Here is a 57,671-nt window from a genome sequence, read left to right on the forward strand (position 1 = left end):
GAAGAAGTATATCCCATGAAATTACGATGCAATGCCCCGGAATAAGAAGCTTTACAAAGCGTATCAGAAGGTAATGCAAAATGGTCCATTCCTATTTCATAATAACCATTTTCCTGAAGTAACTCTTTACCCAGTTCATACATGGTTCGTTTTTGAGAAGCCTGCGGAAGATCTATCTCACTAAACCCGCGTTGTCCGTTACCTTTTATCCAGGGCACATGTGCATAGCTGTAAAAAGCAATACGTTCTGGAGAGAGCATATTGGTTTTTTGAATAGTTTCTCTCACATGATCTACCGTTTGAAAAGGTAATCCAAATACAAGGTCATGCCCTATAGAAGTATATCCCACTTTTCTGGCCAAATCAGTAACTTTCTTTACATTCTCAAAAGGCTGGATACGATGTATCGCTTTTTGTACTTGCGGGTTATAATCCTGAACCCCAAAACTTACCCTTCTAAACCCCATATCATACAGCGCTTCCAGATGTGCCTCGGTCGTATTGTTAGGATGCCCTTCAAAACTGAACTCATGGTCAGGAAGTATGATTGCCCTTCTTAACAGGCCTTTCATTAAAAATGTTATATTCTCAGGACTGAAAAAGGTGGGTGTCCCCCCTCCTATGTGAATTTCTTTAATAGCAGGGCGTGACGACATCATTTGCACATACAGATCCCACTCTTTAAGAAGTGCTTTTATATAGGGTAACTCTACATCATGACGTTGTGTTATGCGTTTATTACAACCGCAAAAAGTACAAAGACTTTCGCAAAAAGGAAGATGTATATAAAGGCTTATCCCCTCACTGGCATTCGTCTCATTAAAACTCCGTTGCAATGAATTTTTCCACCCGTCCAGGGAAAAAGTATTATTATCCCAATACGGTACAGTTGGATAGCTGGTATATCGAGGGCCCTGAACATTGTATTTCTGAACGATATCTTTTTCACTCATAACTTAAGGTATATTTAATTCAAATATAGGGCGGCAAACATTTTTGTAACATGATTTTTATCATTTAGCAACGTGGTTTGTTTATGTAATTTCACACTAAATAAAACAATGACTTCTATGAAAAAAATATTTGTATCTATAATGTTTTTAGCTCTTCCAATGTTTATGTTTGCTCAAACCCTAGAAGGCCTTGAAGATGTTGGTCAGCTTTCTGAAGGGCTCATTGCGGTGAAAAAAAATAACAAATGGGGGTTTATAGACACTTCAAACAACCAGATAATTGGTTTTAGAGAAGATATCAGTGTAGAGAATTACCATTCCCGTAAAATGGAACCTTATCCCGTTTTTAAAAATAATCGATGTTTAATAAAAACCACCAAAGACGGGATACCCTTTTATGGCTACATAGATGCTTCGGGAAAAACCGTGATTGAACCAAAATTCCTCAACGCAACAAATTTCAACAATGGGTATGCCATTGCAATTTTAGTAGAGAAATCTGTTCGTGGTAAAAACGAATACCTCAATAAGGAGATCATTTCCTATGATTTTTCTGAGGTAGTGATCGATACCGAAGGGAATATAGTGATACTTCTAAGGGAGTTGCCTAAAATACTCATGTCCCAAAAGAGGTTCAAAAAACCGTATTCGGCTACGCATTTTTTAAGTGAAAAGCAAGTAGCTGTAGAAACCGGAGACGGTATGATGATAGTAATGCTTAAATAACAAATGTAACGCACATGGCACTCAATTTTACAAAGTTTGCCCAGGAAGGAAATTCTTTTTTAAAAGAATATACACATGCTCACAATTTGGGAGACGATACAGAAAAAGCGGGAAGAATACTCGCGGCCATATTACATGGGTTACGAGACATCATCTCCATAAATGAATCGTTACAGTTAATTGCGCAATTTCCCATGTTCTTAAAAGCAGTTTATGTTAACGGCTGGTCACCGGTATCCAAAAAGCCCAGAGTAAAAAGTATATCACAGTTCATAGATCTTGTAAGGGAACATAACGGGGTAACATCTGTTAATGATTTTGGATCTGATGAACTGGCATCCCGATACATAGACACTACTTTTATTATTTTAAGAAAGTATATATCTCTTGGAGAACTTGAAGATATAAGGACAGAATTACCCAAAGACTTGAAGAGTATGGTATATCACAACCTTATGTTTTAACAATACTCATCACTATCAGTAAGACGGCAGGCTTGTAACACCTGGTCGAGTCTGCTTTTATCGCGATATATCGTAATTCCTTTTAATCTGTATTTCCAGGCATATACATATATGTCATATACATCTTTTACGGTTGCCGTTTCTGGAAGGTTAATGGTTTTTGAAACAGCATTATCCGTATGATCCTGAAAAGCTTTTTGATGTAGCAAATGGTATTTCCAGGGAATTTCAAGACTGGTTTTAAAAAGCTTCCTCAGCGTTTTTGGAATTGAGGTAATGTGCTGTATAGTGCCGGTTTTTAAAATCTCTTCTTTCAGCTGTGCACTCCATAACCCTTCACTTTCCATAATTGACCTGAATACTGTATTCATCTCTGTTTGTGTTTTTCCGTTGAGAATCCCTTTGCGCTCATAAGCAAGGGCAAACAGTGGTTCTATGCTGTATGAGGTTTGCGCAATGACTGAAATAGTGCCCGTAGGTGCTATACTGTTACAGGTAGCATTACGACGTTTTAGGGAGTGAAGCAAAGTGCCCCTTTCTTTGGCAAGCACAACAGAGGTTTCGTAACTTTTTTCTTTTATGAACTTCATGAGAAGTTCTCCCAGTTCTACAGCTTCTTCAGAAGCATAAGGTATGGCAAGATAAAATAACAGTTCTGCCCAGCCCATAACGCCCAGGCCTATTTTTCGGTTAGTTTGTGTAATGGTTTTGATCTCCGGGAAGATATGGTAGTTCACTGTGATGACATTATCCAGAAACCGTATTCCAAGTTCAATGGTTTTTGCCAGTTTTTGCCAGTCTATTTGTACTGTATCCGGGTTAGTGCGGCAAATCATTTTCGATACATTTATAGACCCCAGGGTACAGCTTTCATAGTTCAGTAAAGGAACTTCTCCACAAGGGTTTGTACTTTGTATAGGGCCTTTTTCAGGAATGGGATTAGCATCATTTATGTGATCCAAAAATAGTAATCCGGGATCGCCGGTTTTCCAAGCTTCTTTTACAATTAACTTCCACAGCTTAAAAGCTTCTACTTCTTTTACAACAGCTCCTGTTCTCGGGTTTATGAGGGACCACATGGCTTTTGCTTCTACCGCCTTCATAAATGCATTGGTAATTCCCACTGAACTATTGAAATTCTGAAGACTAAGGCCATCAGACTTTGCAGTCACAAATAATTCTATATCGGGATGGTCCACATTTAAGATCCCCATATTGGCGCCCCTGCGTTTACCACTCTGTTTTACCTGCTCAGTGGCTGTATCAAATACTTTCATAAAGGCTATGGGACCCGAGGCTTCCCCTGAAAAAGCAACACGATCTCCCCTAGGCCGTATAGCTGAGAAGTTATACCCTGTGCCTCCTCCATTTTTATGGATAAGAGCCGCCTGTGTAAGTGTTTGGAAAATGCTTTCAAGATTATCCTTAACCGGCAGAACAAAACAAGCGCTCAACTGCTGGTTTGGCAATCCGGCATTCATTAAAGCAGGTGAATTAGGCAGGAATTCCAGTCGGGACATACTTTGGTAAAAAGCATCCTCCCAATGCTTTTTTTGATTGGTTTCTGCTTTTGCCACGGCCCGAGCTACACGCCTGAACATCGCATCCGGTTTCTCAACAATCACTCCTTTATCATCTTTTAAAAGATAGCGTTCCCTGAGTATTTGGAGGGCATTTTTTGTAAATTCAACTGCCATTTTTATTAATTAAGGGTTACTATTTGACCTTTTTACTTTAAACACTGTGAATAAAACTTGTTCTCTAAAATATGAAATTCGATATTTTTATTTCAGAACGGTAAGCTATTTACAGAGATAAACCGGTGGCAGATGCCAGGATATCTTTTAGTTCCCCGGTAGTTCCGGGATCAATAAGGTTCAGTGCTTTTACGTTACACAATTGCTCTACCATAGCGCTCCCTGCAAGTGTATTGGTCGCGATTCCTGTTACTATATCGGGAACAAAGTCAAATGCTTTCATAAGTCCCAGTACTGCATAGGGGTCAGAAGCACTTAAAATCGTACATTTTATATGTTCTTTAATCATGTTTATAGCAATACTTCCGTTATAAGGCTCCAAAGGGGAAGCGCCCACCTCAACCACCACAATATCTGCATGTTGCTGTTGTATGAGACTCAATAACCTTTGCAATCGTTCCTTATACTTCTTCGGCTCGCAAATAGAAGAAGGTAACCCTACATCGACAAAATCAAATACGGCATCTGCACCTACGTCTTTAATCGCTAAAATATCTTTATACCTCCCTGCTCCTGCCAGTTTGGCTCCTACCACTTTTAGTCCTGCTGCTTTGAGTAAATTAGTAACTATTCTGGCTGAGGTGGTTTTTCCTGCAGACATAGAGGTCCCCACGAATATAATTACCGGCGCAGCAAACGCAATATCGGCAACCTGGGGTATATAATCGGACATAGTTACTTTTTTACCCTGCCGCATTATATGTCCTTTATATTCTATTTTCATTAATGACGGGATAAAAGCCGATTTTGATGTCATTTTCCCCAGGAGTCCGGCGGCGGTGAGTACGTGCATTTGCAGATCGTCTTTAACTTCTTTCCAGGTTCCTGTAGCTTCTAGAGTAGCATATCTTTCTCCCAAAGCACCTATAATCAACTCTCCTCCTATAACTCCCCGCATTCTGCCGTTGGGCAGTTCTATGCTTAGAGTATTACTGCCGGCATCAATAATTTTAGCTGCAATATAATCGGCTGTTTCCCACTTTTCCCTGTCAAGAAATTGCAATGCAAAAGGGACTTGCGAAAGATTAGAAATACGGGTAAGCGAAGTATAGATATACGGTGTATCCATAGCTTATGTTTTTACATCTGCCAGTAATAGTAACGTTAACAAGGCAGTTCTTTCCGGCAGCTTTTTATAGAGAATGTATTCATGATTGGCATGCGCTCCGTCTCCCGGAGTACCCAAACCATCAAGAGTAGGTACCACCGTACTGGTGGTATTGGCGTCTGATCCTCCTCCGGCAGTAGCATCTTCCAATGTAATTCCAAGAAGTCGGGCCTTTTCAAGTGCTGTTTGCCATAAACGCTCATTACCCGGTGTTTTTTCCATGGGAGGGCGCCCTATACCGCCTTCCACCGTTAAGGTAACATCCTCCATAGCAGGAGTTAACTCTTTAATTTTTTTGGTAATGTATGCCCCGTCTTTTTCATTAAGTACACGCACATCAACTACCGCCTTACTTTCGGGTGCAATCACATTAGGAGAGATACCTCCTTCTATCATTCCCACGTTAACAGTGATTCCTTTTTCAAAATCATTCATACTGTACAGCTTTTGTACCTGATGTGACAATTCAACAATAGCACTTATGCCTTTTCCAGGATCAAGACCTGCATGTGCTGCTTTTCCTTTTACGGTAATGGTAAACCTCCCTACTCCTTTACGGGCTGTCTTTAGTTTTCCGTCAAGCCCCAGTGGCGGTTCCAGCACATAGGCCCTTACCGACAAATGTGCCAGTTTTTTAATAATGCCGGTGGACTCTATACTCCCTATTTCTTCATCAGAGTTTATAATAATTACAGGAGTGACAGACCAGGGTAATCCCAATTCCCGGATTATCCGTATCGCAAAAAAAAGCTGGGTAAGCCCCACTTTCATATCATATACACCGGGGCCTTTAAACTGGTTGTCATGTCTGCCTACAGGCATCATTTTTAACGTTTGTATCGGCCAGACGGTATCACAATGCCCTACTATTAATTGCAACGGGAGCTTCTTTTCTCTCTTTGCAGGACGGGCGTATAAATATCCTCCGGTTTCCCGGCCCGGTACCTGCAAACTGTAAAAATCTAATTCTGTAAATTTTTTTTGCAACAGCTTAAAAATAGCGGTTTGAGCAGCAGGTAAAGAAGATGGTGTTTCTATTTGGACCAACTCTTTCAAAAACTGAAGCATTTCCTCCTCTTTATCCAACAAACGAGCGTGAATTACATCTGCTATTTCTCGCTGAGTTTTCATCGTGTAAAACCTTTTGGGAACGGGAAGGCAAAAGTGTCTTTTATAACGGCGAAACGACCATCTGCAATATATGCCAACAAAGGATGTTGTTGTAATTGTTTCTGTTCATCCTGTTCCGAAACCCTTAAATAGAGAGTATTTACCCGGGCAGATAAAATCTCTCCGGTTATAAGACTGTTTTCTCCGAAACCATCAATAACTTTGAAAAGGCGGCACTCCAGATGCACATAAGAATCGGAAATTAACAACGCATCTATTTTGGTAGCTTTAACCGTTGCCAGTGCCTTGACCGTATATTCTGATTTAGAGTGTTCTGATTTTCTGGGAGATGCTGCTAATGATGTAGTTACCAACTGGTTTGGCATGGGGTAACTTATTGAAAACTCCTGCGCCTTCTGTACATTACCATAGGTTTTGTGACGTGGTGTGCACACAAAGCCAAAATAATTGTCAAACCCCATAGGTATTGCCAGGTGTTTAGGCGCCATATCATACCCCTTATCTTCTTTTGTACCTACTATAACCAGGGAGGCAACGGTAAAAAACCGGTTCCATATAGGGGCTGAAACATCCAGCGATATCCATTCATCATTCATAATTGTCAAAAAATATATGCCCCAAGTTACAAAAGCTATACAAGCCAGAAACTGATTTTCATCAGTTATAAAATATAAAAACGAATACTGTTTTTATTTTAAATTATTCCAAAAGAGAAGTATTAAGGAAGTTGAAACTATTGAGAACAAAAGAAGCAGATACCTTACGGCATCTGCTTCTGTAAGAAAGTATTAAATGCATTCATAACGCTTTTAATGAATAAAACTGTTTTTATCTCTAAACCCAGTACATCTTAAAAGGATATTGATACTTTTAACACCTTCTTTATTTTATCGCCTAAGAGGCGACAAAACTTGTTTTTAAGTCTCAAAAAACTAAAGAACTTTAAATCTATTAACCACTAACTGAAGCAAATATAATACGCTCAATCTAAGAGGAAAATGACAAAAATCAGTTTTTACATTTTTTTTTCTCCTTCAACATTAGAAAAGTATCAAGTTACCCTGAAAAACTGGCTTCCGGCAGATCTTCTGCAGCGATAATACCTCCTGCGGTAACAGCTTCACCACCTGACAGCTTAGTTAATGATTGATTGGTATTCCATAATGAATTGGAAAAACCCCAATGTAAACTTCCCGTTTAAAACTATCGTACAGCCTTAGCTCCTATATAAGCAAGCTGATTATACTTTTCACCCGGAGAAGCATTTTTACCTGCTGCTTCAGCAAGGTCTTTCATACCCGTTTTGGTAAATGTTTTAACAAAAGTTTTTATGAGCAGACCTGCGTTTTTACCATCAAAAAATAATGATCATATTACATTTATAAGAAAGGTATGCTAAATGAAAAGAGCTTGTTAGTTGTTGGTCATTCTTGTTCACAAACATGAAGGGTATGAAACAAAAAACAGGAAGCGCTCGCTTCCTGTTTTTTGTTTTAAAGATTAATTTCGTTTTACGAAAACCTATATACAGTTCACGTTAAACAATATAATTATTAATCTTCTTTTTAATTGTTGCCAATACTGGCCCCAAATCAAATTATTATGAAAAAAATGAAAATGAAAAAGCCGGAGTCAATATTGTAAATATACCGGACATGCACTTCGAACACCTTGTTACAGACCTCCTTTTCAAGTACGCCTATTAAAGTTACACGTCCGATACATCTACCTAAATGCCATTTATCTCAAAAAGAGAAAAAAGGCATTATAAAAATCCAACTGATTAAAAGAACGTATTCTAAACCTGTTACTAAAATAATTTGTCGGTAAATCAAAAAAAATGACTTATATCAGTTTTTAGCTTCTTTTTCCGGATTTTGTTTATTTTTTTTAATATGTGACGGAGTAATTCAGTAGCACACTTATCAGGGATACTTCCAAAGCAGCAATGCTATAGCCAATAGAAAAGAGTGTTCCAAATAGTTGTTCTCTTTCTCTTTTAGTATCTCCCTGCTTCCCGGTTTTTATTTTACTGCAAAATGTTTTTACAGTTTTTTATGGTTATGCTGAATACTTTTTTCGTGTAATACCAAAAATGGGACCTTTGTATGGTAGCTAATGTTCTCTACGGTAGGTCTGAAGAATATTTGCTGGAAAAAATTAAGATTCTTGGCCACCATAGCAATCATATCCACATCATGGGTTTTCACAAAATCCTGGATGGCATTTTCAAGCCTGTTATTGGTGGTTGTGTGAAATGTACACGGACAATCGCTGAGATATCCCAGGAGCAACTCTCTGTTAGCTACCTGTTCTGCATTAAGCTTTTCTTTATTCTTGGTAACAAAAAGTACATGAATATGAGCATTGTGCATATTACATATATGAACAAGGGTATCCAGAATATCGGCATTGTACAAAAGATTAAAGTCTGTAGGAAATACAATTTGGGCCGGCGATTCAAAAACAGCATCTTCAGGAATTACCAATTCAGGACAGGGTACCCTGGTAATAACATCGCCTGTATTACTGCCAATGACCACTTCTCTTAAACCGGAAGCGCCCTTGGTTCCCATCACAATAAGGTTGATCTCTTTTTCCCGGACAAATTCTTTGATGGAGTCTATCAGGTAATTATAATCAATAAGACTTATATAGTTATGCTTACTGTTACCAGACAAAGCTTCTGCTCTCTCCACGAGTTCATTCATTTTTGTCTCTGCATCAGAAAGCACAGTACGTTGTACGATCCTGGTATTTGGTGTATAGGCAATATCCCCCCCTACCATAGCATTTGGCCTGCATACATGCAGTATATAAAAATTACACCGCTCTTTCTTGAAAAAAGAAACAGCATATGAAACAGCGTTCCATGCGTTATCAGAAAAATCGGTGGGTATCAATACATTTTTCATTCTAGCCCAATTATAAAAACAAATGTATCATGTGGCCAGAACGAAAAAAATGATAAAAGTCAGTTACTGGAATCCTTTTATCATTCTACTTCTTCCAAAGCAAGAATATCGAGTACTTTTATAGTTCTTCCTTCAATCTCAATTAAACCTTCTTTTCGCAGTGAAGATAAGGCGCGAATAAGGCTCTCAGTGGCAATTCCGGCTACTCCTGCTAAATCACTTCTGGAAATTTTTATACCTTCCTGTTGCCTTTCTTTTAATTTATCAACAAATTTTAAAATAGTATGGGCTGTTTTTTTTCTTACAGAACTATACGCCATGCGTAGAAGTTGTTCTTTTACATCTGAAAGGTTATCGGTAATATAATTAATAAGTTCGAGTGTTACGCTGTGATTTTTATCAAGGATCTCTTTCAGTGTCTCTTTGGAAAGCCTGTAAAGTTTTGCATTCTCTAATGCGGTGGCAGATTCAAGATTGGGTGAATTATATGCGAAGCTGGTATATCCAAAAATATCACCTGCTTTATACAAACCTGTTATAAGTTCTTTTCCGTATTCATCAAGACGGTGGTTTTTGATAACTCCGCTTTCAACCAGATACAGATAATTGGCATTACTGCCTTCATTGTAAATCTCACTACCTGCCATATACTCTTCCACATCGGCTTCGGTCTTGAAAAACTCTTTGAGATCATCCAGTCCTTTCATATCTGAAGCATCTGTATCTTCCCCGGCAGTTGCTCTTTCATGCTCCATTAAAATAGCCGATTTAGCCATGCGGCTTTCAATAGCGCTAATAAGTTCTTCTTCTTCAAACGGCTTGGTGAGATAATCATCTGCCCCCATATCCATTCCTTTACGAATGTCCTTATGTTCTGTTTTGGCAGAAAGAAATATGAATGGGATAGCTTTGGTCTTACTGTCTCCCGAGAGGGTTTCCAGGACTCCGTAACCGTCCATTTCGGGCATCATAATGTCACAGACAATGATATCGGGAAATACTTCACGTGCTTTTTCAACACCTTTCTTTCCATTTGAAGCTGTTACTACTTCATAATCTGATAGCTCAAGGAGTTCTGCGGTATTTTCTCTTAATACTGGATCGTCCTCAATCAACAATATTTTTTTCATCGGTGTGCTGTTGTTTTAAAAGGGGGATTTGCACTACAAAGGTGGTACCTACATTTTCTTTGCTCTTAAAATAAATGCTACCTCCCAGGTTTTCCAGGTGACCCTTTACAATGTTAAGACCTATACCTGTTCCCTGGTTGAGAGAAGCATTTTCGGCCCTGAAATACCTTTCGAAAATATGTTTCTGATCTTTTTCGGGAATTCCAATACCCTGGTCTTCTATCCTAAAAGAAACGATATCTTCACTACGCTCAATTACAATTTTGATCGTTGTCTCTTCAGAAGAATATTTTATGGCATTGCGAATAAGATTTGAGAGTATTAAAATTAGTATTTTTTCATCAAACTCTAATGAAATATTGTCAATGTTTTCCGGGTATTTAATGCGTTGTCCGCTTTTGAGAAGCATATTGGCATCGTAAATTACTTCATTGAGTACCTTACTGAGATTAAAAGTAGAGAACTTATAATTTACTTTACCGGAATCTATACGTTCTACTGATAAAAAGTCGTTGAGAATATCATTGAGATGATGTACTTTATTGGCAATGGTTTCGAGATGTTTTCGCTGTTTTTCTTCCTGCCCCATTCCCATATATTTATCTACAAGCCGGGAGGAAGTGAGTATTCCGGTTAACGGTGTTTTGAATTCATGTGAAACTAAGGAAAGAAACTTGGTTTTTAGGTCATTAAGCTCTTTCTCTTTACGAAGAGATTCCAGCGCATGTGATTCTGCTTTTTTTCTTCGCTCTACTTCTTTTTTAAGTTCTGCTACATATTTACGTAATTCGGAGGTTCGCAGTTTTATTTTATCTTCCAGTCGCTCATTGAGCTCCATAATGCGCTGCTCGGTCTCTTTTCTAAGAGTAATATCTACCAATAGAGCGAGTACATACGTTTTTCCATAAATAGAAAAAGGTGCCAAACCTACTTCTATAGGGAACTCGAGTCCGCATTTACGCAAACCATACAGCTCACGCCCTTTACCCATTTGCCGTTTTTCGGCATGTTTATAGAAATTATTAAAAAAAGTGCTGTGGCCAAAACGATATCTTTCCGGAATAAGGTCTTGCAACTGCCGCCCTTCCATCTCTCCCGGATCATACCCGAACATTTCATGAGCAGAAGTATTGGTGGCTACAATTTTCTGGCTGTCATCCACCATCAACAAACCTTCGGGTATGGCTTCAGATAATGTTAAAAATATATCGTTGCCCGAATGTAACATATGGGTTGCAATTTTTATAGTTTAACCAGGTTTCGCCTTTACGAAAAACACCCTAAGTATTTACAAAAATAACAATAATTACGTTTGCAATGATTTTCGTCATTGTTAAAAATGACATGCTCTTCTATTTTTGCTTAAACTCAAAACCTTATGAAAGGAAACTTACACTTAGGAAAGGTATCAGGTATCAAAATTCAGGTACATTGGACCTTTTTGTTCATTATTATATGGATTGTTTTTATTGATTTGAGAGGTGGTGGTAATTTACAATCCTCTCTGATAAGTGTAGCTTTCGTAATGGCTATTTTTGCATGTGTGGTTTTACATGAGTTGGGCCATGCACTTACTGCCAAAAAGTTTAATATAAAAACACGAAAGATCACATTACTTCCTATTGGAGGAGTAGCCATGCTTGAAAAAATGCCTGAGAAACCTTCAGAAGAACTGGCAGTAGCCATTGCGGGGCCTCTGGTAAATATAGTCATTGCAGCGATATTACTGCTTTTTATCCCTCTTGGTGATTACTTCAATATGAATGCCGAAGAACTGGAAGGACTTATGGGTTCTATAAGCTTTACCAATTTCTTACTCAATCTTTTTGTCGCCAATATTGTGCTGGTTATTTTTAATATGATACCCGCATTTCCTATGGATGGGGGCCGTGTTCTTCGCGCCTTGCTATCTATGAAAATGAGCCGTTCTGAAGCCACCAATATCGCCGCTAATCTCGGGCAACTATTGTCATTCGGGTTTTTCATCCTGGGAATACTGTATAATCCGTTCCTGATATTGATCGCCCTTTTTATCTTTTTAGGAGCTGCGGGAGAAAATAAAATGGAACAGCAACTGTCACTCATAAAAGATTACCAGGTAAAAGACGCCATGCTTACCAACCTTACTTTCCTTACCCCTCAAACCCAAATTAAAGAGGTGGTTGAACTGCTTATTGCAGGAGTAGAAAGAGATTTCCTTGTTACTGAGGCAGGCCATACACTTGTAGGTGTTTTACATTATAATGACCTGATAAAAAATGTGAAAAATCAGGAAATGTCCATAGACAGTATTATGGATACCCAATACCGTGTTCTTGAAGCATCAGCTCCGTTAAGAGATGCTCTGGAAACTATAAATCGTGAAAAACGAAAATTTATTCCTGTATTTGAAAACGGAAAACTTACCGGCGCTATAGACCTTACCAATCTGAGTGAATTTATTCTCCTTCGCTCAAATTTATTGCCTCAGGTGAACTAACCGGGAAATACATAGCCGCCAGAAAGTAATCTTTCTTAATTGCCGGTATCCTTCTGCTTTATGACTTTGCTCATATGCCAGTTTTTTCATTTGGCTTTATTTTGAAGTGTTTTTAAATATATAGTAATTGTGAGATCCTTTATAATCATTTTTGTCTTTGTAATGGTCACATCTTGTAGTAATTCAGACAACAAGATACTTCCTCAAAAAACCATGTTAACCGAATCTGTATATACATCTGTAACTATCCAACCTGATAGTCTTTACAAAGTATATGCTGCCGTGGGGGGTATTCTGGATCAAAACCTGGTTGAAGAAGGGGATCTGGTTCAAAAGGACGACCCGCTCATACAGATTATTAACAGCACCCCCGAATTAAACCAGGAAAACGCCAAACTTGCCTACGATCTCGCTAAAGAGCAATATCAGGGAAGTGCTGCCATACTGAGCGAACTGGAAGACCAGATCCAGGCTGCATCACTAACTTTAAAAAATGACTCTATAAATTACTTTCGGCAAAAAAACCTTTGGCAACAAAACATAGGCTCAAAAATAGAATACGACACCCGAAAACTGGCTTTTGAACTTTCCCAGAATAATTTACGCCTGCTCAACAGCCGTTACCAGCGCACCAGGCAGGAACTGGAAACACAATTAAGACAGGCTGAAAATAATTACAAAACCGCTCTCATAAATACAGGCGATTTTACCGTTAAGAGTAAAATAAACGGAAAAGTATATGCGCTACATAAAAACCCGGGAGAGATCGTATCATCGGCCGAACCTCTGGCCGATGTGGGCTGTGATGATACGTTTGTCATTGAAATGCTGGTAGATGAAGTAGATATTGTGAAGCTTACGCTGGGATTAAAAGCATTAATCACTTTAGATGCATACAATTCTGAGGTTTTTGAAGCACAGATCAGTAAAATCTATCCTAAAAAGGATGAGCGTTCCCAGACTTTTAAAGTAGAGGCTGTTTTTATACGGGCACCAAAGGTTTTATACCCCGGTCTGGCCGGTGAAGGAAATATTATTATTGCTAAAAAAGAAGAAGCCCTTACCATACCTAAAGAATATTTAACCGAAGATAACCACGTCCTTACCGAAAAAGGAGAACTAAAACCCGTAACTATTGGCCTGCAAAGCCTCGAAAGAGTGGAAATTCTTGAGGGTATTGATGCAAAAACGTATTTAAGAAAACCAGAAAAATGATCAACTGGAAAGTAATACTTACCATAGCCAAAACCCATTTGGTAACCAAAATGAAATCTACAGTTACCGCTTCCTTAGGGGTTACTTTCGGTATTGGCTCCTATATTACCTTGGTAAGTTTTATGACGGGCCTTAATCAAATGCTTGATGACTTAGTACTTAACCAGACACCTCATGTACATATTTATAATGAAATTGAGCCTTCTGCAAAACAACCTGTCTCGCTTTATGACGAATTTGAAAATGCGGTGAATGTGGTACACTCTATCAAACCAAAACAAAGCCAGTTAAAAATACACAATGCACTTCCTATGTTGCATTACTTAAGGAAACATCCTGAAGTGAAAGGCGCCACTCCTCAAACACGTGCTCAGATATTTTATTTATCCGGTTCCATAGAACTGGGGGGCAACCTTACCGGAGTGGATATCATGGAAGAAGTACAACTGTCTAATATTCAGGATTACATTGTTTCAGGGACCCCTGAAGAGCTTCGCAATAATGAAAACGGGATACTTCTGGGAGCAGGACTGGCCAAGAAAATGTCTTTACAAATGGGAGATCGCGTTCAAATAAGTACCGTAAAAGGAGATATTTTTCCATTAAAAATAGTGGGGATTTACCAGAGTGGTATTGCTGAAGTTGACAATGTACAAAGCTTTGCCAATCTAAAAACGGTACAGCGTATTCTGGGAGAAGCCGAAAATTACATTACTGATATAAACATTAAATTGCTTGACATCAATCAGGCTCCTAATATGGCAGACCGGTTGGAACGCCAGTTTAACGTAAAAGCCAAAGATATTAACGAAGCCAATGCGCAGTTTGAAACCGGAACCAATATCCGTAACCTGATAACGTATGCTGTTTCCATTACCTTACTTATCGTTGCCGGTTTTGGTATCTACAATATCCTCAATATGCTCATTTATGAGAAAATGAAAGATATTGCCATACTTAAAGCAACAGGGTTCTCAGGCACAGATGTTCAGCTCATATTTATGAGCCAGGCAATGATCATTGGCGCAATTGGAGGGGTTTTGGGCTTAGCCATAGGGTATGGACTGTCCAGACTTATTGATAATGTAGCTTTTGAAACAGATGCCCTCCCCACTATTGATACCTATCCCATTAATTACAATATATGGTATTATGTAATTGGTATTTCATTTGCCCTGTTCTCTACCTTTGTAGCAGGGTATCTGCCTTCCAGCAAAGCCAGAAGTATAGACCCCGTAAGAATAATAAGAGGAACTTAGCAGTTAAGCCCGTTGGTGTATGAATGATCTTGTTTTAGAAACCAGAAATATAAATAAATACTTTAAGAAGCCCGTTTTATTTCATGTATTGAAAAACATAACTTTCAATATTAAAAAAGGAGAGTTTGCTTCTATTATGGGAAAATCAGGGTGCGGCAAATCTACTTTACTCTATATTCTCTCTACTATGGATACTGACTATGAAGGGGAGCTCTATATTAACCGGGAGCTTATTACCGGGAAACCGCACCAGGAACTATCAAGGATACGCAATAAACACATAGGGTTTGTTTTTCAGTTTCACTACCTTCTTTCAGAATTTAGTGTTCTTGAAAATGTGATGCTGCCTGCTAAAAAGCTGGCAGAAAAATCAAATGAAGAAATTGAGCATGATGCCATGAAAAAACTAGACATGCTTAATATTGGGCATCTCGCCCAAAAAAGAGCTTCCAGAATCTCAGGAGGCGAAAAACAACGAGTTGCCATAGCCAGAGCCCTTATTAACAACCCCGCTATACTCATGGGAGATGAGCCCACCGGAAACCTGGACAGTCACAATGCAGAAAATGTTTTTAACATTTTTAAGCAACTGAAAGAAGAAGAAGGTCTTTCTCTTCTGGTTGTAACCCATGATAAGGATTTTGCCTCAAGAACAGACCGAACCATTATCATGGGAGATGGGGAGATCCTACGATCCTAACGAATAATTACGTTTTGTGATCAATGCTTTTCTTTTGGAAAACTTACAAGAGGAATGTGAACACTGGCTTCCATTTTTTTTACCAGATCCCGCTGAAAGAGCTTTTTCATGAATCCTTTGTTCTTTCTCTCAAGCATTCCTAACATATTTGCTTTCGTATCTGTGATATAATCAGATAACGTTTCATAAATCGCATCAGAAAACAATATCCTGAAAGTAATATGTGGATAATCTACCTGTTGGCCAAGCATCTCCTTAAACCATTCCATCTGGTCTTTGCCTGAATATTCTTCCCTGGTAGAAATATGTACAACATGTATAGAAGCCTCAAAAGGTCTTGCTATTCCGGTGAGTTGTTGTATGGCTCGTATATCGCTTTCCTCAAAAGCGGTGGCATATGCTATTTGAGATATCTCGTTTCGCTCTATATTATTAGGGATTGCCAGAACCGGAATATGCGCTTTGTCTATCAATATTTTGGCAATATCACCCGCAAAAAGTCCCCGGGTAGTGTGTTCATCTTTCATTCCAATCATCATGAGATCTGCATGTATTTCACCGGCTACACTGAGAATGCCCCCTGAAACGGAAGCATGCCGTGTGGTCATACACCGAATGTTCATTTTTCCCAGTTCGTTTCCCAAATGCTTACGACAATACTTCGTTAAAGACTCCTGGTAACTCTCGAAAGACTTATCGTCATCCAAACCTACAGGGCGCAGCCCGGATACCCCTGTAATGGGAATATCATACACATAAAGCACTACCATACTGGCTTCCAGCTTTTTACATAAAAAATAAGCGTATTGTAAAGCGGCGACTGAGTAATCAGTACAATCTGTGGCGTATAAAATAGTTTTCATAGTTTAAGAGATACATTTTAGTGGGAAAACTATGGCTTTCAAATAAAACAAAAAATGACTTAAGTCAGGAAGGAATTTTTCCAGTGATCAAAACAGCAGAAAATGAAAACTTTTTAAGTATGCAACCGGCCCGATACATTAAAGCTGAGTAATGGAATGTTTACATTAGCCTGCATACGTTTTATAAGTTTTTTTTGAAATAAATATTTCCAAACATCCTCATCTTTTTTAAACAACATGGCCAGCATACCGGCATCTACATCATTTAAATACAGGCGAAGCCTTTCGTAAACATCCTGTGATCGTATTACATCAAAAAGTACATTTTCATAATTTATTCTCTGTTGAAATCGCCATTGAAACCAGTGGGTACGTTCGCGGGTAGTAACATCAGAACCCGAAGCAATATGCACCACCCGGATTTTTGCTCCGAAAGGTCCGGCAATTTCTACCAGTTTTTTTAAACAGTAAAAATCTTCTTCCTGATAATTACTGGCATAGACAATAGTATCTAATGTATTCATTTTATAATTGGAAGGCACTGCCAAAACCGGGTATGAAGATCTCTCAAAAAGGTTTTGTGTTACATTACCCATAAAAAGGTTCTTCAAACTATTCTTACCACGCATACCCACTATTATGATACCTGATTGCATGTGACCGGCTTTTTTCAATATCCCTTTAAATACCGATGAATGAAGTTCCGGTTCAATACTAATACCAAACGTATTATTCTCTATAGTCATCGGGTCATTTACAGTAAGCTTAAAAAAATTGATTAATGATTTTTGGTGTTCCTCAAAAACAGAAACTCCATCTTCGGGAAAGTCTTCCCGGGTTTTAGATATCCTGCTTTCCGGAAAAATATGCGTAATTACCAGTTTGGATTCCAGTTTTTTACAAAGTACACATGCATACCTAAGCCCTGCAGCAGAGTTCCGGGAATAATCGGTAGCAAATAATACTGTATTCATTATAATAATTACGTAAGATACTATATACGAAACTACGTAACCCAAAAGAGCACTCCTATGACTAAAATCATATACTTCGTTTCCTGCAAACTGACAGAAATCATTTTAGCTACCCCAACCACATACTATTTTTGGTATTGTACACCGCGTATTTTAACTTAATTATAAACAAGCAAATACATGGTTTGACAAGGAAAACCCTTAAAGACCCAATGTATTTTAAAACTCAAAAGCATGGAAAATTATAGAATTCGTTCAAGAAGACCCGACCATAAGTATCAAGCTTCATGGGAAGAATTATATACATTAACCCGTCACTGGGAATCGAATATGGATTTCTACAAAGATGAACTTCGTTTTTTACAACGACTTATTAATAAATACCTCCTGTGGATCTCTAAAGATAACAACCTTAATCTGGTACGTAAAACAGAGCAGAAACTTTCTTCTGTAAACAAGAGTTGTAGCGAGCTTCGGGAAAAAATAGGTAAACACCTTACACGTATGGTGTATCTTATGGATAACCCGAACCGTGGTTTTGAAATACTGCTCAGGTCTGAACATGAATATCTGGAAGAGTCTATGTCTAAACTCGCTAAAATGTTTAGAAACAGCCGTAAAGAAGTTTTTGCTGTTACCGAATATGTGATTGATAACGAGCAACTGGAAGGGGTTTTATCTACATCTTAAAATAATAATTTTTAAATAACCGAACACCATGGGACAAATTGCCACCTCCGAAAGACAAATAACACTATACTACAGTTCTGATTCTAAAAGAGCCAAACAAACACTTGCATATGCCCATGCAGAAGGTATTGCACTACAGGCTATCGATATCTTAAAAACCCCTCTCACAGGAACCCAGATCGCTGAGATCGCACAAAGACTGAATATGCCCATTGAAAACCTAGTTAATCAAAACCATCCTTCTTACTCTTCAAAGTTTAAGCCTCAGGAATTTTCAGATCATGACTGGATAAAAGTAATTCGTAACCACCCTAACATATTAAAACAACCTATCGCAATAAGAGGAGATGTTACTATTCTTATAGAAACACCTACAGACATTATAAAAATTTAGTAGTTCTGTAATCGGGAAAGGCAGGCAGGTGATACTATTAAATTATACTGCCTGTCTTTTTTTTTCTGGTATTAACCAATATAAAAACCTGTAGAATACCTTTATAAACGGAAGAAACATTAAAACACTGAGTATGCTGAACAAAACATGCCCATTGGCAATTTGCCGCTGTAGAGGTGCATTACCCGAAATAAAAGATACCATTTTTACCAGATAATCAAAAAACAACAGTCCTGCCAGGATAGGCACCAGATTGAATATAAGGTGAAAAACACCAGCTCTTACTGCATCACGTCTCCCTCCTATTACCGCCAACAACGTATCTGAACAGGTTCCCAGTTCTGCCCCCAACATAACCGAGAGCGCAGTACCCAACTGTATAAACCCCTGTTTTGACAACACAATAATCATACCCATAGTGGCACTGGAAGATTGTATGATCAATGTAATAAGTCCTCCTGCCAGCGCACCTGTAACCGGGTTATTGATCTGTAAAAGCCTTTCTTCCAGAAAATCACTCCCTTTTAAAGGAGCTACTGAAATTTCTAACAGATGGAGCCCAAAGAACAACATGCCAAAATACAACAACAGCTTTCCGGCCTTTTTGTATTTTGCCGAGGCAAATACCCAAATAACGAAGCCTATCACCATAGGTATTACTGCATACTTACCAATACTGAGGGCTATTAACTGACTGGAGAACGTCGTACCAATATTGGCCCCCATAATAATGCCCATAGCCTGATGAAAATTCAAAGTACCTGCATTAATAAAAATAATCACGAGAATGATCACTGCCGAAGATGAATCCAGTACTATGGTAACCAAAGTACCAATACCAATTGCCATAAAAATATTGCCCGTGTATCTGGCTATCATTTTTTCTGCCTTCTTAGAGAACATGCCTCTCAAGGTATCAGACAGGTTTTTAATGGCATATAGGAACAGTACCAACCCTCCCACCAGTAGTGGTAAAACCGAAGATGTAAGAGATGATCCCAAAATACCGTGTTTGAAAGTAGTTAATTCATAAAACCTACTTTGTCTTTTAAAGCAGGTAACTCCCATTTGATCATTTCTTTAAGAAAACCATCTACTTTCTCTAAAATAAGATCTTCTGTAATGTCAACAGGTGTGTATATACCCATTTCAAGGCTCGATTGTCCCGAAGAATTATTTTTAAAATCAGGAAAAAGAAGAAATACCTCTATATCACCACTATAAGATTGTGAGAATACAAGGGCACCTCCCTTCATAAACTGATAAGATGGTATGAGATCTGCCTTTTCTGAAATGGCAGTAGGGAACGAATCAAACCCAATATTAACGGCTTCATTATTGTACAGCCAGCTAAGTTCCTGTACACGCCAGCCTATATCGTAACGGGCCGCTACAGCACGAAGCGTCATTGAGATTTTATCTTTAACCGATGATCGCCAAAGTAGTTTTTTATCGACAACCGTTGCCAAAGACGCTTTGTATTCATCCACACGTTTGTTAAGATCCTCTATTTCCATTCTTTGGTTTTTAGCGCTTTACGATACATAGCTTTATTATTCTTTTTGTGATTTTTTTTGCTCTTTTTCAAGCTTTCTAAAATATCTTCTGAAAAGGAAGTTTTCTCTCATTGCTTCCATATTTGTATTAAAACGAGCAGTACCTTCTTCTACATTCTTCATTGTATTTTGTAAACTCCTTACAAAAAGTGTATCGGTAGTAAGAAAATGCAGGGCCCCTTCTCCCTTACTGAGCCGGTTGACCATATACTGCAAACTGTCTGACATATGGCTTATGGAAGCCCCTGATGTTTCCAGGTGATCTATTATAGTTTTTACTTTTTGCCCGTACAAAGAATCTTTTAGCAGTATGCCGGCAACACTCTGTTCAGAATTCATACCTTCAACAAATTTGTTGAGTTCGCGCAGGGTGGTCTGGGCATCACGACTTGCTACTTTAAGGTTCCTTATGGTTTTGTAAAGATCCTCGGCCATCACCGTGTCATTCAACAGTCTGCCCAAGGTACCTTTACCCTGAACAAGAGATCGGGTTACTTTAAGAAGGTCTGCCGTGAGTATTGCTGCATTCTCATTGGTAACATTTAGCGTACTCAACATATCTTCTGTACCTATACGGCTATAGCTGGTAATTTCATCCCCTTCATTTACTGGTGGGGACATGTATTTACCAGGTATAATGTTTACGATCATATTACCTACCAGCCCGTCAGACCCTATGGTAGCAATAGCATCTTTCTTAATGTAAGGCTGCATTTTTTGTTCGATGGCCATATCTACACGTATCACCGTATCCTGTTCCATATGAATGCCTTTTACAGTACCAACATGTATTCCTGAAAAACGTACATTGTTACCAGGCTGTAACCCGTTAACATTGCTAAAAACAGCACTAATGGTAAAGGTTTTATCAAAAATGTTCTGATTATTACCTATGAGGTAAGCGGCTACTACTAACAAAACCGTTCCGGTTACTACGAAAATGCCCAGTCTTATTTTCTCTGATGTTGTTCTGGTCATAGTTATTTATTTAAAAAAGGCTTTTACTTTGGGGTCTGTTGCCTTTGATAGTTCTTTAAAAGTTCCTTCTGCATAATTAGTTCCATCTACCAGGAGTATCATGCGATCTGATATTACTCTTGCACAATCTACATCATGGGTAATGATTATAGAGGATGTTTTATACTTTTTCTGTATGCGTATCATTAGTTCTATGATCTCTTTCGAGGTTATAGGGTCCAGACCACTGGTGGGTTCATCATAAAGAATAATACCTGGTCTCATAATAAGTGTTCTTGCCAGCGCCACTCTTCTTTTCATTCCTCCTGAAAGCTCAGAGGGCATAAGGTCTATAGCGTGTATGAGGCCAACATTTTCCAATGCTTCCTGCACCCGTTCGTTTACCGAAAGACCATCTGTCATTTTTTCTGCATGTCTTCTTAACGGGAATTCGAGATTTTCTCTTACCGTCATAGAATCGTAAAGGGCACTTCCCTGAAAAAGAAAGCCTATATGCGTTCTTAGTTTATCCAAAGCTTCTCTCGTAAGTTGGGTAATGTCATTTCCCATAACATGAATAGTACCGCTATCGGCCTGTAAAAGCCCTACCAGACACTTGATCATAACTGACTTTCCGGAACCTGATTTACCCATGATTACAAGGTTTTCGCCCTCATACAGCTCCATACTAAACCCTCTAAGTACGTGATTGTCTCCAAAGCTTTTTTGAAGATTGCGTATTTGCATCACTATTTTAGGTGAAGTCCTGTCTGAACTCTCTGTATGTTTAGATGTTGCTGTTGTCATAATTCATAAAAAATATCTGATATGAATACCGCTACAAAATCCAGAATAAAAATAAGCATGGAGGCCATAACTACTGCTGTATTGGCCGCCATACCTACACCCTGGGTACCTTTTTTACAATAATACCCCTTGAAGCAACCAACAAGGCCAATAGCAAAACCAAAAAAAAATGTTTTTACCGTTGCCGGTATCAGATCTCCGTATTCCAGGGCATTGAATACCTGGTTGAAATAGAGTGTAAAAGAAACATCGCCTTTATAGTGCTCAACCAGGAACGACCCGTAAAGAGCCAAAACATCACCAAAAACCACCAGAAGAGGTATCATAAGAGTTGTTGCTACTATGCGGGTTACTACCAGGTATTTAAAAGGGTTAGTTCCTGAAACCTCCATAGCATCAATTTGCTCTGTAACACGCATTGATCCCAATTCGGCACCAATACCTGAAGCTATGCGTCCTGCGCAAATAAGCGCAATTACCACCGGGCCAATTTCTCGTACAATTGAGATCCCTACCATAGATGGCATCCAGGATACGGCACCAAATTCCTGAAGTGTTGGACGCGTTTGTAAAGTAAGCACCAAACCAATTATAAAACCGGTTACTCCTACCAGGGTCATAGAACGGTTGCCTACCTGATAACACTGTCGGAGTAACTCTTTAAACTCAAAAGGAGGCCGAAAAGCTTCTTTCAGGAAACGTCCGGCAAAAAATGCCAGTTCTCCAGTCTCTAATAAAAACTGTTTTACCCGAGCTGTTATTTTAAGTGTTGTTGCCATACCTGAAAAGCCTGAAAAGGCATATCATGTTCAAATATAGAATAGTTACCACCTCATAAAAATGATTAAAGTCATGTAGCAGAAATGACAATTATCATTTCTGCCTTAACACTTGCATACTAATTTTGGTATTCTTAATTCTTTTTTAATGAAAACCGAAGCCATTTTTAACGAAGACCTCCACTTCGAACACGAGCAATGGAGAAGGGAACTTTTGTTCTGGGAAGATGAATTAAAGTTTTTCCAAAAAAGACTGGAAGAACTCATAAAGCGATGGACCGGTTCGGAGGTCTTATCTGAAATTGAGCAGTATCAGAACCATTTTTTTATTCATAGTACGAAAATAGACGAATTAAAAGAGGGCATCCACGGGCATGAAATGAACATGGCCGCTCACGAACGAGCTCATGAAGTTGTTCTGAATCGCGAACATTTCAAACAGCATTTGGAACACCGTGAGAAAATGGATACTCAAAGAGATATGTACAATGACCTTAAAAAGCGTTTTTTTCGATTTTTATCAAAAAACATGTAATTTGCCTTTTCTGGTTTAGCCAGGATATCATAATTTGCTATGAAAAGAAAAAACCATTTGGGAAACTCACACTATCTAAGCGAGGAAAAGTCTTTTTTAGAAGGCCCCAGAAATCGATTTAAAGAGCTTTGGTTTACTTTTAAAGTACAATATAGTTTCATAAAAGCCTTTAGAAAATTACACTTTATAGGCCCCTGTGTTACTGTGTTTGGCTCTGCGCGGTTTGAAAATGACAATCCGTATTACAAACAGGCCGAGGCTGTAGGCAAAACGCTAACAGAAATGGGGTTTACGGTAATGACCGGGGGTGGCCCCGGCATCATGGAGGCTGCCAATAAGGGAGCATACCTCAACGGCGGCTATTCTGTAGGGTGTAACATCATACTACCCCAGGAACAACACGCTAATCCTTTTTTGCACAAGTGGATCGATATTCCTTATTTCTTTGTACGCAAGTTTCTGTTAATGAAGTACTCCTATGCTTTTGTAGTGATGCCCGGAGGTATTGGTACTCTTGATGAATTATTTGAATCACTTACCCTAATTCAAACCAAAATCATTAATCACTTTCCGGTTATACTCTTTGGTAAAGCATACCATAAAGAATTATATGAACACATCCAGCTAATGGCAGAAAATGAAAGTATCGCGCCCGAAGATATGGATCTGCTGTTCATGACAGACTCTGTTGAGGAAATGAGAGAACACCTGCATGAGCATGCTGTAAGAAAATTTGGGTTGGTGAAAAAACCTATAAAGACACGCTGGTGGCTTGGAGAATTCAAGAATAATATACCGGTAAGTACCAACCTCAATAAATAAAATTATTTTAAACCGGAAGAAGGGAGGGGTAAGTAAATCAGGCGCCTTATGAAATGCTTTTCACAATCAAAAGATAACATCTTCTATATCTTTTCTTTTTGAAAATGACACCCGGTCTGCATATCCTATTCTAAGTAAAATATTAGGGTATTCTTTATCAATAGGCAAAACATCCCGCATTTCTTCTACCAACCTGTCAACCTCACAAGGCAAATTAATATAGGCATGGGCCATTCCCATCTTGGTAGAGAGCAGTAAAAAACGTTCAAGGGTAACTCCGAGCAATATCCATGCCTTCTCATTCTGCTCTTGTGTGCTAAACAAAATAATGTGTGATGAAGAATTTATTTTTTCCATGTCGGCCACCGTTTGCCTGTGTGCATTTATAAAGCCTTTGGCCAGGGATTTACCCATAAACTCGGGCATAGGAGGTGTACCCATAGCTTTGTATGAGAGGCCGTCTTTAGACTCAGAGGTGTCTTTAGGGTTAAAGCGCATCCAGTCTAACAATTCTTTTTTATACTCAGGGTCCTGCATTCGTATGGAATTGGCCCTTGCGAGAAAATCTGTGATCATTTCAAAATGCTCATTACTCCTTCTAAACGCATGAATACCTGTGTTCCCTTCCCTGCGTATAGATAAAAGTGTTTTTATATTTTCGGGTGCAATGTGTACCTTATCATATACACTGCGATTGGTTTGGCGCAGTTCTATACTGCTAAACAGTTCGTGTATGCTAACACTGCCCGAAGAGGTTAATGCTACTTTTATAATAAATGTATTATTATATGTCTGTACAATACGATAGGCTACCTCATAATTAAACTCATGTGCTGCAATAACAAGATTTTCAAGAGCACATCCCAGGCTTATGTACAGTTCCCGGTTAAGAGGATCGGTAGCCGGAAGTGCGCGATCCAGGTCTGGATGTATTTCGATCCCTTCTTCTGTAACCTTAAATTTCCAGGGTTGTGTGTTGTGTCCTGAAGGAGCTTTAACTGCAAAGTATATTAAATGTTTCAACTCGTTTATTCTTGAGCTTTTCTCTTTTTCCATACAAAATTCTTTTAACTTACGTTATCCTTTCCACTGGTTTGCTTTTAAGTGTTTCACAGGTAGCACGATAGCCTATGTCAAATATCAGGTCTATATGGGTATTGTTAAAAACACTGTATTTACCCAGTTCAGGCGGATTGATAACCACATCGCACATGGCAAACTTTTGTTTCGAGTCATGAAACATTCTTAAATGATATGCTCTTTCAAGAATATTATAAAAGTTATTGAGCCTTCGCGAGCTCATATTTTTCAAAGGGCTTACATCTACACCGTAAATAATATCACAGTTGTTTTGTAAAGGAGCTACAGGAAAGTTATCTAATATGCCTCCGTCGGCATAAAGCACCCCATCCATGGTTACCGGTGAGAATACTCCGGGAAACGAAGCAGAAGCCAGCAGGGCAGGTATCAACTCCCCTTTTTTAAAAATAGTGATTTCTCCGGCCGATAGATTCGTAGTTGTAACAAACAACTTCTTTTGCAGCGCTTCAAATTTATTATGCGGAAAATATCCTTTCAGAAAATCATAAAAACTATCAGTATCAACAAAACCGGGTTTTCGACGGGAAAATCTTGATAAAGTGAAAATCTTGACTTTGCGAAAAAACTCCAGCATTTCCTGATAACTATTCCCATTTGCATAGAGTGCCCCTACTAATGCTCCGGCACTGGTACCTGAGATCACTTCAGGAAAAACACCATGCTCTTCCAGAGCTTTAATGACCCCTATGTGTGCGACACCTCTGTACCCGCCGCCAGATAGTACCAGTCCTGTAGTAGTCTTTAAGCTCATTACCTCATAGTTTTCAGGTTACACCGATATTTTGCCGTTACTAATAGGTTTAACCGGATACTCTTTAAATATCCTTTTTACGGTTTCTTCTATTTTTCTTTTCAGCTTTTTGGGAGAAGCAGACAGGCTCTTTACCATAGAAGACTGCCAGATCACCTGATTTTTTTCCAGGTCAGATACATAAATCACCAGGGTCTCTTCAGTATAGTTATACGTTTCTATTCTACAGGCAGCCCAATAAGAGTATTCAGACTCGTCAAAACAATTGGATACGGAAAACTCTTCATCTCTTATAACAAAACGAAATCCTACCTGCAATTCAGGTTGCGAAGCATTTGCCACATACCCTCTGGCCTCCATTTCTGCTTCTATGGCTTCCTTAATAAGGTTTCGGTTAAAATCATTGTCATATTCCGGGTACCTGCTGTTCTCTATGGTCATATCCTCCATACAGAAAGTATAGGTCTTATAATCATTAAAATCTATATCAGGATCATGGTCTGCTACTATTTTTGCACTGGAACAACTCAGCATAAAAGTGCCTATTGTAAGAAAAAAGAAAGCTTTAAAAATTTTATTCATGGTTTTCATTTTTACATTCTTATATGGTACTCCCTACGGTTTCGGCAGTAATTTCATTAGGGGAAACGGTTCCTTTTTGCCAACACTCCAAATTAAAAAAAGTAGTTCTGGCAATATTACTAAGTGCCTCATGTGTTAAGAACGCGTGATGAGACGTAATGAGCACATTGGGCATTTCTATGAATTTTTTTAAAATGGCATCATCGATCCCCTTTTCGGAAAAATCTCTGAAAAAAAAGCGATGCTCATATTCATATACATCCATACCCAGCGCGGCAATATGACCATTTTCAAGTGCCTGCAATACATGTTCAGAATGAATGACTGCCCCCCGGGCCGTATTAATGATAATTACCCCTTTTTTCATTTGGTTAATTAGCCTTTCATCAATAAGGTGATGGGTAGCGGCTGTTAGCGGAGTGTGAATGGAGATAATATCAGATTTTTGGCAAAGAGAGGGTAAATCAGTATATTCCATATCTAGCTCTTCACTCAACTGCAAATCTTCTTCAATATCATACCCCAGCAACGTACAACCAAAACCTTTCATAATTCGAGCCATGACACTTCCTATATGCCCGGTACCGATAATGCCCACGGTTTTACCGGCAAGGTCAAAACCTTTCAGGCCATCTATTGAGAAGTCGTATTTAGATACCCGTTCATACGAAGGTATAAGCTTTCGGTTTAGTGCCAAAAGCAAACCTACGGCATGTTCTGCAATGGCATTAGGGGAATATGCCGGGACATTGGCCACCTTAATGTTTAATCGGGAAGCTTCATACAAATTTACATAATCGTAACCCGTAGAGCGAAGTGCAATATACTTAACACCACTATCCTTAAGTTTTTTAAGTATCACTGAAGAGGCTTCATCTGCCGAAAAAATAGACACGGCATCATATCCAATTGCCTTGAAAGCTGTTTCTGTTGATAACGATTCCTCAAGAAAAGTAAGGGTCTGACTTTCAGGACAAGCTTTCTCCAGATAAGGGATCTCATATGATTTTGCGCTATATATCAATACTTTCATGAATATAAATTTTAAAGTAGAAACACCGGTATGGCATTTCTAATATGAGACCAAAGGTACATTTGAAAGAAACTTTGATAAATGATTAAAATCAGTTTGCTTCTTTTTGTTCTTTAAGCAGCCGGTCGAGTTTTTGGGTTAGCTTTTCAACATAAAGCGGTACATCGGCAATAACTGATTCTCCGGCAATGGCATCTACATCCTGAATAGTGTACTCACCACTTCCCGAAGTAGTAAGATAAAATATTTTATCTGTGCGTTTGTTGGTCTTTTTTACAAATTCCTGTACAGGTACAGGTGCTTCCCAGGATTCAAAAGTATGAAGTATCACCACCGCATACCAGTCATCTGCTTTTACCTGATAAAGCCCTGAAACATCTATCACCTTAAAAAACACATCGGGAAACTTCTCTGTTATCCCCTTTACTACTTTATCTTTAAATTCGCTTCCTTGAGTAGCAATTAATACTTTTGTTTCAAGATCGGGAGCGTTTATTTCATATGCCTCTACATATTCCATAGAAAATGTGGCATTATACCAGTACAGGAACCCTATTAACAAAGCTAATAGTATGGCAAAAAGGATCCCTATTCGTTTTAGAAGTTTCATTTTTTTAAGATAACAGGCGTTGTTCTTTATCGTGTTTCATGATGGCCATAACTGTAAAATATACATTCTTTTTCAGTTCTTTAAACTCATGAAAAAAGGTATTTGTTTTTACAGTAAGCTCGTTGTGCGTTGCTTTTACTTCTCTCTCTTCATAAGGTTGCTCTACCTGATCCAGTAACACATAAAGGCTGTTTTTATGGTTACCTACGCTTTCGAGTAATTCTGAGCAGTTTTTTTTGCATTTGGTGAGTTTCGCTACCAGTTGTTTTGCGAGCGGAAAATGATCGTGAGAAGAGAGTTTTATAAAATACTCTCCCAGTAAATTGGTGAGAAACTGTTGCTCATCACATACAAAGTTCAATTCGGTAAGCCATTTGCCGGCCTCTTTATAACGTTCTTCGGCACTTTTCCAGTTCATTACATCAAAATTGTGTTCCATGATATATTTTTGTTGTTAGGCAAACAACCCGGACGCGATGTCCGGGTATATGCTGCGCGTTTTTAAGAAACTTCAATGGTTTTTGAAGGTTGAGATACTTCTGTGCTTTTCTTAAACAGTTTCATTCTCAACACCCCGTTATCGTAAGAAGCTTTTATATCATCCTGTTTTACGTTATCGGGTAATAAAAGCGTACGCTTAAAAGAGTTATAACTAAAATCTTTACGAATGTAATTATCCTCTTTCTGCTCATCGGTCAATGTTTTCTCAGCACTTACGTTTAAATATCCATCTTCAATAGATACTTCAAAATCCTCTCTGGATAGCCCCGGCGCAGCCAGTTCTATCTCATAATCAGTATCGGTTTCTTTTATGTTCAAAGCGGGTTTGTTTTCAAAGGCACGATTGAAAAAATCATCCCTAAAAAAGTTTTCCTTATCAAAAAAATCTGAAAGCTCTGAACTAAACCACGGCGATCTTCTGTTAAATCTAATCAGTGACATAATCTTAGTCTTTATAAGGTTAAACTTTATTTTAAAGCTCTAAAATACTCATAGTTAATGCTTTGAAAAATGACGGAAGTCAGTATTAAAAAAAAAGATACTACACACCTAATAGTAAACTCATATTTATTGCCCTGTATTCATTAACTTAAAAATCTGATTATAGGCCTGAAACACTTATAAAAACGCATGTTTTCAAAAATAGAACAAGTGCATATTAGAAGATATTTTTTATCTTTAATACGTCTTTTTTTTAATTTCTCATTGTAAAAACATCTATTTATGTCCAGTGATCCATACAATGTTCTCAGGAAAATGAAAACCCCCTTCGGAACGCTCCGCTATTGTAGCCTTTCTCAATTAGAAGATCAGGGTTATGCCATAACTAAACTTCCTTTTTCTATACGAATCCTTTTAGAGAATGCTTTGCGCAATTTTGATGGCTTTGCAATAACTAAAGAGCATATAGAAACCCTATTGCAATGGCAGCCGCAGCCGGTTGCCAAAGATGTTCCTTTTAAGCCTGCCAGAATACTTATGCAGGACTTCACGGGAGTGCCCGCCGTAGTCGATATAGCTTCCTTACGAGCCGAAGCTATACGAAAAGGCAAAAAAGCAGATAAAATAAACCCCCTAGTTCCTGTAGATCTTGTCGTGGACCATTCGGTACAGGTAGATTATTTTGGGACCAACTATGCATACCATAAGAATGTTGAGACTGAATATGAGCGAAACCGAGAGCGTTATACATTTTTAAAATGGGCGCAGACCGCTTTTGATAATTTCACAGTGGTTCCACCGGGAATGGGGATCTGTCATCAGGTAAATCTGGAATATCTGGCTAAAGGAGTAATTGCCAGAGAAGGGTATGCTTTTCCTGACACTCTGGTAGGTACCGATTCCCATACACCTATGGTTAATGGCATAGGCGTGGTAGGCTGGGGAGTGGGCGGTATTGAGGCAGAAGCAGCATTACTCGGCCAACCCTTATATTTCATTATGCCCGAAGTAATCGGGTTGCGCCTGTATGGAAAACTTTCCCCGGGTACTACAGCTACCGATATGGTACTTACTATTACTCATTTATTGAGGAGTTACGGCGTAGTTGGTAAATTTGTAGAAGTATTTGGCCCCGGGCTGGATCACCTGAGTATCCCAGACAGAGCCACCATTGCCAATATGTCTCCCGAATTTGGCTGTACAGTAACCTATTTCCCTATAGACGATCAAACTCTTTCCTATATGCGTAAAACCAATCGTCCGGAAGCACAGGTTTCCTTTACCGAACAGTATGCCAAAACCAACATGTTATGGCGGGAAAATGAAGACGCCATTACCTATTCACATGTTTTAGAGCTTGACCTCACCACCGTAAAACCAACCGTTTCAGGCCCTAAAAGGCCTCAGGATAAGATCATACTCAGCAACCTGAATGCTACTTTTAGAACACTGATTAAAAGTGAACACAAAAGAGAGTACCTGACCCCGCCGCACAGAGAGGCTTCCAAACGGTATATATATGGTGATGCGGCTTTAGAAAACACAAATGAACCAGACATAGCTACAGATACTGTTGAAAACACCGTTAAAACCGTTCATATAAAAGTACCGGGCGATGAGTATCCTCTTAGTGATGGCTCAGTAGTAATTGCCGCCATTACCAGTTGTACCAATACATCAAACCCCAGTGTTATGATAGGTGCAGGCCTGGTTGCCCGAAAAGCCAGGGAAAGAGGGATTGATGTATGCCCCTGGGTAAAAACAAGTCTTGCTCCCGGCTCGAAAGTAGTAACCGATTATTTAAAAAGAGCGCACTTGCTACAGGATCTGGAAGCCCTTAACTTTCATGTTGTAGGCTACGGATGTACTTCCTGTATAGGTAATTCGGGGCCTTTACCTCCTCATATCGCCAGAGCGGTAACAGAAAACGACCTGGTAGTTGCGTCTGTACTTTCAGGGAACCGTAACTTTGAAGCACGGGTACACCCACAGGTAAAAATGAACTTTCTTATGTCTCCTATGCTTGTTGTGATTTTTGCTTTGGCAGGCAGAGTGGATATTGATCTCGAAAATGAGCCCCTGGGGTACGACCCTAATATGAATCCCGTATTTTTAAAAGATGTATGGCCTGATGAGGAAGAGATTCACGAGATCATGCGACAGGTAGTAACTGCCGAAGACTTTAAAAAGAATTACGGAGAGATCTTTGAAGGCACTTTGCCCTGGAAAACCCTGAAAGCACCTCAATTAAAAAATTACGAGTGGGATGAACAATCTACTTATATAAAAGAAGCCCCCTTCTTTAAAGACCTGCCACTTACGCCACCAGAACCGCAGGATATCCTGAAAGCACATGCCTTATTGGTTCTGGGAAATTCAGTGACTACAGACCACATTTCTCCCGCCGGAGCTTTTAATGAAAATTCACCGGCAGGTCAGTATCTCCTTGAAAAAGGGGTGGACAGGAAAGATTTTAACTCTTACGGAGCACGCAGAGGGAATGATGAAGTCATGGTAAGAGGTACTTTTGGTAATGTACGTATCAAAAATAAACTTGTCGATCGTGAGGGAGGTTATACCCGATATATTCCTACCGGGGAAGAAATGACCGTTTTTGACGCTTCAAAAAAATACAAAGCTGCAGGTACCCCCTTGATTGTGCTCGCCGGAAAAGAATACGGAAGCGGTTCTTCCAGAGACTGGGCCGCCAAGGGTACCTACCTGTTAGGTATTAAGGCCGTTATTGCCGAGAGTTATGAGCGTATTCACAGAAGTAATCTGGTAGGTATGGGCGTGTTGCCACTGCAATTTATTGAGGGTGAAAATGCAGAAACCCTGGGACTTGATGGTACCGAGACGTTTTCCATAGAGGGCATTTCCGAAGGACTATATCCTTCAAAAACACTCAAAACAACAGCATATCATAGTAACGGGCATACAACTTCTTTTGAGGTAAAAGCAAGACTGGACTCTCAAATTGAGATTACCTATTACAAAAATGAAGGCATACTTCAATATGTTTTACGGCAGTTTTTAAATGATGAAACCAACAGTTCCTAAATTACAGATAATTTCAAAATACAGGGATAACACCCCTCATAACCCCACTTTGAACACCTGCTAAACTTTGATTAAAGAAGTTTACTTCTCCCCTGTTTTTCAATATATTTGGAAAAATTTGAGATTTATGAAAAAAACACTCTTTCTGGTAGCACTTTTAATGATAAGCTGCCAGGCTGCACAGCAAACCGGTAAAACCGAAATGCAGCCTAAAACCCCGGACTATAATCCGCTTCCCTATGAGGCAGTTATTACAGAAACTGAACTTACTGAGAAACTCTACACTTATGCTTCCGATGATTTTCAGGGTCGTGATACAGGCTCTCCCGGGCAGAAAAAAGCAGTAAACTACCTGAAAGAGCAATATGAAGCTATGGGTATCCCTGCAGCTAAGTCTGATGGTGATTATTTTCAGAAAGTCCCTTTGCAACGCAACAGCCTTCCCGATGCCTCAGTACGAATAGGTGACAGAACCTATACCATAGGTGAAGATTTTGCCGCCTTTAACGGTCCACGGGAAATAACACTTGCTATGGAAAATATAGTTTTTGCAGGGTATGGTATTGAAACTGACACCTATTCTGATTATAAAGGGCTCGATGTAGAAGGGAAGATCGTACTGGTAAAAGCCGGTGAGCCCGTGAAAGAAGACGGTCTGTATGTATTAAGCGGTACAGATACTCCTACGCCTGCCTGGTCCAATATTAGCCAGGCTGTAGCCTCTAAAAGAAAAGTAGCCGAATCTAAAAAGGCAGCTGCGCTGCTTTTTTACGATGAAGGCAATACCCAAATGATCATGCGCCAGTACCAAATGGTTAAAGGGCGTACGGGAGGCAGAATGAGCCTTTCTCAAAACGATGAAGACACCTTCTTTATGCTTTTTGTAAACAGCCAGATCGCTACGGCGCTGTACCCCGAAATAAATCAGTCTGCAAAGGCGCAAACCCTTTCGGTACCCATAAACATTTCGCTTAAAGGCACCTCAGATCCCATTGATTCGGAAAATGTAATAGCCTTGATAAAAGGTTCTGAGAAACCGGATGAATACCTGGTGATCTCTGCACATCTGGATCATGTAGGTATCATAAAAGACCAGATATATAACGGTGCGGATGATGACGGTTCCGGAACCGTAGCTCTTCTCCAAATAGCCAAAGCTTTTAAAAAAGCAGCAGATGAAGGTAACGGACCCAGACGCTCTGTAGTTTTCCTGCACTTCACCGCAGAAGAAAAAGGGCTTCTTGGCTCTGAGTACTATGCCGAAGATCCTGTATTCCCTTTAGAACAAACTGTTGCAAACCTCAATATCGATATGATAGGGCGTATTGATCCCAAACGAACAGGAGACCGAAACTATATTTATCTTATCGGTTCAGATCGCCTTAGCTCAGAACTGCACCAGTTATCAGAAGATGTTAATACGCGCTATTCACAAATGGCTCTGGATTATAAATATAATGACGTAAACGATCCGAACCGGTTTTACTATCGCAGCGATCATTATCATTTTGCTAAAAACAATGTACCCGTTATTTTTTATTTTAACGGTACCCATGCCGATTATCACAAACATACAGACACTCCTGATAAGATTGAGTACGACCTGCTTACCAACCGTACCAAACTTATTTTTCATACCGCATGGGAAATTGTAAACCGCGAAGATCGTATTGTTGTGGACCAACCCTCCCCCACCGAATAAAATTAAAAAGCTCCTTTTTAAAAAAGGAGCTTTTTTTATGCCTTAACTGTTAGGTGATGTAGTAAACTGGTGCTTGCTTGTTTTTACCGGTATGAAATGTAAAAAATGTAAAGCTTCTAATTGTATAAAAAAGCTGTGATATCAGAAGTATTTCCAGAGTTATAAATATTTCATGTAAAACAGTATTTTCAAGAATGTTGAAAAATAGGTAAAGCAACCAAACCTTCTTGTTTTAAACGCCAGGGCGCAAGTACGAAACGATGAACTAAACCTGAAAAAGGAGAAAAAATACAGATGATTAGAATTATGATAACAAAGCAATGATCACTTTATTAAAATTAAAGATACAAACAAAAAAGCTTCTCTTTTACGGAGAAGCTTTTTTAAAACGGGTGGAAGACCGGTCTCGAACCGGCGACCTTCGGAACCACAATCCGACGCTCTAACCAACTGAGCTACAACCACCGTATAATTAGCGGATGCAAATGTAATTTATTTGCCTCTTTCTTCAAAGAAAAAATATTTTTTTTTGGTTAAATGAGATCACTCAACCCCTTTACGGCTACATATCTTTCTGCCGTAAAACCTTCACCGCTGTCCACTCCTATGAGGCGTCCAAGGTCACGTGCGCGGTAATGCAGGCTGTCTAAAAAGTTCTTACTGCTTATGGGCGTTTCAGGTTCTTTACTGTTGGGATCATAAAACTGAGAGGCGTATGCCTTTATGGCTTCTAGTTTTTTCTCTATAAAACCGGAAACATCTACCACAAAATCGGGCTCGATATTTTTCCATTGTATATAGTGATACACCACCCGGGGCCGCCAGGGCTCCTGCCAGGTATCGCCTCCCTCCTCTCTGGTATCTATTTTTCTCAAGCCACTTAAAAAGCAAGCATCGCTTACGAGTTTACTTCCTCTGGCATGATCAATATGGCGGTCTTCTATGGCATTACACAATACGATATCGGGACGATATTTTCGTAACATTCGTATAACGGCTAACTGATGGGTACGGTCATTGGTAAAAAAACCATCGGCAAATTCCATATTTTCCCTCACGCTTACGCCTAGTATTTGAGCCGCTTTTGCTGCTTCTCTGCTACGGGTCTCGGGCGTACCTCGTGTTCCTAATTCCCCACGGGTAAGGTCTATGATACCTGTTTTTTTTCCATAAGCAGCCTCTCTGGCCAGGGTAGCACCACATCCCAATTCTACATCATCAGGATGGCTCCCGAAAGCAAGGATATCTAATTTCATAAAAATGCGTTCTTTAATACATTATTTTGGCGTTAGTCCGTAGCCGTTAGAGAACCTGTCTTTGCGTTTGCGAGCGCCTGTTCTATATCGGCCACAAGATCTTCTTTTTCTTCAATCCCCAAGGATAAACGAAGAAGACCATCAGTAATTCCCTGTTTTGCCCTTTCTTCCGGAGACAACAGCGCATGTGAAGTCTGCATAGGTGATACAATAGTACTCTCAACACCAGCCAGGCTCATGGAGGGCTTGATGAGTTTCAGGCTTTTCAGGAATAGCCCGGGATTTATTTCTTCACCCAATTCAAAAGAAAGCATACCGCCGTATCCTTTCATCTGTTTCCGGGCCAGTTGATGATCGGGGTGCGATTTTAGCCCCGGATAATACACTTTGGTTACCAAGGGGTTCTTTTCCAGAAAACGAGCGATCTTCCGGGCATTTCTGTTTTGTGCCTTTACACGCAGTCCGAGGGTCTTGATACTACGTTCCAGCAACCACACGGTATAATCACTTAAACTCCCTCCAAAATTCTTGGCGAGTTGAAAAACACGATCCATATGTTCTTCTGAGGCAGCTACGGCCCCGGCAAGGATATCACTGTGCCCTCCCAGATACTTGGTAGCGCTGTGAATAATGATATCTATACCAAAATCGGCCGGATTTTGATTAACAGGACTCGCAAAAGTGTTGTCTATCATACTTACCAATCCGTATTTTTTAGCAAGCTTTGCTATTGCTTCCATATCGATAATGGTCAATAACGGATTTGAAGGGGTTTCTATATACAACACCCGGGTAGTATCCTGTATGCATTCTTCAAAATGGGCTGCAGATGCCCCTTTGGTAAAAGAATAGGTAATACCATACTTTTTAAACTCTTCAGTTACCAGGTTATAGGTCCCTCCATATAGGGTATTTTGTAAAACTACGTGATCCCCCTGTTTTAAAAACGCAAACAATGCGGTACTCACTGCAGCCATACCACTACCAAAAATAAGGGCTGCTTCTGTATGCTCTAAAGCAGCAATTTTCCTGCAAAGTCCCTGCTGATTGGGCGTATTAAAATAACGAGGGTATCGCTTTACATCTACGTTTTCATATGCATAGGACGTACTCATATAGAGCGGTGATACCGCTCCTTTAAACTGTGTGTCTTCCAACTCTCCAATATGAGTACAAATTGTATTAAATCCCGGATTTTTCTTTGTCATTACGGTTTATTTTTTCCCGCTTCTAAATTACAAAATTGAACCAGAAAAAACCGTACTTACGAGAAGGAGTTTAAGCCTGGGGTTTTACCCCAGGCTTTTTTATACCTGCGTTCGTTTCCAGTGTCCTTTTCGAAAATAGATCACGGAAACAATAGCTATCAACACTTCGGCAACCGTTATGGCCATAAATACCCCCAGAGGGCCCCAGTTAAATTCCATGGCTGCCAGATAGGCAAAGGGCAACTGGAATAACCAAAAGCAAAAAAAGTTAATTACCGTAGGGGTCATGGTATCTCCTGCTCCATTAAACGCCTGGATTACTACCATTCCGTAGGCATAGAACAGGTACCCGGCGGTAATGACCCGCAGGCTCAATGCTCCGTATTTCACTACATCAGGCACAGAACTGAAAAGCATAATGATCTGCGGTGCAAAAACCAGGTATATTACAGAGACTGCTAACATAAATACGGCATTGTATTTACCAGTTTTCCAAACAGACATTTCTGCTCTTTCAGGCTGTCCGGCACCCAGGTTTTGACCTACCAGTGTAGCAGCGGCATTACTCATACCCCATGAAGGCATAAGTGTAAACATAAGTACTCTTATAGATATGGTATATCCTGCAAGTACTTCACTGCCAAACTCTGCCATGATTCGCATAAGTACTACCCAACTGGACGTACCTATGAGAAACTGCCCTATTCCTCCCAGGGAGATACGCACGAGATTGAATATTACTTTGACCCGGATCACAAAATGACGTATTCCTAATTTAATACGGCCCCAGCCGTAAAATAAAAGGAACAACTGAAAGATAACAGCCGAACCCCGCCCAATAGTGGTAGCGATCGCTGCTCCGGCAACACCGTATTCGGGAACGGGTCCCAGCCCAAAAATAAAAATAGGATCGAGAATGATATTAAGTATATTAGAAAATACCAGCGACCACATCGCCATGGAAGCATCACCGGCACCTCTGAATATTGCATTGATAAGGAAAAGGAGCAGTATAGTTATGTTCCCTCCTATCAATATCTGGGTGTACCGGTACCCTTCTTCAATAAGATCAGGGGCCCCTCCCATAAACCGAAGTATTTCCTTTGGATATAAGATACCTGGAATACTAATAAGAATAGCTACTAAAATACCCAGCCAAATGGCCTGTGAAGCCGCTTCATTGGCTCCTTTATGATCTTTCTCCCCTATTCTTCTGGCTACAACGGCTGTTGCTGCCATACTTAACCCAATGCCTACAGCATACACCAGGGTAATAACTGACTCGGTTAAACCAATGGTCGCAACCGCGTTTACACTTACACGGCTTACAAAAGCAATATCTATTAATGCAAATATAGATTCCATGAGCATTTCAAGTATCATGGGTACCGATAGCATGAAAACAGCTTTGCGAATACTTCCTGTGGTAAAATCTTCCTGCTTACCACGAATAGCCTGAAGGAAATAATAAAAAAATTTATTGAGAAAATGAGTATGTTGAGATGACATGATAGTAATATTAAATATAATCTGACTTTAAAAAAATCAATATATCTGTCAGGATTTTACAACCTGCCCGGTTGCTTATATTAGAGACCTGCTATTTAATAACTACTATATCCATAATAAGACAAAAGTGCAGCTTTTTTTCAAAATAGCAAAAACATTGTGTATTTTTTCTTTTTTTTAAAATGTATTTAAATGAAAGACAATAAATGCTATGAATACGGAAAGCCCGAACACCTAAAGTATTCGGGCTATAGATAGCATTATGTGTGGTTAAGGAATTAAACCCTGGTGCAGTAGCTATCCAGACATAATAAAGCACCCGCGCCGAAGCCCGCTACACAAAGTCCGGATACCAGTCCCGAGCCGGCACTTCCTATTACGCAGGCCGCTGCCGGCAAACCTACCGCGGCTATACAAACATAATACTGCCAGCCGCATGAGAAGGTGCCTGAACGCTGAGCCAGAGATGCAAAACCATCTCCGTTAAGTGTATTTAACGATGAAATAACCTGATCCGGACTGTTGGCCAGATTGTAATCACAGCCTACACAGGTAAGTAACTCAGGGTACTTGGCAACTAAAGCCTCATAGTTAATTTTAATGGCTTCCATGTTTTTGTTAATAAAGGCACTGTTGTCATCAAAAATATTAGCAAAACGGCTTTCATTCTGTTGACGATAAAGTGTTTTAAACTCTTCAAAACTAACATTCTGCTGCTGCAGAGACTGTGCAATGGCATTGTTAACATTATCAATAGCCGTTTTCATTGCCAAAAAGTTCTCATCACTCAGGATCTTGCTGTCATCTACAACGTTATCCTGTTGTGTTTCCAGTTCCATTGGTTCATTATCCTTATTACAGGAGATAAAACCCGACACCATTAGCGTAGCCCCCATAAAGAGCACTAATACAGACTTAATTGTTTTTTTCATAATAATTTTTTATTAAAGTTAATACTTTCACTAAAGTACAGTATTTAACTACAAAAATACAGTGATTATTAATTTTTTAACAAGATTTAACTTACAAAAACTATGAAATAGTGATAAGCTATTGGCAGTGAGATATTTGAATAAAAACAGTGGGAGTGAGCTGTATGGTTTTAGCTTCTTGTAAAGCATTTTATAAGATGGGAATGTTGCGGAAACACCTCAATTAATTCTTTTTGAGAGGCAAGTTCAAAGTCGGCAAAATCAAAACCAGGCGCAACGGTGCATCCTGTCAGAGCGAAGCTTCCTCCCTTTCTTACTGCAGAAGCAAACCAGTATCCGGCAGGTATTATTGCCTGAGGAACACATGATGAGAGAGTTAGCGGCCCTAAACGTATATTTTCATAAGAGCCGTCGGGACGAATACAATGTATATCGACAGGGTCTCCTTCATAAAAATGCCATAGTTCATCCTGAAGGATACGATGAAATGCTGAAAAATTATGATGCGTAAGTAAAAAATAAATAGCTGTACTAAAAGAACGGTGTCCTGAAAAACCACTACCTGATAATACTTCATGGGGTATGTTTCCTTCGCTTCGATAAGTTTCCTTATAATACCCTCCCTCAGGATGCGGCAGTAATTGTAACTTTTCAACAAGCTCCTGGTATCTTTCCTGCATAATGCTATTGTTTTTCGGCATTAAATATACACTTTTCTCTGCCAGGGAAAAACCGGTTTAATTTGAGCCTTTTTACAATAGTATGTTATTTCGAAAATAAAAAAGATGTAAGAAAAAAGTAAAAATATTTAACGTTTTGAAAAATATTACTCATAGGTTTTTTCTTTACTTTTATATAAACATTAAAATCAATTAAACTTATTTATCAAAATGAAAAGAAAAACCATAAAAAAGCTGTCTTTAAAAAAAAGTAATATTGCCATACTTTCTCAAGAACATTCTCTTAAAGGAGGAAACAGAATAGAAACGTTTACATGTAACGGGCAAACCCGAGAGATCTCTGTTTGTATATGTAATACATTCCAGGTAAATTGTGAAACGGCTATATGTCCGGTTCCAACATTTACAGAGTGTATTTGTTAACCTTATCAGATAATCTGTCTGAAACCAGCACTCTTTAAAAAATAAATACTTTCAAATGAATGTATCTTATCAAAAAGCATTTTTCAGGCTCTTTTACCAATTATTTATCATAAAATTCATTTAAACCTAAATTATCATGAAAAAAGGAAAAATTAAAAGTTTGTCATTTAAAAAAACTTGCGTAGCTAATTTTAGTCAACAGGCAAGTGTAAAAGGAGGTTCAGCAACATGTCCCTTTGTTTCATGTCGCTGTCAATTAACTGTTCCCTGTGAAACTATTGAAATCTGTTGAAAAAACTCCAATTCAGTTTACGTCACGGCCCTTTTTTCCAGGTTTAAAAAGGGCCGTGATCCGTTTTATAGTTTGTGTTCAATTTTGTTTGCCAAAATTTTATGTTAAAAAAGTAGTATAAATATTACTTTTTTAGTAAATTTAAAAATACAAAATCTTATAATCATGAAAAAAACAAAAATTCAAAAATTATCACTTGCCAAGACTTCTATAGCAAGTTTGAAAGAGCAGCGAACCATTAAAGGAGGTGCTTACACAGACACCTGCCAAACCAACGAGCTTTCCTGTAGAGGATGTTTTACAGTGGTAATTTGTCCGGAAACGATTAATTGTCCCATTCCGTCTGTGGATGTATGTTAATTAACATAGTTTAAAACCAACTGCTTCTTCAGGAAGCAGAAGTAACCTGTAGGCCGGTTAAAATGAATGATACAACCGGTTCATCTCTGTCTTTTGCAAAGTCCTAACAGGCAGAACAGATCTGTTTTGTTTAGAACGTGACCTTATTATGCTCTTATCTAAAAACATAAGGTATCTATACTAATGGCAATGGACTTCATAAAACAATTTAATAAATCGTAATACAATGAAAAAAGCTAAAAATCAAAAACTTAAACTTACAAAAGCCATTATCTGCGGCCTTCACCAGACAAAACAACTAAAAGGTGGCCAAACAGGAATATACGACAGCATAAATGTCTGTAAACTTCCTGATCCTCCTACCCTTAGAGAAGCTACCTGCTTTTACACCATTTGCTTTTGTAATAATACGGCTGAAACTATATGCTCTTAAACCCAATAAACATGTGTTAATCTAAAGCTCATTGTATCATAAAAAAGAAGAATATTAAAAAACTGTCCCTGGTGCGTTCATCAGTATGCAATTTAAATCAGAAAAACGCAATAACAGGGGGAACGGGAGGTAGTCTAGCAACTACGGCCACTCTTTGCTGCGAAAACCTGGCTACTCTTAAGATATCAGTTTGTATTCCCTGTGTAACTACTGTTCCGGAGAGTCAGATATAAATGAATGTTAGCACTTCTTAAATGCCTAGAAAGTGTGTAATGTATATACGGAACTCTTTCTGGTTAGTAAACCTGAATCAGTCAGTTCTTATAAATCAGGATAATGTTTTTTTAATGAAACCTTACTCCATTTACCATGAAAAGAAGAAAAATGAAAAGGCTATCTCTTATCCGTATTCTAAACACCGGCAAACAACGTTAAGAGAGAGAATTATAGTATATATAGGCTGTACAAATCTTACTAATGAGATGTGTGATAATTCATCTCACCTTTACGAACCGTGTGTTTGTGCCCGCAACCGGATACTTTCAGAGAATGTCCTCAGAAAGTATTACAAGAAAGTGTTACAAATAATACGAAGTAAATTATGAAACTTTACCTGCATTCCTTTTGCTTTTAGAAAATTAGCAAAAGGAATGTTTTAGTGCTACAAATCTGTTCTGCAAAAAACACTCTCTACAGGAAAGCTTTATTAACTTCTTATAAGTTTTACCAGACTTCACTAAGAAGTTTAAAAATAAGAAAAACCTTCAATATATAAGATTTCTCTTTTACTTTATACTGATTTAACATATTAGCTTTTAACGTTTTAGTTAATGTTAAATATGTAGGTTTATATCTACTTTATTTGTAATTTAGGTACTATATAATACTTAAGATCATGAAAAAAAGAAAAATTAGAAGTTTATCATTAAAAAAAACTTCAGTAGCAACACTTAATCACACTAATAAGGTAACCGGTGGTAACGAGCCGACAAATACTTTTGGAATTGGCTGTACTACTAACACGATTCAGGGATCTGTTTGTATTTGCAACACTATTCGTCCCTGCCCTACGACTGAGTTCCCTATATCACTGGCCTGCCCTACACTACCTTAAACGATATCTGTTCAGTATGTAATCCTTTAATATTGAATACTGATTACCTGGAATAAAAATGTAAAATAATGAAAAAAGGAAAGATCAAAACGCTTTTATTAAAACGATCTTCAGTTGCCAACTTACATGCTGCGAACGTAATAAAGGGAGGTAATACCCTTAGCTGTGAGCTTACTATTTGTCCGGTAGATACATTTGTTTTTTCCGAGTGTTCCTGTGATACCCGACAAACCTGCGAGGCTCGATGTAAACCGTAGTTGCAGAGGCATATTTTTTAAACCCTTTATTAATTTATTTTAAATACTATTTAACTAAAAAAGTTTAATCATGAAAAAAAAAGCATTCAAAAGTCTTTCACTTAAAAAATCGTCTGTAGCCAATTTACATAATACGCATAGGGTACAGGGAGGTTTTGTAGTACGCTTAACTGAAAGCCCTGATACCTGCCCGCCTTCCATATATAGAACCGGGTGTGACTGTACAAGGGTGGAAGCCTGCATCCTTACTGACGATCCGGCGGAATGTACTTCCTTTATTAATTGCTAATACCCGGATATTTTTTGAGTAAACCGTTCATTATTGGTAATAGTTTAATTAAAACCGGGGTTTTTGATCGAGAAAAGCATTAAAAACGATCGTCTGTCGCAAGTCTTTCTCTATAGTTACAAATGAAATGGGGAAAGACAGCGGTTACTTACTATTTCATATAACTCCGATAACTAATTCTTGTTATCAAACTCTGGATTGCATTACCTGGGTAGTCCTAACAACAGAAGAGAATGTGATCTCAGCTATATCATTATTACTAATATATTATTTACCTATAACATCATGAAAAAAAGAGAATTTAAAAAACTGACGTTAAAACGTTCGTCTGTGGCAGATCTTTCAAAATGCACACAGATAAAAGGAGGAGGGGTTTCCAGATTCTGTCCGTCTGAAAATGAGGAATGTGATGATCCTACAGCTATAAATTGCCCAACAGACATACTTACCTGTACATGTTGGTGAAACGATCCTAAAAGATTAACTAAACAAACAAAAGTATAATGAAAAAAAGAACACTTAAAAAGCTGTCATTACATCGCATGCAAGTGGCACATCTTTCTCATAAAGCACCTCTACAGGGAGGAAATGGGGGCACAGTAGAATCTGTAGATGTACCATGCCTTCTAAGTTTTCGGTTCACTGCCTGTGAATGTGAAACCTTACACCTGATAGATTGCGGTATTACTGTAAAACATTGTGACACTTTTGAGTTGACCTGCAGATGTTAATGCAGGATAAAACGTAATTACTTAATACACATATAAATTCAATTTTAAAAAAGCAATCATGAAAAAAAAGAATTTCAGAAAACTCGCATTGTTAAAGTCGTCTGTAGCTAAGCTTAACAAACAAAACTCGGTTAAGGGAGGGAACTCAAGAACCTGTACCACACTGGATGTTCCCTGTGAACCTACCGATCCTACAGCCGATATATCTGTGTGTTTTTGTGTCACTCAAATAGGATGTAAAACTGTAACCTGCCCGGTATCTGAGGTACCCACATGTATCTGTTGATATTGATTAGTACATACGCTCAGCCCGCAGAGCTATAAATACGTAAAGGCCTGATTACTTGTTTTTCGTAAATGGAAAACATAGAAACCATCAGCAAATAAATCTGGTTTCTTTTGTTAAACCTTATTTAAAACTGTATAACCAAAAATTTATAACTGTGAAAAAGAAGAATATAAAAAAACTTTTACTCAAAACAACCTGTATTGTGCACTTGAATAGTTGCCATACAATAAAAGGAGGGGAAACCCCTCACTCGTTAGATACTGCCTGTAACCAATCGTACGATCGTACTTTTTGTGAATGTAACACGTACACCTTTACCGGATGCCCATAAGCATTCTGTTTACCCGTATAAAACTGAAATTACATATTAATTCAAAATATTTATCATACAAATGAAAAAAAGAAAGATCAAAAGCTTAATGCTTGTAAAAGCATCTGTTGCCAACCTCAATAGTGCAAAACATGAAGTAAAAGGAGGGAACAGTTTCGATGTTCTCTGCAATCATACTGATTTTCTATCCGATTGCAATCCGGAAGAATGCCCTGGCAGTTATACCTGTCCTCCGCCACCTACTCAGGGGTGTACAAATACGGGATGTAATCCGGGTACACTTGATTGTCATTCAAAATTTGTTTTATGTGAGCCATAAAAACTAAAAATGGCATCGGTGGTTTAAGATCATTATGCTCCTTACCTGAATATATTTACCCTGCAGGTATCTGTACAAAATAAGGAGGTCATTTATTTTATATTAACTTAAAACTCTATATTATGAAAAAAAGAAAGATTAAAAACCTGTCACTGGTAAAGTCATCTGTAGCGAGCCTCAACGGAGAAAAGCATCAGCTAAAAGGAGGAAATAGTTTCGACCTTCCATGCGGATTTACTGATTTTCCTGAGCAATGTGATCCCGATTTCACCCGAAATCGTACTCAATGCCATAATTGTACAATCGTGCCTACCAATCGGGGGTGTAATACGAATGACACCTGTTTCACGTTTCCACCGGTATGTAACTCGATAGATGTTCCTTGTATTGGTTAAGAATACAATTAGAATGTATAAAAAAAGCTGCTTTGAGCAGCTTTTTTAAATTATTGCGTTTTATCTATCTGGTCGCATTCTTGCGAACATAAAGTTTTTTGTAGCGCCAATAGCTCAGGGCTCCCAAAAGAATTACAAATGCTACACTGTACCATACAAAGGACGGCGTAATTACTTTATCACCACTGGCATAACTATGAAGTCCTACCAGGTAGAAGTTTACCCCAAAATAAGTCATCATAATACTTGCAAAAGCAACCACACTCATAAAATTAAAGGTCCATTGGCTGCGAAGTCCGGGTACCAGCCTCATGTGTATCACAAATGCATAAACCATGATGCTAATAAGTGCCCAGGTTTCTTTAGGGTCCCAACCCCAGTAACGACCCCAACTTTCATTGGCCCATTGCCCACCAAGAAAATTACCAATAGTTAACATCACGAGGCCTACGGTAAGAGCCAGTTCATTAATAATGGTAAGCTCTTTTATATTGAGTTCCATTTTAGTCTTGTTTTTCTCGGTGGTGAGTAACATAAGTAATAAAACGGTTATTCCCAGCATCATTCCCAGGGCAAACGGCCCATAACTACCTACAATAACAGATACGTGTATCATGAGCCAGTAACTGTTAAGTACGGGTTGCAGGTTTGCTATGGCAGGGTCAAGCCAGTTCATATGGGCGCCAAAAAGTATAATAGCGGTAACAAATGCGGTGGCTGCTATGGTAAGATCACTTTTTCTTCCAAAAGCGAGCCCCATAGCCATAGTAGCCCATGCTACGTAAATAACACTTTCATAAGCATCACTCCAGGGGGCATGCCCGCTTATATACCACCGGAAAATAAGCCCGGCTGTATGCGCCAAGAACAAGATAACTATTCCCACTTTGCAAACACGAATAAGCCATTTAATAGCAATTCCTTCCCTAAATATTTGTACAACAATGGCAATAAACATTACCAACCCGAATGCTAAAAACCATATTAAGAGTTTTTCAAAAATATTGATCTCATTATACAGTATTTCGGCTTTTATTTTATTGTCTGAAGGCATTACTTCTGAACCTTTGTTTATTTGGTTTTGTTTAAATGCCTCAATCAACTGATTGGGTGAAGAATAATCTCCGGTTTCTTTGGCATTCTGTAATGCCATAAGGTAAAAGGGTATAGATTTCTCTATAAAATTCGCATACAGAGAATCTCTTACCGGATACTGCCCTCCTCTAAATTCAAGAGACGATATCCATTTATTGTTGTCATCTTCTGGCAGCGGGAATATTTTTAATATTTCTCCGGAAAGGGCCCGGTTGAGTAACCCCAGTTTAAGATCAAATTCTTTAAACGCCTTTTGAAACTGATTGGGGGTATTGGTGGCATACGCACTTTGTAAAAAGGGAGCCAGTTTATAATTACCGTTTACATCAAAGAAATCTACGGCACTCACGTATTTTTGATCGACCGGAACACCTATGAGTTTACGAATACTATCATTATTTTTTGTGATGTAGATAAAATCTACATTATACCAGACTGCAGGATTTTGCATCATAGACAGGAATACCTGATCAGAATCCATATCCATAAAGGTGTTTTTCTTGCTTAATTTACGCAACAACTCAGAGGTAAAGGTATGTAACGGCTTCATTCTACCTCCATCATCCTGTATGACCAGCGATCCAAATTTATCGGCATGCTCCTTGCTCACAAGATTTCTACGAAGAGCTTCTTTTATTTCATTTTCTCCCGGTAAGGAGTGTGTCGTATGGTTTTCTTCCGTAGGCTTTGTTGGCACTTCAGTTTGTGCATTCAGGTTCAGCGCAAATAAAAATGTTATTACAGAGGTAATGGCTGCTTTTGCTTTTTTACGTTTTACTTTTTCTAACATGTCAGCCAGTTCTTTAAATCGTGTTTTTCCATAAAACATGATAGCTAACAAGCCCAGGTATAACAGAAAATACCCTATATAGGTAATCCAGGTTCCCCAAAAATCATGATTTACTGATAAAACGGTACCTTTTTCATCAGGAGAAAAAGAAGCTTGAAAAAAGCGAAAACCACCATGATCCAGAATATGGTTCATATAAATATCATAGTCAAAAGTACGCTCATCATTCACGGTAATTTTACTCATATAAGAGGAGTATCCGCTTTCGGTACCCGGATATTTTTCGGCAATAAAATCATTTAAGGTAATACTAAACGGGAGCTCACGTCTTATAGAGCCGTACATAAGATAAAAATCCATATTGCCCAGTCGTATTTGTTTGGGATCTGTAGCGGCTCCCTGCCCTCCCAATAATCGTACTTCTTTTTTTTCTCCTCCGGCTATTACCTCTACAATAAGGGCATCCAGATCATTCTCGGTTTTTTCTTCTTTGGGAATAGGAACCACTCCGTAATTTCCTTTTACCGGGAATTCTGGTATTACAAACTGCATTCCTGCCATATTGTACAGTGAACGCAATGACAAGGGTTGTACACTGTCTTTTACTACTTCTCCCTCAAACTGGTCTGCCATACGCATAAAGTTTCCTTCAAAAGGAGACTCTATGGTATAAATAGAATCGGTAGTTTGTATGTTAATGGCTCCCGGAGTGGGCTTATTAAGTGCAAAAAGTACATTGTGTATACTGGCCACTTCTCCACTCTTCAGGTAGTGGTCATGACGATTTCCATCTCCGGCTTCTACCAGTTTTAGGTACAGTTCTCCTTTCTCATCGGGTACCAGTCCTTCTTTGGCTCCCTGAATAAACCCCTTATAGGATATAGAAAACGGTTCTCCGTTAAAATCTGAAACCCAGGGAAGGTTGGCACTTAATGCCTCAGGAGTCACCATAAGCTGGTCCTGAAGTACCTTTCGTCGAGGTTGGCCATCTATCTCACCATCTATAAATGCGGTGAGATAGGTTTCTTGTGAAAAAAAGGTGTTTTCGGTTGCACCTTCGCGAATGGGCATCATACCTTCATAACTAATATACCGGGTAATGAATGCACCCACTAAAATGAAAATAAAAGACAGGTGTATTAACAATACGGCCCATTTTTCTTTTCTGTATAAACGGTAGCGAAAGATGTTTCCGCTGAAATTAATAACAAAAAAAACCATAATGGTTTCAAACCACCAGGCATTGTATATCCATATGCGTGCCGTCTCTGTGCTGTACGCACTTTCTATAAATGTTCCTGCGGCCATAGCTGCAGCAAAAACAAGAAATAAAAAGGCCATAAGTCGGGGGGAAAAAAATATACTCTTAAGGGTATCACTCATCGCAGAAGCTCTTAGCAGTTGAAGTTTTGATTGCAAAAATACTGTCTTTTTATCTTTTTTTGCCACAATTTGTAATCATTCTGCAAAGTAACCATTGTTAATATTTTCATAAGCTCTTTAAAAATGGATATCTCTTTATAAACTACATACCGATTTGAGTATCTACTTTATTGTTTATTTTAGCGGCATGATACGCTTAGTTATACTGGGGAGCGGAAATGTTGCCTGGCATTTAATAAAAGCCTGTAAAGAGGCTCAGGGTATTGAAGTAATACAACTTTGGCACCGTGGAGAATTACCCGCAGATTTTGATACCTTGCAGGTAGAAACTACCTCTTCACTCTCTCTGCTGGCAGAAGCAGACCTCTACTTTATAGCGGTAAATGATGCCGCCATAACCAATTTATCCAAAAGCATGCCTAAAGTTAAGGGAGTAGTTGCACATACCTCAGGTAATACCCCCATGCAGGCACTTAGCAGTAAAAACAGAAGAGGGGTTTTTTATCCTCTGCAAACCTTCAGCAAAAGTGCTGCTTTACATTTTAAAGAAGTGCCGGTGTGTCTTGAAGCTGAAGACACTGAAGGGATTCATCTTCTTGTAAAAACTGCACAAAAACTCACCAATCACTATGAAATAATAGATTCAGATCAGCGTAAGACCTTGCATTTGGCCGCTGTGATCGTTAACAATCTGGTAAATCACCTATATCATCAGGCGCATGAACTATGCAGGGATAAAGAAATCCCTTTTAGCCTTTTGCAACCTCTCATTCTGGAAACAGCCCGAAAAATTAACACAAAGTCTCCTTATGATGCACAAACCGGCCCGGCCCGCAGAGGCGATCATACTACACTTTATTCACAAATTGACACTTTAACTGAAAACTCTGTAAAAGAATTGTATATAGCCATTACACAATCTATCTTAAAAACGTATGGAAGAGAAAAATTATAAAGAATACCTGGAACATATTACCACATTTGTTTTTGATGTTGACGGCGTACTCACCGATGGAACTATTATAGTTACTTCAACCGGTGAAATGCTAAGGAATATGAACATAAAAGACGGCTATGCACTCAAAACTGCGGTAGATCTCGGGTATAATGTTTGTATAATTTCAGGAGGAAGTAATGAAGGGGTTCGCTCCCGGCTTAAAGGACTTGGGGTTACAGATATTTACCTGGGCATTCAGGACAAGACAGAGAAACTTGATGAATACATGGATATTTATAACATCGCTCCCGAAAATGTGTTATACATGGGTGATGATATTCCAGATCTTTTTTCTATGCAAATGGTAGGACTCCCCTGTTGCCCTCAGGATGCAGCACCGGAAATAAAGCATATCTGTAAGTATGTTTCCCATAAAAATGGTGGAAAAGGATGTGTACGGGATGTTATTGAACAAGTGCTAAAAGTACAGGGAAAGTGGAATAATAAGGCGGATGCCAAATACGATTAAAACACAATGTATGCTTAATTACCTGAAACTTGTTCGTTTTCCCAACTTGTGTATGATAGCGCTCACGCAATGGGTAATAAAGCTTATGCTGATAAATGTTTTTTTTAAACATACCACTCTCAGCTTTTTAGATTTTACTTTGCTTGTATTGGCTACGGTTTGTATTGCGGCTGCAGGATATATTATTAATGACATTCACGATGTGGCTATAGACCAGATAAACAAACCAGATAAACAGCTTATCGGCAAAAAAATAAAGTTAACCCATGCCTATAATACGTTCTTTTTACTAAATATAATAGGGGTGGCTTTGGGCTTTTATATCGCTTTTGAGATAGAGAGATCAGGGTTTGCGGTTATTTTTGTACTGGTTTCCGGATTGTTGTATTTATACGCCACCATGTTAAAACCTATACCGCTTATAGGAAACCTTACCGTTTGTATATCGGTTGCTATTAGTATATTACTGCCGTTTTTTTTCGATGTGGTTCCTGTTCAGGACATTTCCAACCGATGGATGACCGTATATGTACTGGAAATTTCCCTTTGTTATGCCGGATTTGCCTTTTTTATTAGCTTCATACGTGAGCTGGTAAAATCAATTGAAGATATTGATGGCGATTACAACAACGGAATTCGCTCGGTTCCCATGCTCATTGGAAAAAAACGAACTTCAAGAGTAACAGCTTTAATGGCTTTGAGTATGGTATTAATTCTGTTTTATATCATTTATCAATACCTGTATCATTACACAATACTCAATGCTTATATTTTGTTTGGAATAATGGGGCCTTTATTCTATTTTACTTTCACATCCTGGGAAGCCAAAAAGAAGAAACACTTTACAAGGCTCAGCCAGTTGCTCAAAGTAATCATGCTTGCCGGAGTTATTTCTCTGGTGGTTTTTCGTTACACCGTATTAAATGATTTATAATGCTGAGGGAACTCCTTAAAGGACATCATATCATTCTGGCATCAGGTTCGCCCAGAAGACAACAATTTTTAAAGGATCTGGGGCTTGATTTTGAAATACGTCTAAAACCGGTAGATGAAGTATATCCCCAAAGGCTTAAAGGTTTTGAAATAAGTGATTACCTGGCACAGTTAAAAGCCCTCCCTTTTAAAAGTGAGTTGAAAGAAAAAGAGATACTCATTACCTCAGACACTATTGTATGGCACCGTAACAAAGCGCTTGGCAAACCCAGAAGTGAAGAAGAGGCTATAAACATGATACGCTCTCTTTCAGGAGATGTACACGAGGTAATTACCTCTCTATGTATTACTACGACAACTGTACAAAAAACTATACACGCTACCACCAAAGTACATTTTAAAGAACTTACAGATAAAGAAATCATATACTATGTCACTCAGTTCAAACCTTTTGATAAAGCCGGGGCCTATGGCATACAGGAATGGATCGGTTTTATAGGTATTGACCGTATTGAGGGCAGTTATTTTAATGTCGTGGGGCTACCGGTACACCTGCTATATGAACAACTGTTGAAAATAAAAGAATATGGCTCCTGAGGAATGTTATACATCTTGTTATTTCTGATACATACCCCTGTCGGAAACATCCCTTTTTTATATCTTTTTTTACCCAAAACACCTTTACTTTTTTTCATTAGGAAGCCTGCTCACTTTTAGGTATTTTTGAATAATCAAAGGTGTTTATCCATGAAGTTTTTTAAGATCCCCACCATACTCTTAATATGGTTTATAATCCTCAACCTCGGTTGTAAAGAAAAAATTACTACCGAACCGGAGAACGAAGTAGTTAAAGAAATAGTTGAAAAGGAGAAACCCGTTATGCGTACTCTCCATAAGCAGTTTAAAGACTATTGGTATGCCGGTAAAGCCGAGATTACCTCTTTTAAACTGCAACAGGCCCGGTACGGAGAACTTAGAGAGGGGCATGCCGTTTTGATATACGTAACCGAAGACTTTTTACCCGAAAAACAGGTAAAAGCAGATCGCCCTAAAAAAGATAATCTCAAAATATTAAAATTGAACAGTACTAAAAATTTCCTCACGGGTATATATCCGTATTCTATAATGACCAGTACTTTTCATCCTGTATTCACAAAAGAACATGCTGTTAAGGTATCTAATTCGGTTCAGGAATGGTGCGGACAGGTATATATGCAGCTTAATAATCGGGACGGGTATGAAATCAATGCACATTCATATTTTGAAGGAGAAGCAGACCAGTTTTTGAAACTGGAAAAAGAACATCTTGAAAATGAGTTATGGACCCAAATTCGAATAGCACCTGACGAGCTTCCCAAAGGAAATATTAAACTAATACCCTCTATGGAGTTTTTAAGGTTACAACATAAAGAAATAAAAGCCTATGAAGCCGTTACCTCACTGGAAAATAAAGGTGAACTTTCTCATTATATCATCACTTATCCAGAACTTAAGAGAACAGTAACCATAATGTTTCAGACAGATTTTCCCCATGGTATAGAAGGATGGACCGACATCTATACAAGCGGGTACGGTTCAGGTGCAAAGACGCTTACCTCTACGGCAATAAAGTTAAAAACTTTAAAAACCGATTATTGGACCAAAAATAAGAATACAGATGCTTACCTTCGAAACAATTTAGGATTATAAGCTATGAAAGAGTTTTTTAGTGTTAATGAGTTTTTCAGTGGAAACTCTGTAGAGATTGTAAAAAGCATTATTACACTGGTAGTACTTATTTTGTTCCAAATGCTCTCTTCTAAAGCTATAAGAAAAGTTGGAAAAATAGGTGATTTTAACGAGGTGCGTACCCGGCTTATTATCAAGTATGTAAATATTAGTATTTTTTTCATTGCTATTGGGGCCGGAAGCTTCATCTGGAGTGTAAATTTCAAGGATCTGGGACTTTTGTTATCATCTGTCTTTGCTGTATTGGGAGTGGCGCTTTTTGCCCAATGGTCTATTCTAAGCAATGTAACCTCCGGCATTATACTGTTTTTTTCCTTCCCGTTTAAAATTGGCGATCGTATTCGTATTCAGGATAAAGATTTTCCATTGGAATCCCAGATCGTAGATATTAAAGCTTTTTATGTATTCTTACGCACAGACGAAGGGGAACTCATGACGTACCCCAATAACCTGCTTCTCCAAAAAGGAGTTGTGATTATTGACAAGCAGCCATCTGAAGATGACTCATATACACCGGATGATTTTACCGATTAGATAACATGTTTAGATGTTCTTTATAGCATACTATAACCCTTGCGCAAAGCAATTTACACGTTATTTCAGCTTACAAAAAGCTTGTTAAAGAAGTTTTAAAAACCACTTACCGGCAGCTAATCTTAGTATATTTGGAAGATATCTCAACTAAAACGACCTTCATGAGAAAATTTACCGTTCTCTTAGTAATGCTACTAACCACTGCGCTATATTCTCAGGCCCCGGCACACTGGCCTTCATCGCGTATTTACGAAAGCATTCAGAAATTAAATTTTTTAGGGACCGCATTGTATATTGCGGCGCATCCCGATGATGAGAACACCAGGCTTATTTCTTACCTGTCTAACAAGGTACATGCACGAACAGCCTACCTTTCTCTTACCCGTGGTGATGGAGGGCAAAACCTCATCGGGCCCGAACTCAGAGAGTTGTTAGGAGTGATAAGAACCCAGGAGCTTTTGGCTGCCAGACGTATTGATGGAGGGGAACAGTTTTTTACCCGTGCCAATGATTTTGGTTTTTCCAAACATCCGGATGAAACTTTAACTATTTGGGATAAAGAAGAGGTTTTAGCCAATGTGGTCTCCATAATTCGCCGTTTTCGGCCAGATGTTATTATTAATCGTTTTGATCATCGTTCTCCAGGTGCTACACACGGTCACCATACTTCCTCTGCCATGTTGAGTGTAGAAGCATTTGATCTCGCTTCCGATCCCAATGCGTATTCTTCACAGCTAAGCACATTAAAAACCTGGCAACCCCGTCGTTTATTTTTTAATACTTCCTGGTGGTTCTACGGCAGTCCGGAAGATTTTGAAAAGGCCGACAAGAGTAAAATGGTTTCGGTAGATGCAGGTGTTTACTACGATCAGAAAGGAAAGAGCAATGGAGAAATTGCCGCGCTTAGCAGGAGCCAACACAGCAGCCAGGGATTTGGAAGCAGCGGCTCCAGAGGAAGTGATATTGAGTATCTGGAGTTTTTAAAAGGAGATTTCCCAAAAAATGTAAACAATCTTTTTGATGGTATTAATACCACCTGGACACGTATAGAAGGCGGAGACTCTATTGGAAAAATACTGGAAGAAGTCGAATCAAATTTTAATTTTAAAGATCCTTCTGTTCATATTCCGCAATTAGTAAAAGCATACCAGCTTATTCGTGAATTAAAAGATACATATTGGCGGGAGCAGAAAACAAAAGAAATAAAAGCGATCATTACCGCCTGCTCAGGACTTTTCCTGGAAGCAGTAGCTTCAGAATCAGGAGCAGTTCCGGGGAGTACTTTTGAAATTAACCTGGAAGCCATTAACCGTAGTAAAGCCTCTATAACTATGGTGCGTACGGAAATTATACCGGGTGCTAAAAGTCAGGTCATAAACGAAACACTGGACTTCAATACGAGAAATCAAAAAAAACTACAGATATCCCTACCCGAAACCCTTACCTATACGACTCCTTACTGGCTTTTGGAAGAAAGTACTTTAGGGATGTATAAAGTAGGAGAAAAACATTTGATAGGAAAACCGGAAACTCCGCGAGCCGTTAGTGTGATTATATATACCTTAATCAATGGTATTGAGATCCCGTTTACACGAGACGTAGTTTACAAATTTACCGACCCCAAAAAAGGAGAGGTGTATCAACCCTTTGAGATATTACCCCCGGTAACCGTAGGAATTCCTGATAAAGTAACCATTTTCGCCCGGGAAAGAACCAGGGACATTTCTGTAAAAATAAGAGCCGGAAAAGCAAATGCTAAAGGAACAGTTTCTTTAGAGGTGCCTCCGGGTTGGAGAGTAAACCCCTCGCAATTGACATTTGAAATTGACCGAAAAGGCGATGAAAAAACGGTATTGTTTTCTGTTACTCCCTCTACCGATGAAAGCGAAGGCTGGCTGCTGCCTCGCATCAAAATGGATGAAACCGTATATAGCCACGAACTTGTTGAAATAAACTATGAACATATTCCCAAACAGTCGGTCTTGCTTCCCTCCAAAGCAAGAGTTGTACGGCTTAACATTCAAAAAGCCGGTGACAATATTGGTTATATTGCAGGGGCCGGAGACAAAGTACCCGAAAGCCTCCTGCAAATAGGTTATAACGTGCGTACCATTACTCCCGAAAATATTTCTACTGAAACATTGCGCTCTTTTGATGCCATTGTAGTGGGCATACGTGCTTATAATGTAGTTGAAAATCTCAAGTTTAAACAGGATTACCTGTTGGAGTATGTAAAAAATGGAGGGAACCTCATTGTTCAGTACAATACCTCCGGAAGAAGAAGGCTCCTTCTTAATAACCTGGCACCCTATCCTCTGGAAGTATCGAGAGACAGGGTTACTGATGAAAATGCTAAGGTACGTATGCTGGCAAAAGACCATGCCGTTTTAAATTTTCCCAATAAAATAAATGAAAACGATTTTGATGGCTGGGTACAGGAACGTGGTCTGTACTTTCCTGATAAATGGGATAAAGCATTCACACCGGTCCTATCTATGAACGATGCCGGAGAATCTCCTAAAAATGGAAGTCTTTTGGTAGCTCCTTACGGAAAAGGATACTATATTTACACTGGCCTGAGCTTTTTCAGAGAATTGCCGGCAGGAGTACCTGGTGCTTTCAAGTTATTTGCCAATATGCTTTCTCTCGGCAAAGAACAGGTAGAAAAAAAAGAACCTATAAAAGGCTAATTTATGCTTGACAAATTTGTCTGGAAAAAATCATATACACTGGTCCTTATTATGAATGTTTGCTACATCATAGCCTTTTACTATATTATGACCGGAAACCGCTAACCAATGGAAATACTGGACTGGATCATCCTTGTGGGAACACTGCTGTTTATAGTAGGGTACGGGGCATGGAAAACAAAAGGTAGTAAAGATGTAAAAGATTATATCCTGGGAAACAACCAGGCAAAATGGTGGACCATAGGCCTGTCAGTAATGGCCACTCAGGCAAGTGCTATTACTTTTCTTTCTACACCGGGGCAGGCATTTCACGATGGTATGGGCTTTGTACAGTTCTATTTTGGGTTGCCATTGGCCATGGTGGTTATATGCCTGGTCTTTATCCCCATTTACCATCGCCTTAAAGTATATACGGCCTATGAGTTCCTGGAAAAAAGATTTGATCTTAAAACAAGAACCTTGGCTGCTATTTTGTTCCTGATACAAAGGGGGCTCGCCGCCGGAATTACCATTTTCGCACCCGCCATTATCCTGTCGGCTGTATTGGGATGGGACCTTAAAACACTTAACCTTATTATTGGTGTCCTGGTTATTGTATATACCGTATCGGGAGGTACCAAAGCAGTGAGTGTAACCCAAAAACAGCAAATGTTTGTGATTATGACCGGTATGGGTATCGCTTTTTTTCTCATTCTGAGTTATCTCCCTTCTGATATTGATTTTGGGAAAGCGCTTAAAATGGCCGGGGCGAACGAAAAGCTTAATATTCTTGATTTTTCTTTTGATGCCAAAAGCCGATATACTTTCTGGAGCGGGATCACCGGAGGTTTCTTTTTAGCCTTGTCTTATTTCGGAACCGATCAAAGTCAGGTACAAAGATATCTGGGAGGGAAGTCTGTAAGGGAGAGCCAGCTTGGGCTCATCTTTAATGGTATTTTTAAAGTGCCTATGCAATTCTTTATTTTGTTGACCGGGGTTATGGTGTTTGTTTTTTATCAGTACAACCATTCCCCGCTTAATTTTAATCCGGCTGCTAATGAGGCGGTACTTAACTCTGCCTATGCCGGTGAGTATATAAAACTTCAGGAAGAACATTTAAAACTGGAAACTCATAAAAAAATTGCTCAGGAACGTTTCTCCAAAGCATTAGATATGCATGAATATGCCCCTATTGTTTCGGCAAAAATGGCTATCATGGAGATCAATACCCAAGAGCGGGAAAACCGGGAAAAGGCAAAGAGCCTCATTAAAAAAGCTGATGAAGATATTGAGACCAATGATAAAGATTATGTATTTATTCACTTTATACTTAATAATCTGCCCAAAGGTTTAATAGGATTACTCCTTGCCGTGATCCTTTCTGCTGCAATGTCTTCGACTGCTTCAGAACTTAATGCATTGGGCACCATTACGGCTATAGATCTGTACAAGCGTAACCAGAAAACCGAAAAAAGTGATAAACACTACCTCAATGCCTCTAAAGGGTTTACATTTTTATGGGGTATTATCGCTATTTTATTTGCCAATTTTGGCTCTCTCATAGACAACCTTATTCAACTGGTCAATATTATTGGTTCTGTTTTTTACGGAAATGTACTGGGTATCTTTTTACTCGCCTTTTTCTTTCGCTTTGTAAAAGGGAATGCTGTATTCTGGGCAGCGGTCATTACACAGTGTATTATCTTTTTTATTTATTATCAATTTATTTATACAGAAGAAAAAATAGGCTATTTATGGTTAAACTTTATTGGTTGTGCCCTGGTAATTATCATAGCCATGTTCCTCCAATCGTTTAACAGGGCCAAAAAAACGATAGTTTAGTTTTATTTACTTGATTTCAAGGTGAACCGGCCTTTTATACTATATTGGCAAGGGTACTAAAAACAAAAACCCGCGATTACATCGCGGGTTTTATACTGATAATAGGATCACTGGTTACATAGCGCCCCATTCTTTTAAAGAATCTTCATTTAATTTAATATAATCAGCATTTCCTGCATCTTTAGCCAATTGTAACGATGTTTTAGCTGCCGCAATTGCACCTTTTTTATCTCCAAGGCCGGCATGGATAAGTGATTTTTGTCGGAACATCCAGAAAGCTTTAGGGTTCTTTTCAACCGCTTTATCAATCCACTCTTTAGCTTTGTTAAGATCTTTTCCTTCCTGTAAATAATAAACGGCTGCCGAGTAATAATCTCCGGGAGAAGGCCCGGACATTACTGCTTCAATACTTTTCATA

The 57,671-nt window shown here is 38.8% G+C and carries 59 protein-coding genes and 1 tRNA gene (2 of these 60 cut by a window edge); 30 read left to right on the forward strand and 30 right to left on the reverse strand.

Annotated features, from left to right (window positions below):
- Positions 1-953, reverse strand: the 5' portion of a protein-coding gene (gene hemN, locus WAO84_RS11445) for an oxygen-independent coproporphyrinogen III oxidase (protein WP_340065908.1). It extends 415 nt beyond the left edge of the window; the window shows 953 of its 1,368 coding nt (coding positions 1-953); the start codon lies at positions 951-953; its stop codon lies beyond the left edge, outside the window.
- A 117-nt stretch (positions 954-1,070) separates the two neighbouring features.
- Between hemN and WAO84_RS11450 the strand changes: the two genes are divergently transcribed.
- On the forward strand, positions 1,071-1,679 hold the full coding sequence (locus WAO84_RS11450) for a WG repeat-containing protein (RefSeq protein WP_340065909.1): 609 nt from the start codon (positions 1,071-1,073) through the stop codon (positions 1,677-1,679).
- Between the two features lie 14 nt (positions 1,680-1,693).
- Positions 1,694-2,143: a DUF2267 domain-containing protein gene (locus WAO84_RS11455; RefSeq protein ID WP_340065910.1), complete on the forward strand. Its 450-nt coding sequence runs from the start codon at positions 1,694-1,696 to the stop codon at positions 2,141-2,143.
- On the opposite strand, the gene WAO84_RS11460 is transcribed toward WAO84_RS11455, so the two are convergent.
- From WAO84_RS11460 to WAO84_RS11490, 7 genes are all read right to left on the reverse strand, one after another.
- A complete protein-coding gene (locus WAO84_RS11460) occupies positions 2,140-3,840 on the reverse strand; it encodes an adenosylcobalamin-dependent ribonucleoside-diphosphate reductase (RefSeq protein WP_340065911.1) in 1,701 nt (566 codons plus the stop codon). The two genes, WAO84_RS11455 and WAO84_RS11460, sit on opposite strands and share 4 nt — an antisense overlap.
- A 109-nt stretch (positions 3,841-3,949) precedes the next feature.
- Complete coding sequence (locus WAO84_RS11465) at positions 3,950-4,969, reverse strand: hypothetical protein (RefSeq protein ID WP_340065912.1); 1,020 nt, start codon at positions 4,967-4,969, stop codon at positions 3,950-3,952.
- Between the two features lie 3 nt (positions 4,970-4,972).
- Positions 4,973-6,139, reverse strand: a complete 1,167-nt coding sequence (locus WAO84_RS11470; RefSeq protein WP_340065913.1) for a M20 family metallopeptidase — start codon at positions 6,137-6,139, stop codon at positions 4,973-4,975.
- Positions 6,136-6,735: a flavin reductase gene (locus tag WAO84_RS11475; RefSeq protein WP_340066008.1), complete on the reverse strand. Its 600-nt coding sequence runs from the start codon at positions 6,733-6,735 to the stop codon at positions 6,136-6,138. Before WAO84_RS11475 ends, WAO84_RS11470 begins: the two co-directional genes overlap by 4 nt.
- A gap of 1,449 nt (positions 6,736-8,184) precedes the next feature.
- Complete coding sequence (locus WAO84_RS11480) at positions 8,185-9,054, reverse strand: universal stress protein (protein WP_340065914.1); 870 nt, start codon at positions 9,052-9,054, stop codon at positions 8,185-8,187.
- An 80-nt stretch (positions 9,055-9,134) separates the two neighbouring features.
- Entirely contained in the window at positions 9,135-10,184 is a 1,050-nt protein-coding gene (locus tag WAO84_RS11485; protein WP_340065915.1) for a response regulator, read from the reverse strand.
- The gene (locus WAO84_RS11490; RefSeq protein WP_340065916.1) at positions 10,162-11,412 is read right to left on the reverse strand and encodes a PAS domain-containing sensor histidine kinase; all 1,251 of its coding nucleotides are present in this window, start codon (positions 11,410-11,412) and stop codon (positions 10,162-10,164) included. The genes WAO84_RS11485 and WAO84_RS11490 overlap by 23 nt, the downstream gene beginning before the upstream one ends.
- A gap of 150 nt (positions 11,413-11,562) precedes the next feature.
- Between WAO84_RS11490 and WAO84_RS11495 the strand changes: the two genes are divergently transcribed.
- The 4 genes from WAO84_RS11495 to WAO84_RS11510 all read left to right on the forward strand — a co-directional run bounded on the left by WAO84_RS11495 (position 11,563) and on the right by WAO84_RS11510 (position 15,837).
- Positions 11,563-12,663, forward strand: coding sequence for a site-2 protease family protein (locus WAO84_RS11495; RefSeq protein WP_340065918.1), 1,101 nt, complete (start codon positions 11,563-11,565; stop codon positions 12,661-12,663).
- Between the two features lie 162 nt (positions 12,664-12,825).
- Positions 12,826-13,878 (forward strand): efflux RND transporter periplasmic adaptor subunit, encoded by a 1,053-nt coding sequence (locus tag WAO84_RS11500; RefSeq protein ID WP_340065920.1) that lies wholly within the window; start codon positions 12,826-12,828, stop codon positions 13,876-13,878.
- On the forward strand, positions 13,875-15,137 hold the full coding sequence (locus tag WAO84_RS11505) for an ABC transporter permease (protein ID WP_340065921.1): 1,263 nt from the start codon (positions 13,875-13,877) through the stop codon (positions 15,135-15,137). Before WAO84_RS11500 ends, WAO84_RS11505 begins: the two co-directional genes overlap by 4 nt.
- Before the next feature lie 19 nt (positions 15,138-15,156).
- Complete coding sequence (locus tag WAO84_RS11510; protein WP_340065923.1) at positions 15,157-15,837, forward strand: ABC transporter ATP-binding protein; 681 nt, start codon at positions 15,157-15,159, stop codon at positions 15,835-15,837.
- Positions 15,838-15,857: 20 nt separating this feature from the next.
- Here WAO84_RS11510 and WAO84_RS11515 read toward each other — a convergent pair whose 3' ends face one another.
- Both WAO84_RS11515 and WAO84_RS11520 read right to left on the reverse strand, forming a co-directional pair.
- Positions 15,858-16,700, reverse strand: coding sequence for a universal stress protein (locus WAO84_RS11515; protein ID WP_340065924.1), 843 nt, complete (start codon positions 16,698-16,700; stop codon positions 15,858-15,860).
- A 113-nt stretch (positions 16,701-16,813) separates the two neighbouring features.
- Positions 16,814-17,674, reverse strand: a complete 861-nt coding sequence (locus WAO84_RS11520) for a universal stress protein (RefSeq protein ID WP_340065925.1) — start codon at positions 17,672-17,674, stop codon at positions 16,814-16,816.
- A gap of 234 nt (positions 17,675-17,908) precedes the next feature.
- Here WAO84_RS11520 and WAO84_RS11525 point away from each other — a divergent pair, with 234 nt between their 5' ends.
- Together WAO84_RS11525 and WAO84_RS11530 are read left to right on the forward strand one after the other, a co-directional pair.
- Positions 17,909-18,364 (forward strand): hypothetical protein, encoded by a 456-nt coding sequence (locus WAO84_RS11525; RefSeq protein WP_340065926.1) that lies wholly within the window; start codon positions 17,909-17,911, stop codon positions 18,362-18,364.
- 28 nt (positions 18,365-18,392) lie between these two features.
- A complete protein-coding gene (locus WAO84_RS11530; protein WP_340065928.1) occupies positions 18,393-18,758 on the forward strand; it encodes an arsenate reductase family protein in 366 nt (121 codons plus the stop codon).
- Positions 18,759-18,800: 42 nt separating this feature from the next.
- On the opposite strand, the gene WAO84_RS11535 is transcribed toward WAO84_RS11530, so the two are convergent.
- Genes WAO84_RS11535 through WAO84_RS11555 form a run of 5 tightly spaced genes read right to left on the reverse strand, consistent with a single transcriptional unit; the run spans position 18,801 to position 22,857 of the window.
- Positions 18,801-19,760 (reverse strand): Na/Pi cotransporter family protein, encoded by a 960-nt coding sequence (locus WAO84_RS11535; protein ID WP_340065930.1) that lies wholly within the window; start codon positions 19,758-19,760, stop codon positions 18,801-18,803.
- A 20-nt stretch (positions 19,761-19,780) separates the two neighbouring features.
- On the reverse strand, positions 19,781-20,275 hold the full coding sequence (locus WAO84_RS11540; RefSeq protein WP_340065932.1) for a hypothetical protein: 495 nt from the start codon (positions 20,273-20,275) through the stop codon (positions 19,781-19,783).
- 36 nt (positions 20,276-20,311) lie between these two features.
- Positions 20,312-21,292, reverse strand: coding sequence for an MlaD family protein (locus tag WAO84_RS11545; RefSeq protein ID WP_340065934.1), 981 nt, complete (start codon positions 21,290-21,292; stop codon positions 20,312-20,314).
- 6 nt (positions 21,293-21,298) lie between these two features.
- On the reverse strand, positions 21,299-22,018 hold the full coding sequence (locus WAO84_RS11550; RefSeq protein ID WP_422614487.1) for an ABC transporter ATP-binding protein: 720 nt from the start codon (positions 22,016-22,018) through the stop codon (positions 21,299-21,301).
- 56 nt (positions 22,019-22,074) lie between these two features.
- On the reverse strand, positions 22,075-22,857 hold the full coding sequence (locus WAO84_RS11555; protein ID WP_340065937.1) for an MlaE family ABC transporter permease: 783 nt from the start codon (positions 22,855-22,857) through the stop codon (positions 22,075-22,077).
- Between the two features lie 148 nt (positions 22,858-23,005).
- Between WAO84_RS11555 and WAO84_RS11560 the strand changes: the two genes are divergently transcribed.
- Together WAO84_RS11560 and WAO84_RS11565 are read left to right on the forward strand one after the other, a co-directional pair.
- A complete protein-coding gene (locus WAO84_RS11560) occupies positions 23,006-23,392 on the forward strand; it encodes a hypothetical protein (RefSeq protein ID WP_340065938.1) in 387 nt (128 codons plus the stop codon).
- A gap of 39 nt (positions 23,393-23,431) precedes the next feature.
- A complete protein-coding gene (locus WAO84_RS11565; RefSeq protein ID WP_340065939.1) occupies positions 23,432-24,214 on the forward strand; it encodes an LOG family protein in 783 nt (260 codons plus the stop codon).
- 66 nt (positions 24,215-24,280) lie between these two features.
- Here the strand turns inward: WAO84_RS11565 and WAO84_RS11570 are convergent, their stop codons facing one another.
- The 7 genes from WAO84_RS11570 to WAO84_RS11600 all read right to left on the reverse strand — a co-directional run bounded on the left by WAO84_RS11570 (position 24,281) and on the right by WAO84_RS11600 (position 29,233).
- Positions 24,281-25,270 (reverse strand): Acg family FMN-binding oxidoreductase, encoded by a 990-nt coding sequence (locus WAO84_RS11570; RefSeq protein WP_340065941.1) that lies wholly within the window; start codon positions 25,268-25,270, stop codon positions 24,281-24,283.
- 16 nt (positions 25,271-25,286) lie between these two features.
- A complete protein-coding gene (locus WAO84_RS11575; RefSeq protein WP_340065942.1) occupies positions 25,287-26,066 on the reverse strand; it encodes a patatin-like phospholipase family protein in 780 nt (259 codons plus the stop codon).
- 18 nt (positions 26,067-26,084) lie between these two features.
- Positions 26,085-26,648 carry a DUF4136 domain-containing protein gene (locus WAO84_RS11580; RefSeq protein WP_340065943.1) on the reverse strand — a complete coding sequence of 188 codons (564 nt, stop codon included), beginning with the start codon at positions 26,646-26,648 and terminating at the stop codon, positions 26,085-26,087.
- 19 nt (positions 26,649-26,667) lie between these two features.
- Positions 26,668-27,681: a 2-hydroxyacid dehydrogenase gene (locus WAO84_RS11585; protein ID WP_340065944.1), complete on the reverse strand. Its 1,014-nt coding sequence runs from the start codon at positions 27,679-27,681 to the stop codon at positions 26,668-26,670.
- Positions 27,682-27,772: 91 nt separating this feature from the next.
- Entirely contained in the window at positions 27,773-28,291 is a 519-nt protein-coding gene (locus WAO84_RS11590; RefSeq protein ID WP_340065945.1) for a hypothetical protein, read from the reverse strand.
- A gap of 4 nt (positions 28,292-28,295) precedes the next feature.
- Positions 28,296-28,730: a hypothetical protein gene (locus tag WAO84_RS11595; RefSeq protein WP_340065946.1), complete on the reverse strand. Its 435-nt coding sequence runs from the start codon at positions 28,728-28,730 to the stop codon at positions 28,296-28,298.
- Between the two features lie 62 nt (positions 28,731-28,792).
- Positions 28,793-29,233, reverse strand: coding sequence for an Hsp20/alpha crystallin family protein (locus WAO84_RS11600; RefSeq protein ID WP_340065947.1), 441 nt, complete (start codon positions 29,231-29,233; stop codon positions 28,793-28,795).
- Between the two features lie 282 nt (positions 29,234-29,515).
- Here WAO84_RS11600 and acnA point away from each other — a divergent pair, with 282 nt between their 5' ends.
- Together acnA and WAO84_RS11610 are read left to right on the forward strand one after the other, a co-directional pair.
- On the forward strand, positions 29,516-32,293 hold the full coding sequence (gene acnA / locus WAO84_RS11605) for an aconitate hydratase AcnA (protein ID WP_340065948.1): 2,778 nt from the start codon (positions 29,516-29,518) through the stop codon (positions 32,291-32,293).
- Between the two features lie 127 nt (positions 32,294-32,420).
- Entirely contained in the window at positions 32,421-33,995 is a 1,575-nt protein-coding gene (locus tag WAO84_RS11610) for a M28 family peptidase (RefSeq protein WP_340065949.1), read from the forward strand.
- A gap of 390 nt (positions 33,996-34,385) precedes the next feature.
- Here the strand turns inward: WAO84_RS11610 and WAO84_RS11615 are convergent.
- From WAO84_RS11615 to WAO84_RS11640, 6 genes are all read right to left on the reverse strand, one after another.
- A tRNA-His gene (locus tag WAO84_RS11615) sits at positions 34,386-34,461 on the reverse strand.
- 67 nt (positions 34,462-34,528) lie between these two features.
- Positions 34,529-35,251 carry a bacillithiol biosynthesis deacetylase BshB1 gene (gene bshB1, locus WAO84_RS11620; protein WP_340065951.1) on the reverse strand — a complete coding sequence of 241 codons (723 nt, stop codon included), beginning with the start codon at positions 35,249-35,251 and terminating at the stop codon, positions 34,529-34,531.
- Positions 35,252-35,283: 32 nt separating this feature from the next.
- Complete coding sequence (locus WAO84_RS11625) at positions 35,284-36,459, reverse strand: trans-sulfuration enzyme family protein (protein WP_340065952.1); 1,176 nt, start codon at positions 36,457-36,459, stop codon at positions 35,284-35,286.
- 99 nt (positions 36,460-36,558) lie between these two features.
- Positions 36,559-37,968, reverse strand: a complete 1,410-nt coding sequence (locus WAO84_RS11630) for an MATE family efflux transporter (RefSeq protein WP_340065953.1) — start codon at positions 37,966-37,968, stop codon at positions 36,559-36,561.
- A 278-nt stretch (positions 37,969-38,246) separates the two neighbouring features.
- The gene (locus WAO84_RS11635; protein ID WP_340065954.1) at positions 38,247-38,900 is read right to left on the reverse strand and encodes a hypothetical protein; all 654 of its coding nucleotides are present in this window, start codon (positions 38,898-38,900) and stop codon (positions 38,247-38,249) included.
- 170 nt (positions 38,901-39,070) lie between these two features.
- On the reverse strand, positions 39,071-39,580 hold the full coding sequence (locus WAO84_RS11640; RefSeq protein WP_340065955.1) for a cupin domain-containing protein: 510 nt from the start codon (positions 39,578-39,580) through the stop codon (positions 39,071-39,073).
- 210 nt (positions 39,581-39,790) lie between these two features.
- Here WAO84_RS11640 and WAO84_RS11645 point away from each other — a divergent pair, with 210 nt between their 5' ends.
- From WAO84_RS11645 to WAO84_RS11690, 10 genes are all read left to right on the forward strand, one after another.
- Positions 39,791-40,003: a hypothetical protein gene (locus tag WAO84_RS11645; protein WP_340065956.1), complete on the forward strand. Its 213-nt coding sequence runs from the start codon at positions 39,791-39,793 to the stop codon at positions 40,001-40,003.
- Between the two features lie 457 nt (positions 40,004-40,460).
- Positions 40,461-40,655, forward strand: a complete 195-nt coding sequence (locus WAO84_RS11650) for a hypothetical protein (RefSeq protein WP_340065957.1) — start codon at positions 40,461-40,463, stop codon at positions 40,653-40,655.
- A 226-nt stretch (positions 40,656-40,881) separates the two neighbouring features.
- Positions 40,882-41,088: a ubiquitin family protein gene (locus WAO84_RS11655; RefSeq protein ID WP_340065958.1), complete on the forward strand. Its 207-nt coding sequence runs from the start codon at positions 40,882-40,884 to the stop codon at positions 41,086-41,088.
- 1,182 nt (positions 41,089-42,270) lie between these two features.
- On the forward strand, positions 42,271-42,459 hold the full coding sequence (locus WAO84_RS11660; protein ID WP_340065960.1) for a hypothetical protein: 189 nt from the start codon (positions 42,271-42,273) through the stop codon (positions 42,457-42,459).
- Between the two features lie 70 nt (positions 42,460-42,529).
- Positions 42,530-42,748 carry a hypothetical protein gene (locus tag WAO84_RS11665; RefSeq protein ID WP_340065961.1) on the forward strand — a complete coding sequence of 73 codons (219 nt, stop codon included), beginning with the start codon at positions 42,530-42,532 and terminating at the stop codon, positions 42,746-42,748.
- 285 nt (positions 42,749-43,033) lie between these two features.
- The gene (locus WAO84_RS11670; protein ID WP_340065962.1) at positions 43,034-43,213 is read left to right on the forward strand and encodes a hypothetical protein; all 180 of its coding nucleotides are present in this window, start codon (positions 43,034-43,036) and stop codon (positions 43,211-43,213) included.
- Between the two features lie 38 nt (positions 43,214-43,251).
- Positions 43,252-43,479 carry a hypothetical protein gene (locus tag WAO84_RS11675; protein ID WP_340065963.1) on the forward strand — a complete coding sequence of 76 codons (228 nt, stop codon included), beginning with the start codon at positions 43,252-43,254 and terminating at the stop codon, positions 43,477-43,479.
- A gap of 58 nt (positions 43,480-43,537) precedes the next feature.
- Complete coding sequence (locus WAO84_RS11680; RefSeq protein ID WP_340065964.1) at positions 43,538-43,765, forward strand: hypothetical protein; 228 nt, start codon at positions 43,538-43,540, stop codon at positions 43,763-43,765.
- Positions 43,766-44,160: 395 nt separating this feature from the next.
- Positions 44,161-44,418, forward strand: coding sequence for a hypothetical protein (locus WAO84_RS11685; protein ID WP_340065965.1), 258 nt, complete (start codon positions 44,161-44,163; stop codon positions 44,416-44,418).
- A 122-nt stretch (positions 44,419-44,540) separates the two neighbouring features.
- Positions 44,541-44,813, forward strand: a complete 273-nt coding sequence (locus tag WAO84_RS11690; RefSeq protein WP_340065967.1) for a hypothetical protein — start codon at positions 44,541-44,543, stop codon at positions 44,811-44,813.
- Between the two features lie 64 nt (positions 44,814-44,877).
- Here the strand turns inward: WAO84_RS11690 and WAO84_RS11695 are convergent, their stop codons facing one another.
- Positions 44,878-48,081, reverse strand: coding sequence for a cytochrome c biogenesis protein CcsA (locus WAO84_RS11695; protein WP_340066009.1), 3,204 nt, complete (start codon positions 48,079-48,081; stop codon positions 44,878-44,880).
- A gap of 187 nt (positions 48,082-48,268) precedes the next feature.
- On the opposite strand from WAO84_RS11695, the gene WAO84_RS11700 reads away from it, so the two are divergent.
- The 8 genes from WAO84_RS11700 (at position 48,269) to WAO84_RS11735 (ending at position 57,253) form a co-directional block, all read left to right on the forward strand.
- Positions 48,269-49,036: a Rossmann-like and DUF2520 domain-containing protein gene (locus WAO84_RS11700; RefSeq protein ID WP_340065969.1), complete on the forward strand. Its 768-nt coding sequence runs from the start codon at positions 48,269-48,271 to the stop codon at positions 49,034-49,036.
- A complete protein-coding gene (locus WAO84_RS11705; protein WP_340065971.1) occupies positions 49,017-49,547 on the forward strand; it encodes a KdsC family phosphatase in 531 nt (176 codons plus the stop codon). The genes WAO84_RS11700 and WAO84_RS11705 overlap by 20 nt, the downstream gene beginning before the upstream one ends.
- 10 nt (positions 49,548-49,557) lie before the next feature.
- Positions 49,558-50,481 (forward strand): geranylgeranylglycerol-phosphate geranylgeranyltransferase, encoded by a 924-nt coding sequence (locus tag WAO84_RS11710; protein WP_340065972.1) that lies wholly within the window; start codon positions 49,558-49,560, stop codon positions 50,479-50,481.
- Positions 50,481-51,077 carry a Maf-like protein gene (locus WAO84_RS11715; RefSeq protein ID WP_340065973.1) on the forward strand — a complete coding sequence of 199 codons (597 nt, stop codon included), beginning with the start codon at positions 50,481-50,483 and terminating at the stop codon, positions 51,075-51,077. Before WAO84_RS11710 ends, WAO84_RS11715 begins: the two co-directional genes overlap by 1 nt.
- A gap of 150 nt (positions 51,078-51,227) precedes the next feature.
- A complete protein-coding gene (locus WAO84_RS11720) occupies positions 51,228-52,169 on the forward strand; it encodes a septum formation inhibitor Maf (RefSeq protein WP_340065974.1) in 942 nt (313 codons plus the stop codon).
- A 3-nt stretch (positions 52,170-52,172) separates the two neighbouring features.
- Positions 52,173-52,742 carry a mechanosensitive ion channel domain-containing protein gene (locus tag WAO84_RS11725; protein WP_340065975.1) on the forward strand — a complete coding sequence of 190 codons (570 nt, stop codon included), beginning with the start codon at positions 52,173-52,175 and terminating at the stop codon, positions 52,740-52,742.
- 161 nt (positions 52,743-52,903) lie between these two features.
- Positions 52,904-55,432: a PIG-L family deacetylase gene (locus tag WAO84_RS11730; RefSeq protein WP_340065976.1), complete on the forward strand. Its 2,529-nt coding sequence runs from the start codon at positions 52,904-52,906 to the stop codon at positions 55,430-55,432.
- A gap of 108 nt (positions 55,433-55,540) precedes the next feature.
- Complete coding sequence (locus tag WAO84_RS11735) at positions 55,541-57,253, forward strand: sodium:solute symporter family protein (RefSeq protein WP_340065977.1); 1,713 nt, start codon at positions 55,541-55,543, stop codon at positions 57,251-57,253.
- 114 nt (positions 57,254-57,367) lie between these two features.
- On the opposite strand, the gene WAO84_RS11740 is transcribed toward WAO84_RS11735, so the two are convergent.
- A protein-coding gene (locus WAO84_RS11740) for a DUF2911 domain-containing protein (protein ID WP_340065979.1) crosses the window boundary here: on the reverse strand, positions 57,368-57,671 show its 3' end. Its footprint extends 539 nt past the window's final position; the window shows 304 of its 843 coding nt (coding positions 540-843); its start codon lies beyond the right edge, outside the window; it ends in the stop codon at positions 57,368-57,370.

Origin of the sequence: Ascidiimonas aurantiaca (genome assembly GCF_037646345.1) — a bacterium.
Lineage (GTDB): Bacteria > Bacteroidota > Bacteroidia > Flavobacteriales > Flavobacteriaceae > Ascidiimonas > Ascidiimonas aurantiaca.

Bases quoted from the DNA above. Each gene is read 5' to 3' on its own strand.
- WAO84_RS11450 (WP_340065909.1), top strand. From the start codon at position 1,071: ATGAAAAAAATATTTGTATCTATAATGTTTTTAGCTCTTCCAATGTTT.
- WAO84_RS11455 (WP_340065910.1), top strand. From the start codon at position 1,694: ATGGCACTCAATTTTACAAAGTTTGCCCAGGAAGGAAATTCTTTTTTA.
- WAO84_RS11460 (WP_340065911.1), bottom strand. From the start codon at position 3,840: ATGGCAGTTGAATTTACAAAAAATGCCCTCCAAATACTCAGGGAACGC.
- WAO84_RS11465 (WP_340065912.1), bottom strand. From the start codon at position 4,969: ATGGATACACCGTATATCTATACTTCGCTTACCCGTATTTCTAATCTT.
- WAO84_RS11470 (WP_340065913.1), bottom strand. From the start codon at position 6,139: ATGAAAACTCAGCGAGAAATAGCAGATGTAATTCACGCTCGTTTGTTG.
- WAO84_RS11475 (WP_340066008.1), bottom strand. From the start codon at position 6,735: ATGAATGATGAATGGATATCGCTGGATGTTTCAGCCCCTATATGGAAC.
- WAO84_RS11480 (WP_340065914.1), bottom strand. From the start codon at position 9,054: ATGAAAAATGTATTGATACCCACCGATTTTTCTGATAACGCATGGAAC.
- WAO84_RS11485 (WP_340065915.1), bottom strand. From the start codon at position 10,184: ATGAAAAAAATATTGTTGATTGAGGACGATCCAGTATTAAGAGAAAAT.
- WAO84_RS11490 (WP_340065916.1), bottom strand. From the start codon at position 11,412: ATGTTACATTCGGGCAACGATATATTTTTAACATTATCTGAAGCCATA.
- WAO84_RS11495 (WP_340065918.1), top strand. From the start codon at position 11,563: ATGAAAGGAAACTTACACTTAGGAAAGGTATCAGGTATCAAAATTCAG.
- WAO84_RS11500 (WP_340065920.1), top strand. From the start codon at position 12,826: ATGGTCACATCTTGTAGTAATTCAGACAACAAGATACTTCCTCAAAAA.
- WAO84_RS11505 (WP_340065921.1), top strand. From the start codon at position 13,875: ATGATCAACTGGAAAGTAATACTTACCATAGCCAAAACCCATTTGGTA.
- WAO84_RS11510 (WP_340065923.1), top strand. From the start codon at position 15,157: ATGAATGATCTTGTTTTAGAAACCAGAAATATAAATAAATACTTTAAG.
- WAO84_RS11515 (WP_340065924.1), bottom strand. From the start codon at position 16,700: ATGAAAACTATTTTATACGCCACAGATTGTACTGATTACTCAGTCGCC.
- WAO84_RS11520 (WP_340065925.1), bottom strand. From the start codon at position 17,674: ATGAATACAGTATTATTTGCTACCGATTATTCCCGGAACTCTGCTGCA.
- WAO84_RS11525 (WP_340065926.1), top strand. From the start codon at position 17,909: ATGGAAAATTATAGAATTCGTTCAAGAAGACCCGACCATAAGTATCAA.
- WAO84_RS11530 (WP_340065928.1), top strand. From the start codon at position 18,393: ATGGGACAAATTGCCACCTCCGAAAGACAAATAACACTATACTACAGT.
- WAO84_RS11540 (WP_340065932.1), bottom strand. From the start codon at position 20,275: ATGGAAATAGAGGATCTTAACAAACGTGTGGATGAATACAAAGCGTCT.
- WAO84_RS11545 (WP_340065934.1), bottom strand. From the start codon at position 21,292: ATGACCAGAACAACATCAGAGAAAATAAGACTGGGCATTTTCGTAGTA.
- WAO84_RS11550 (WP_422614487.1), bottom strand. From the start codon at position 22,018: ATGCAAATACGCAATCTTCAAAAAAGCTTTGGAGACAATCACGTACTT.
- WAO84_RS11555 (WP_340065937.1), bottom strand. From the start codon at position 22,857: ATGGCAACAACACTTAAAATAACAGCTCGGGTAAAACAGTTTTTATTA.
- WAO84_RS11560 (WP_340065938.1), top strand. From the start codon at position 23,006: ATGAAAACCGAAGCCATTTTTAACGAAGACCTCCACTTCGAACACGAG.
- WAO84_RS11565 (WP_340065939.1), top strand. From the start codon at position 23,432: ATGAAAAGAAAAAACCATTTGGGAAACTCACACTATCTAAGCGAGGAA.
- WAO84_RS11570 (WP_340065941.1), bottom strand. From the start codon at position 25,270: ATGGAAAAAGAGAAAAGCTCAAGAATAAACGAGTTGAAACATTTAATA.
- WAO84_RS11575 (WP_340065942.1), bottom strand. From the start codon at position 26,066: ATGAGCTTAAAGACTACTACAGGACTGGTACTATCTGGCGGCGGGTAC.
- WAO84_RS11580 (WP_340065943.1), bottom strand. From the start codon at position 26,648: ATGAATAAAATTTTTAAAGCTTTCTTTTTTCTTACAATAGGCACTTTT.
- WAO84_RS11585 (WP_340065944.1), bottom strand. From the start codon at position 27,681: ATGAAAGTATTGATATATAGCGCAAAATCATATGAGATCCCTTATCTG.
- WAO84_RS11590 (WP_340065945.1), bottom strand. From the start codon at position 28,291: ATGAAACTTCTAAAACGAATAGGGATCCTTTTTGCCATACTATTAGCT.
- WAO84_RS11595 (WP_340065946.1), bottom strand. From the start codon at position 28,730: ATGGAACACAATTTTGATGTAATGAACTGGAAAAGTGCCGAAGAACGT.
- WAO84_RS11600 (WP_340065947.1), bottom strand. From the start codon at position 29,233: ATGTCACTGATTAGATTTAACAGAAGATCGCCGTGGTTTAGTTCAGAG.
- acnA (WP_340065948.1), top strand. From the start codon at position 29,516: ATGTCCAGTGATCCATACAATGTTCTCAGGAAAATGAAAACCCCCTTC.
- WAO84_RS11610 (WP_340065949.1), top strand. From the start codon at position 32,421: ATGAAAAAAACACTCTTTCTGGTAGCACTTTTAATGATAAGCTGCCAG.
- bshB1 (WP_340065951.1), bottom strand. From the start codon at position 35,251: ATGAAATTAGATATCCTTGCTTTCGGGAGCCATCCTGATGATGTAGAA.
- WAO84_RS11625 (WP_340065952.1), bottom strand. From the start codon at position 36,459: ATGACAAAGAAAAATCCGGGATTTAATACAATTTGTACTCATATTGGA.
- WAO84_RS11630 (WP_340065953.1), bottom strand. From the start codon at position 37,968: ATGTCATCTCAACATACTCATTTTCTCAATAAATTTTTTTATTATTTC.
- WAO84_RS11635 (WP_340065954.1), bottom strand. From the start codon at position 38,900: ATGAAAAAAACAATTAAGTCTGTATTAGTGCTCTTTATGGGGGCTACG.
- WAO84_RS11640 (WP_340065955.1), bottom strand. From the start codon at position 39,580: ATGCAGGAAAGATACCAGGAGCTTGTTGAAAAGTTACAATTACTGCCG.
- WAO84_RS11645 (WP_340065956.1), top strand. From the start codon at position 39,791: ATGAAAAGAAAAACCATAAAAAAGCTGTCTTTAAAAAAAAGTAATATT.
- WAO84_RS11650 (WP_340065957.1), top strand. From the start codon at position 40,461: ATGAAAAAAACAAAAATTCAAAAATTATCACTTGCCAAGACTTCTATA.
- WAO84_RS11655 (WP_340065958.1), top strand. From the start codon at position 40,882: ATGAAAAAAGCTAAAAATCAAAAACTTAAACTTACAAAAGCCATTATC.
- WAO84_RS11660 (WP_340065960.1), top strand. From the start codon at position 42,271: ATGAAAAAAGGAAAGATCAAAACGCTTTTATTAAAACGATCTTCAGTT.
- WAO84_RS11665 (WP_340065961.1), top strand. From the start codon at position 42,530: ATGAAAAAAAAAGCATTCAAAAGTCTTTCACTTAAAAAATCGTCTGTA.
- WAO84_RS11670 (WP_340065962.1), top strand. From the start codon at position 43,034: ATGAAAAAAAGAGAATTTAAAAAACTGACGTTAAAACGTTCGTCTGTG.
- WAO84_RS11675 (WP_340065963.1), top strand. From the start codon at position 43,252: ATGAAAAAAAGAACACTTAAAAAGCTGTCATTACATCGCATGCAAGTG.
- WAO84_RS11680 (WP_340065964.1), top strand. From the start codon at position 43,538: ATGAAAAAAAAGAATTTCAGAAAACTCGCATTGTTAAAGTCGTCTGTA.
- WAO84_RS11685 (WP_340065965.1), top strand. From the start codon at position 44,161: ATGAAAAAAAGAAAGATCAAAAGCTTAATGCTTGTAAAAGCATCTGTT.
- WAO84_RS11690 (WP_340065967.1), top strand. From the start codon at position 44,541: ATGAAAAAAAGAAAGATTAAAAACCTGTCACTGGTAAAGTCATCTGTA.
- WAO84_RS11695 (WP_340066009.1), bottom strand. From the start codon at position 48,081: ATGAGTGATACCCTTAAGAGTATATTTTTTTCCCCCCGACTTATGGCC.
- WAO84_RS11700 (WP_340065969.1), top strand. From the start codon at position 48,269: ATGATACGCTTAGTTATACTGGGGAGCGGAAATGTTGCCTGGCATTTA.
- WAO84_RS11705 (WP_340065971.1), top strand. From the start codon at position 49,017: ATGGAAGAGAAAAATTATAAAGAATACCTGGAACATATTACCACATTT.
- WAO84_RS11710 (WP_340065972.1), top strand. From the start codon at position 49,558: ATGCTTAATTACCTGAAACTTGTTCGTTTTCCCAACTTGTGTATGATA.
- WAO84_RS11715 (WP_340065973.1), top strand. From the start codon at position 50,481: ATGCTGAGGGAACTCCTTAAAGGACATCATATCATTCTGGCATCAGGT.
- WAO84_RS11720 (WP_340065974.1), top strand. From the start codon at position 51,228: ATGAAGTTTTTTAAGATCCCCACCATACTCTTAATATGGTTTATAATC.
- WAO84_RS11725 (WP_340065975.1), top strand. From the start codon at position 52,173: ATGAAAGAGTTTTTTAGTGTTAATGAGTTTTTCAGTGGAAACTCTGTA.
- WAO84_RS11730 (WP_340065976.1), top strand. From the start codon at position 52,904: ATGAGAAAATTTACCGTTCTCTTAGTAATGCTACTAACCACTGCGCTA.
- WAO84_RS11735 (WP_340065977.1), top strand. From the start codon at position 55,541: ATGGAAATACTGGACTGGATCATCCTTGTGGGAACACTGCTGTTTATA.